Genomic DNA, 57671 nt, shown 5'->3' with positions numbered 1-57671 from the left:
GAGGTCGCGCAGGCACTGAAACTGCGGCTGCCCAAGACTCCGGTTGACGCGATCAGCTGCGACACGCTTGGCCCCTGGTGCGAAGTCGTCTCGGGCGACACGCTGTTCTACATCGACGAAACCGCCCGCTACCTGTTCGTGGGCCGTCTCTACGACATGGAAGAGCGACGTGACGTCACCGCTGCCCGCCTGCTCGAACTCAATCCCGACCTGCTCGCGGCCGGTGCGGCGCGCGTAGCCAGCGATGCGCCGGCGGGGCGCGACGAAGCGCCTGTCCAGGCGGCCGCCAGCCACGTCGACCTCTCGTCGCTTCCGGCTGCGGGCGCGATCCACTGGGGCAACACCAAGGGCGAACGCCTGGTTGTCTTCTCGGATTTCCAGTGCGGGTATTGCCAGCGCCTGGCCGCCGAACTCGCCAAGGCCAAGGTCCATGTCGAAGAGCGACCGATCTCGATCTTCGGCGCGGCAAGCCGCAAGATTTCCGAGGCGGTGCTGTGCGCTAAGGATCCGGCAAAGGCACTCCATGCGGCCTATTCCGGCCAGGCTCTGGCGACTGATAAGACCTGCAAGGAGGCCAAGGCACTCGATGCCAACGAAGCCTTCGCGAAGGCCAACGGGTTTGCCGGAACTCCGGTCATCGTGCGCGCCCGCGATGGGGCGGTGCTTCATGGCTACCGCGATGCCGCGGCGATCCGCCGCTTCGTCGCCGAAGGCAAGGGAGTGGCGCAATGAGCCGGCTTCCAATCCTTCGCGCCATGGTGCTCGCTGCGCCGCTCCTCCTGGCCAGTGGCTGCGCCAGCCTCGGCGGCAACGTCAAAGGCAGCTTTGCCTGCCGGGCTCCGGAAGGGACCTGCGCGCCGACTTCCGCGATCGATGCCGGGGCGACCGGCATTGAAAAGGCTGACACGGTTGACGCGCATCGGACGGTGACCCCGACCGGCGAAGCGGTTCGTCGCCTGCTGGTCGTGCTGACAGGCTACCGTGACGCGGCGGGCCGCGACCATGAGGCGCGCGTCGTTCACCTGACGCTGCCCGAACAGGCAGGGACAGGCTGGCGCACGCCGCAGGGCCGCCGCGAAGTCCTGCGCTCGCTGGCATCGACTATTGCCGCGACGCGCGAGAGCAACCCCGCAACCGATTTCCAACCGCCAAAAATCCAAGAGGCAGACACATTGCCGGAACAGCTGTTCATCCCCTCGCAGCCCGTTCCGGCGATGCCCGGCGCTGACGCGCCGGAACCCGGGGGACCTGGCTCGTTTTCCCCTCCCCGCGAGCCGGTCCCCCAACCTGACATGACCGAAGGAGAGAGCCAGTGACGCTATCCCTTGCTGCCGCGCGCGACGCACTCTCGCGGGGCCTGTTTGCCGACACGGCTCGGCCCGAAAAGCCGCGGGCGCATTTCGGGCTCGACATGCTTTCGGACTGGCTACCCTACCGGGTCTATGACGAGGGGGAGAAGCTCTACCGCAACGCCCGCTCGAAGGGCTTCGTGCTCGAAGTCACCCCGCTGATCGGGGCCGACGAACGGACCGGCGAGATCCTCGGCCAGTTCTTCTCCGAAGGCCTGCCGCAGGGCGCCTGCCTCCAGGTTCTGAACTTTGCATCGCCTCGGATCGGCAGCGTGGTCGGCCCCTGGTTCGCTCCGCGCTATGAGCAGGGCGGCATTTACGAGGCCATTGCCAGGGCGCGCACCAGGCGCCTTTACGATCTCGTCTGGAATTCGGGCTCGGCGCATGCGCCCTTCCATGCCCGCAACGTCCGACTGTTTGTCTCGCTCGGTGTGCCGGTGCCCGGCAGCGTAACCGACGCAGAACTCTCCGAATGCCGCGAAGGGCTGATGGGCATGCTCCATTCGCTCGGCCTCCACGCGCAGGAGCTGCGTCCGGGCGGATTGTTGGCGCTGATCGACGAGCTAACCTCGCCGACCACCGCGCACGAGACCGACATCCATGCGTGGAACCCCCACGACACGCTCGATGTCCAGGCCATCCGCCGCGACATCGAGCTCGAGGTCAGCGACGATCGTCTGATCCTCAGGACCGAGCGCTTTCGCGAGACCGGCCGAGACGAAGAGGGCAATCCCGAAGTCGGCGAATGCTATCCCGACCATTTCGATGTGCGGCACTATGCCGTGCGCTCTACCCCTGAGCGCTGGGCGCCTTGGGAATGCGCGCGGCTCATCGGCGACATGTTCACCGACAAGCTGCGCTTCCCCTGTCCGACGGCCACCATGCTCTGCCTCGTCTACCCCGACCAGGAAGCCGCCTCGGCGCGCGCGGGCTTCAAGTTCATGCGCACGACCAGCCTCAGCCAGACCAAGAGCGCGCGTTTCTTGCCCAAGCTCGCCGAGCAGTCGGCCGAATGGCGCCATGTTCAGGCCGAGCTCCAGGCCGGCAAGAAGCTCGTGAAGCTGTTCTACGGGCTCACCAGCATCTCGCCGCTCGGCCAGGGCGACGCGCACGAACGCATCATCAAGGCGATCTACAAGGCAGCGGGCTGGGACCTAGCCGACGAGCGCTTCCTCCAGCTGCAGGGCCTCGTCGCTGCCTTTCCCATGAGCCTCGCCGATGGCCTCGCCGACGACATGGCGCGGTTGAAGCGCCTCAAGACCATGCTCACGACGACGGCGGCGCATATCGCGCCGATGCAGGGGGAATATCTTGGCGGCGTGATTCCGCACCTCCTGCTCATTGGCCGCCGCGGCCAGCCCTTCTGGTGGTCGCCATTCGAAAACACTGCCGGCAACCACAATATCGCGATCTGCGGTAAGTCGGGCTCGGGCAAGTCGGTGCTGCTGCAGGAGCTCTGCGCCGCCCTGCGCGGCGCGGGCGCCAAGGTCGTTGTGATCGACGACGGGCGCAGCTTCGAGCATTCGGTCAAACTGCAGGGCGGACGCTTCGTCGAGTTCACGCTCGCCTCGGGCTTCTCGCTCAACCCCTTCTCGATGGTCGACGATGCCCGTGCGCACGAAGACGAGGATTACCGCCTCGACTGCTTCGCCATGATCAAGGCGATCGTCGGCCAGATGGCGCGTCCGGGCACCGCGCCGAGCGACACCGAGCGCGGGCTGATCGACCGGGCCGTAACTGCGACCTGGGAGGCACTCGGAAGCGGTGCATCGGTCGACGATGTCGCGCATGCGCTCCATGGCTCGGAAAGCGAGGCGGGCCGCGATCTCGCCACCGCGATCGCGCCCTTCTGCCGCGGCGGCAGCTACGGCGGGTTCTTTGCAGGCAAGGCGAGCTTCGCGCTCGACGATGATTTTACCGTCTTCGAGATGAGCGATCTCGCGTCCCGCGAGGAACTGCGGAGCGTCGTCCTCTCGGCGATCATGTTCATGACCAGCCAGGCGATGACGCGCTCATCGCGAGCAACCAAGAAGCTGCTGCTGATCGACGAGGCCTGGGCCATGCTCAAGGGTGGGTCGATGGGCGAGTTCGTCGAGACCTATGCCCGCACCGCGCGCAAATATGGCGGCGCGCTCGCGACCGCCACCCAGTCGCTCAATGACTATTACAAGTCCGATGGCGCGCGCGCCGCGCTCGAGAACAGCGACTGGATGCTGGTGCTCCAGCAGAAGGCCGAGACGATCGCCGATTTCAGGGCGAACGCGCGGCTCGACATGGACGACCGGACCGAGACGCTGATCCGCAGCCTCAAGCGTTCGGGGACCGAGTACAGCGAGGTCTTCATCAAGGGTCCCGAGACCGAGGCGGTCGGCCGGCTCGTGCTCGATCCCTTCTCGGCGACGATTTACTCCTCCGATCCCGACACCTATGCGGCGATCCAGGACTGCGAGCGGCGCGGGCACAGCCTCGCCGATGCCATCCGCATCGTAGCGGGAGGCGGACAATGATGGTCTCGCACCTCGTCGACCGGACCCCTCCGGCCAACCTCCGCAGCCTGCTGCCGTTCCTGCAAGGGAGCTGCCTCGTCCTCATCGAGACCGCACGCTTTGCCGCGACTTCGCTGCTGATCGTGCTGGGATTGCCACTCGCGCTGTTCCTGTTCGTTGCAGGCTGGGACCTCGGCGGCCTCTTCACCCAGCTCGCCAATCTGTCGGACCGCTACCTCGAAGCCGACAGCCTGCGCCGCAGCCTGTTCAGCCAGGACCTCAAGGGCTGCTTCCTCGTCCTCGCTGGCGCTGTGACGCTGTTTCGCATGCCTCGCTTCCTGAAGCGGCTCGCGGCCGATCTCGACAACCATCCGGCCCGGGAGGCAAACCGTGACTGACACGCGCAGATTACCGTCCTTCAATCGCCCGCTCTTGCTGAGAACTCTCGGCGTGCTCGCGCTCGTGATCGCATTACTCTGGGCAGCCTGGGTCAGCCGCGAACTGTCCGAGCCGCGCCAGCAGATCGTCACCGTCCGGCTTGCCGAGACCATCGCGGCTTTCGTCGATGCCGAAGCGCGTGGGGCACAGGATCCCGAATCCAGCCAGGCGCGCGTGCTCGCCTTCCTCCAGGCGTCCGAACGCGCTGTTGCGGAAATGGGGACCAATGGCCGCGTGGTGCTGGTCGGCGAGGCAGTGCTCGCAGGCGATGCCCCCGATGCCACTGACGAACTGCGCATGCGGATCGCCCGCCAGCTTGGGCAGGGAGACGGCCAGTGACGCACTTTGCCTCTCGCCTTGTCCGCACGATCAAGCGACCACTTGTCCTGACCGGTCTGGTGCTGCTGCCGCTCGCATGGGGCGCGGTCGACGCCTTCGCGAAAGACCATGCCTTCCTCATCAACGCGAGCCCGAGCCTGCCCAACTGGGCTTTCTGGCTCGACAAGCACGCGCGGATCGAGCGCGGCAGCCTTATCTTCTTCGAGCCGCCGGCAAGCAGACTCGTTGAAGTGCATTTCGGAAAAGGCGCGCAGCTCTTCGGCAAGCGGGTGCTGGGCGTGCCGGGCGATGTCGTGAACCATCGCGGTCACGAGGTCTTCATCAACGGTCGCAAGATCGCCGCGCGGCTCGATGAGACCCGCCTCGGCATTGCGCTTCACAAAGGCCCCGAAGGACCGATCCCCGACGGCTGCTTCTACACCGGGACCAGCCATCCCCGCGGCCTCGACAGCCGCTACGCCGAGATCGGCTTCGTCTGCCGCGGCCAGATCCTCGGCAGCGGGAGGGCGATCCTGTGAGCAAGCTCATCCTCCCTGCGGCCCTGCTTGCAGTCCTGCTCTGCCCTGCCGAGGTGCTGGCGCGCGACTATGGCCAGCGCGGCACGGTGTTTCCCGTGATCGAGCGCGACCTCCTCGAGCAGATTCATTCGCGGCTGACGCAGATGGAAAGTTCGGGCGAGACCGCGCGGCTCAATGAAGACCTGAAGCGCCGCACGATCGCGCGGGTGAACCGGCCCGACCCCGTCGCCGGAATAGTCCGGGCCAGCGAGGCGCGGCGCTGGCACTTCGATCCAACGATCACGCTCGCTGCCGACATCCGCGGGGCAAAAGGCGAGCTGATCCATGCCGCTGGCACGAGGGTCAATCCGCTCGACAGCGTCGGGCTTCGCGCTGATCTCCTGTTCCTCGACGGCGACGATCCCGATCAACTCACCTGGGCGCTCAAGCAGGCCGCCAATGCCAAGCTGATCCTGGTCAAAGGTGCGCCGCTCGAGCTGATGAAGGCCGGCCAGCGCCGCTTCTATTTCGACCAGGGCGGCAAGCTCACGGCAAGGTTCGGGATCAGGTCGGTGCCTGCACGCGTGCGCCAGCAGGGCCGCCTGCTCGAGGTCAGCGAAATCGCGCTGCCACCGAAAAGGAGGACAGCCCAATGACGCATTTAAGAAAGCTGGCGCTCGTGCTGGCCGCCATTCTGGGTTTCGCCACCGCAACGCCGGCCATGGCCGATGCCGGTCCCGGTCGCTGCACCGGCAGCTTCGTCAACCCGATCACCGACATCTGCTGGTCGTGCCTGTTCCCGATCTCTATCGGCGGGCTGGACATCTGGCCGTCGAGCCGGCCCGATCCCGATAACCCCGATCTGCCGGTATGCCTGTGCGGTCTGAGGCCAGGGATCGCGATGGGCTTCTGGGAACCGGTGCGGCTTGCCGATGTCAGCATGAAGCCGTGGTGCTTCGTGAACCTCGGCGGCATGAAGCTCGATCCCGGCTTCGATATCGGCTTCCGCTCGATCTCGGGGCCTTCGGCGGTGGGCGGTGCGAGCCAGTATTATTCGAGCTGGCACGTCCACTGGTATGCCTATCCGCTGATCTACTGGATGGAGATCGTCGCCGATTTCCTGTGCCTGGAATCGGGCTCGATCGACATTCTCTACATCTCCGAGATCGATCCGCTGTGGCAGGATTCCGAGCTCACGGCGATCATCAACCCTGAAGCCGTGCTCTTCGCCAACCCGCTGGCGCTCGCTGCCTGTGCGGCCGACTGCGTCGCCTCGACCGCAAAGCTGCCGATTGACGAGATGTTCTGGTGCGCGGGGTGCCAGGGGTCGATGTACCCGATGAACGGCAATGTCTCGGCCAGCATAGGCCACGTCCAGGCCTCGCGGCTCGTGCTCTCGCGATTTGCCTACAAGCTCCACCGCGAACTCGTCTCGTGGGGAACGATGGGGTCCAAGGGCCTGTGCGGCAAATACCTGATGCCGGTGATGCGTAAGCAGCAATACCGCTTCCAGGCCACCAACCCCAACCCGGCGACCTCGGGTGGTTACGCCTGCCCGCCCATCGGTGCCTCCACCACCTTTCAATCGGCCGGACAGGTCATCCCCGCCATCGGCGAAGACATGGGATACCTCGTCTGGCGCAAGCGGAACTGCTGCGCGCTATGAACAAGCACCTCCTCCTTTTGCCCGTCGGCCTTGCCGTCACTCTCGGCGGCCTCGCTCTTGCCCAGAGTGCGCCCGAAGGCATCGACCTCGAAGCGATCCGCGAGCGTGCGGCCGAACACGCCGACGATGCGCAGGCGCTCAGCACCAATGTCCGCCAACGCGCCGAGGCGCTGACCGAAGATGCACAGGCTATCCAGGCACAAGCGCAGGCCAATCGCGCGGCCTATGCGGACAGCATCGAGGCAATCGAGACCGACGCCGTCCTCGACCTTGACGCCATGATCGCAGGGCAAGCCGCCGCAGAGAAGGCATCGCTCGGAGGAGCCCCGCGCTTCATTGCCTTTGCCAGCCTGTCGATGCCGCCCGAGACGCTGAAGGCACTGGTCCACGACATGACTAAGGCCGGCGGCGTCACCGTGCTGCGCGGTTTCCCGCAAGGAAACAGCGAGGCGTTCAAGAAACGCCTGGCCGCCATCTGGAGCAGCCGCGACGCGGCCGGTTCGCTCGGCATCGATCCGCGGCTGTTCCGCGCGTTCAACATCGAGGCCGCGCCGAGTTTCGTCATGCTGAGCACCGAGTTCAGCCCATGCGACGGGTTTGATTGCACCAGCGAGGTGCCGCCGCACGACCGCATCGCCGGCAACATCAGCGTGGGCGAAGTCCTCGAGACCTTTGCGTCGGGCAAGGGTCCGGGCGCCGAGCTTGCCCGCCTCCATCTGCGCCAGCTTTCCAGGGAGGAACGGCCATGACCGGCAGAACCCTCGCCAATCTCCTTGCGGTATTCGTCGCGCTCACAAGCGCAGCTTCCATACACGCTCAGACCCGCGATGAAGCTCGGGCCGACGGCAAGGACTTTGCCACCGAGTTGCGGGGCGAAGCGCGCGATGCCGCAACGACCAATCCTGACGCGGCGCGCGTTCCCAACTTCGATCCGCAAGCGACGCGCGACCTGCAGGATCTTGCGCGCGATCCCGACCAGATCGAGGCCCGCGCCCGCAGCGTGGCAACGACCAGCACGCCGATGCGGACGATCCGCGACAGTATGGCCAATCGCGCACGGTTCGAACCGAACGAGATCGAGGACGTGATTGCGCGCAGCCGCGCCATCAACGAGACGCCGCTCGACTACACCAGCGGCATGGCGATTTCGGGCAGCCAGGGATCCTGCGTTCCGCTGCCGCCTGGATCGGGCACGGCGGGCACATATACCGCGACCTGCAATACGGGCACGCGGATCGATCAGTCGCTGGGCCAGTGCACAGTGCCGCTTGTCGCCACGGTCAGCCAGCAACCGCAGTATCATTACCTTTGCAGCCCATTGGGCAGCTTCAACCTATCAGGTGAGCCGGACTGCGAAGAGTTTTCGGGCGCTCTTTGCCGGGTGACCGGGCACCGCGATGGTCCTTGCTTGCAGTGGGGTTGGTCCGGTGGTCGCAAGTGGTGCACCGAGCCGGGCGATCCGCTTACCGAGCTGACCTGCGACGAACAGGTCGCAGGTCAGACGCCCTACCGCATTGCCAACGCTACCACCGTTACCACGACCCCGGACGAAAGCCAGTGCACAGGTTTTGCGGACAATAGCGATTGCACGCTGGACGCAGAGATCTGCACCGATACCGATCCGCAGACCCGCGTGGTCGATGGCGTCTCTGTCACAAAGCCCTGCTGGGAATGGCAGAGGAGCTACACCTGCATCGCGCGCGAAGCGGCGACCGATTGCTCCGACATCGAAAGCCAGGGCAGCTGTCGCTTTGTTCGCGAGGAATGCCTCACCGACGAAGACCCCTGCGAGACCTGGGAGCGCATCTACGAGTGCCCGCTTCCCGGGACCGACAGCTCCACCCAGTATGTCTGCGACGGCGATGTCTATTGCATCGACGGCAGCTGCGAGACGATCCAGCGCACCGCGAACGACGAGTTCAAGGATGCCGTCACCGCGCTCCATGCGATGGACGAGGCCCGCGGGCAGTTCGATCCCGAGACGCTGACGCTGTTCCGCGGCACGCGCAACACCTGCTCGTCCAAGGTCTTCGGCGTGCTCAACTGCTGCAAGGGCAAGGGTTTCCCGCTCATCCCCGGCATCAGCCTGCTGGTCGCGCTCGGCTGCAACCGCGAGGAAGTTCTGCTCCACGAACGCGATGCGCAGGGGCTGTGCGCCTACGTGGGGACCTATTGTTCGGACAAGTTCCTCGGCGTCTGCCTGACCAAGAAGAAGGTCTACTGCTGCTTCGAGAGCAAGCTCTCGCGGATCCTGCAGGAACAGGGTCGCCGCCAGCTGCGCAAGCCCTGGGACAAGCCCAAGGAAGAGCAGTGCGAGGGGTTCACGCTCGACGAGTTCGCCCGGCTCGACCTCAGCCAGATGGATTTCAGCGAAGTCTATGCCGAGTTCACCGAGGCTGCACGGCTCCCCGACGAGCTCGAGACCAGCATCCTCATCCAGCAGAAAATCGAAGATCATTACGCAAGGAGTGGCCAATGACGCGCCGCCAATCACTGCCGATGCTGGCCCTCCCAGCACTGGCCATGATTCTCGCTGCACTGCTCCCCGTTCGGGCAGCCGCCCAGGAAGCGCGCCAGGCAAAGCCAGCTGCTTCGGCAGACAGCCTCTACTGCGAGCAGCGCAGGCTCGGCTACTGGTTCTATTGCGTAAAGCCGGTGCCGGCAGACGAGCCGCAGATGGCGCAGCCACCAGCCCAGGTGACCGCCACGCAGGAGCTGGACGCGGTCACGGGGGAACTGCGCGAACTCAAGGCGCGCGCGATCCTCTATCCGACGCCGGAAAACGTCACCGCCTATATCCGCTTCCAGCGTGCCCAGCTCGACCGGGCTTCGCTGTTCTCCGATGTCTGGCAACGCGCGATTTGGCAGGATCCCGAGCTCGACTACACGCTCGAACGACCGGTCGGCGCACTCGCCAAGAAGCAATGGCAGGACGCGCGCGCTGCCGACCGCGACGCGGTGATGGCCAGGCTCTCCGAACGCTATGGACTGTTCTACTTCTTCGCCCAGACCTGCGGCGCCTGCGAAGTGATGAGCCCGATCGTGCGCTCGGTGGCGGACCGCTGGCATATCACGGTCCGGGCGATCTCGACCGATGGCGGGCCGTCCAGGCACTTCCCCGACTACAAGGTCGAAAGCGGCCAGCGGCCCCGCATGGGGCTCGAACCCGGCATCACCCCGGCGCTCGTGCTTTGGGACAGCGTGGCCAGGCGCCCGATCCCGATCGGATACGGCGTGCTCTCGGCCGACGAGCTGCAGGACCGCATCTACCTCCTCACCTCGAAGGAAGCCGGACATGATTACTAGCATCCGCAATGCGGCGCTCACCATAGCTGCCGCCAGCATGGTCGCGTCCCCCGTCGCCGCAAACGTCGGCGACAGCATGGACCGCTTCATGGACGACATGGGCGCTGCGGCCAATGTCACCGGGCCGAGCGCATTCGAAGGACAGTCGGCGGGCTATTACAGCCTCGGCAATGTCTGGACGCGCTTCCCGCAGAAGACGACCAGCATCGCCAACCTCCAGCTGCCGCGTGCCCGCGCAGGTTGCGGCGGCATCGATATCTTCGCCGGGTCCTTCTCCTTCATCAACGCGAGCGAGATGGTCGCGCTGTTGAAGGCCGTCGCGAACAATGCGGTGGGGTTCGCCTTCAGCCTCGCGATCGATACCGTCTGCCCCGAGTGCTCAAAGATCATGCAGGAGTTCAGCCAGAAGGCGCAGCTCATGAACAATCTCTCGATCAACTCCTGCGAGATGGCGCAGGGGCTGGTCGGCGGCGTCTGGCCCAAGGGCGATCTCGCCGACAAGGCGATCTGCGAAGCGATCGGCAATTCCGAAGGTATCTTCACCGACTATGCTGCCGCCAAACACGGTTGCGGCACCAGGGGTCAGCGCGCCTCGACCAATGAGAGCGCCGGCGCCGACTATGCCGACGTCAATCCCGGTGTACCGCGCAATTACACCTGGCATGTCCTCAAGCAGAGCGCCTTCTTCAACCCTGGTGGCACCTTCGACCGCGACCTCGCCGAGTATGCGATGACGCTCATCGGCACGGTGATCTACGTGCCGCCCCGCGATGACGAACCAGGCAAGTTCGTGCCTTTCGCAGGCGATGCCTCCTCGACGCTGGTGACCGCGCTGCTCGACGGGACGCAAGGCCAGTCGGTGCGGGTGTTCCAGTGTGACGAGCCCGACCAGTGCCTCAACCCCACTTTCCAGCAGATGAGCCTCACGAGCGCGAAGGCCATCCGGCCCCGCGTTGCCCAGCTCATCGGCAGCATGGTCGAGGCCATCCGCAGCGACACAGCGATCGGCGACGAGGAGAAGGAGCTGCTCCAGGTGGCATCGGTGCCGCTCTACAAGATCCTCACCGTGCAGGCGGCCTATGGACGCGGGATGGCAACCGACGACCGCGACACGCTGGCCGAGATCGCCAGCATCGATCTTCTCTATGCCATCCTCGAACGCATCACAGCCGAGGCCGGACGCTCGATGGCGAGCTTCATTGCGGCCGATGAAGCGAAACTCGCGATCTGGCGCGCTCAGGTCGCGGAAGTCCGGTCAAGCCTCGCCCAGAGGCAAGCGACCGGACAGGCGCGGGTCTCCGCGATCATGCAGATCATCGAGAAGACCGCGATGATCGAGAACATGCTCGCCGCCTCGATGTCGCCATCGATGGCCGCCGCGCTCGACTGGTCGCGCGGGATGCAGTCCCGCTCCATCGTTCCATAAGGGTGAGGCAGCATGGTCGAGATTTTCACGGTCGGCGGCGGCGAGTATATCGTCAATGTCCTCAATGCCGTTGCCGCCTGGACCGGAGCGGGCGGCTACAAGAGCCTGATTCAGGTCGCGCTGGTGATGGGCATGGTGCTCGCGGTCATCGTGGTCGCGTTCAACCAGGACTGGCGCGCATGGCTCAACTGGTTCCTCGGTGCGACGCTCATCTACATGTGTCTGATGGTGCCGCGCATGGACGTCCATGTGACAGACCGGGTCAATCCAAGCCTTGCACCGGCAACGGTGGCCAATGTTCCGCTCGGGCTCGCCCTGATGGCAAGTTTCACCAGCCAGGCGGGGGACTATCTGACCCGCTCGGCCGAGCTCGTCTTCGGCTTGCCGGACGACCTCAACTACTCGAAGAACGGCATGATCTATGGCGCGCGGCTGCTTGAATCGACGCGGAGCTTGCGCATTTCCGATCCGGAGTTTGCTGCGAACTTCGACGAGCATGTCAGGCAATGCGTGTTCTACGATCTGCTGCTCGGCCGCTACTCGATGAAGGAGCTGTCCGAGAGCGATGATATCTGGGCGACGATCGCACCCGGCAGCGCGGCGCGCGCGCAGAAATTCCTGACCCGGCAGGCCGACGACAGCGTGACGGCCTCGATCATCACCTGCCGCGAAGCCTACACCGCGCTTTCGGGGCGATGGGCGAGCCTCATTGACGAGATGACGCTTGTCGCGGGACGCCAACTCTATCCGCGCCAGACCGAAGCGCTCGCCAAGGCCAAGCTCATGGCCGACCTCCCGATTGCCTATCAGTATCTTACCGGCATCTCGCGCAGCGCGAGCGACATTTTCCGCCAGGTGTTGACGATCAATGCCATGAACCAGGCCATGCACGGCTTTGCAGGGGCGAGCGGCACCGGCAGTATTGACGTCTTCGCGCAGACCCGGGCCGATATTCAGACCGAGCGGACCTATTCTTCGATCGCGCACAACGCGATGAAATGGGTCCCAATCCTCAATGTCGTACTGACGGTGGTGTTCTACGCGCTGTTCCCTGTCCTGTTTCCGCTGTTCCTGATGCCGCGGACCGGACCCATTGCATTGAGAGGTTACGTCACCGGCTTCTTCTATCTTGCGGCGTGGGGACCGCTCTTCGTCATCCTGCACATGATCCTGATGTTCAAAGGCGCGGGCGATGTCGCCGCCGCTGGCGGCAGCACGGGCCTCAGCCTCGCGACCTTTGCTGGCATGAGCGACGTCAACAGCGATATCGGCATCTTGGCAGGCTATCTTGTCGCCTCGATCCCGTTCCTTGCCGGCGGCGTGGCGCGTGGTGCGCTGGCGATTTCGGGCCAGGCAACGAGCTATCTCAACCCGAGCCAGAATGCAGCCGAGGAAGCCTCGCGCGAAGCGAGCACCGGCAACGTCTCACTCGGCAACTCGAGCATCGACAATTCGACAGTGTTTTCCCGCCAGTTTGCGCAGGGCAATCTTGCCCCCAACATTGCCTATGGCGCGGCACAGACGCGGGGATTCAGCGACAGCGGCACGCAGACGACCAGCTTCCCCGATGGCGAGTTCGCTGCAGTCCCGAATTCAAGCTATCCGTTCACGCCGACGCTCGGGCAGGACTTCACGGGCCGCCTAGGAACGATGGCGAGCCAGAGCCGGACGCAGAGCGAGACCTATGCCAACCTCGCCCAGCAATCGACGAGCTCTGCGCTCACCCGGTTCAGCGAGATCCGCAACGCCTACAGCCAGGGTCAGAGCTCCGATACTGTCAGCGGCGTTGGTACGAACGACAGCATCGGCACGGCATTCAGCGAAGTCGACAATGCCTCGAGGACGCTCCAGCAGCAGTTCGGCCTGTCCCGGCGCGCGTCAGACGACATTACTATTTCTTGGTTCCTCAACGGCGAAGCAGGAGCCGGAGCAAAGGCCGAAGGTGGAGTACTAAACGCGCAGGCGGGCGTCCGCGGTGGCCGAAATCAGTCGTGGACCGACAGCGATATCGGGATCGCCTCGGAAGATCGCGGCAGGATAATGGGTACGCTGCGGCAGCTTTCGGATAGCCGCAACTGGTCGAACACGCGTGAAGGCTTCCTGCGCGAGACGAGTTCGAGTTCGGTATCGCAGGTGTCAACCAGCTCGTCGGGTCTCAGCCGATCGCTGACCGAAGCCGAAAGCTACACACGAGAGGCGCGTCGGGCCGAAGAGGTGGCCAGCCGCCTCGAGAACCAGGCCAGTTGGTACGAGGCCAATAGTGCCGCAGGCACGCTAAACCTGAGCCAGGCTTATCGCGAATGGGGCATGGCCGAGATCGAAGCCAATCGCGACTATTACGGGCCGGTGCGCTTCGACGACATCGAGTTCCAGATGAGCGCGCGCGGCCAACAACTGCAATCGCGGTTTGTCGAGAGCTATGCTGATCGCCTACAAGACGACATCGAAGCCGACCTTTCGCTGCCGGACTTCGCTCCTGTCAGCCGCCCCGGGATCGGAAGTGCTGGGCAGGTACGCGCAAGAGGAGCCGTGGGCTCTGCGGGTGGTCCCTCAATGCCCGATGCTCCTGATCGGTCTGACATCACGGATGAGGTCGAGCGGGTGCGCCGACAGGGTCGTGGCAGGATCGGAACCGTGCGAACTTATCTTGATCGCCAAACGGAAGGCGCCACGGGCGCGAGTGAGGAAGCTGCAGACGACGTCAAAGAATGGGGCAATAGATAGCTACAGCACGAAATCCTGCAGGATGACGAACACCGCAAATGCGACGACGACCAGCCCAAGTAGCCAGAGTCCGCGTCGTTCCCAAGGATCTGCTAGAGCCTTCTTCCAGCTGTATTCCATGCGCCGATTTTCGGAGATGGCACGGTCGATCTCTCGCAGGCCCTTCCAGTCCGTCTGGTCGTTTTGCTCCTTCTCGTCATCCATTTCCATCACTCCGACCTAAATAAAGTAGCAAATTTGATGCATTATCGGGCATAAGCCAATTTACGTCTCGATATTGACACATTAAATATCATCACGTAAAGACGCAAAATCGCTACACAAAGCTCCATAACGGAGATAATGTCTCGATAATGCCACATTATGATTCACCAGATCTGCGTCCGCTCTCGGTGCTGCTATCCGACCTCGGGAAGCAGATCGAAGCATATCGCATATCACGCAATCTCAAGCAGGCCGAGCTTGCGGAAATGGCAGGTATCTCGCGTTCAACGCTCGCCCGCCTGGAAGCCGGTAATGGCGGGACCATCGATAGCCTCGCCAGGATAATGCGTGCGCTCGACATTGAAGACCGCCTGCTGGATGTCATGCCGGACGCCAAGCTGAGACCGCTCGATCCCCGGTCCGACACCGGCAAGGCGCGGCAAAGGGTGCGCAAGTCTTCTGAAGGTGAGGCTGGCGAGGAATGGAGCTGGGGTGACGAGGCCCCATGACGCGTGCGGTAGTCAATCTCTGGGGTCGTCAGATCGGCGCCGTCCTGTGGGATGAAGATCGCGATGTCGGGGTTTTCGAATACACTCCGGAATTCAGTCGCAGCGGCATCGAAGTCGCTCCGCTCACAATGCCATTACGAAGCGGCGTCTACGATTTTCCCGCGCTGAATTACGAGACCTTTAAAGGGCTACCGGGCATGCTGGCAGACAGCCTGCCCGACAAGTTTGGTAACGCGCTGATCAATCGCTGGCTTGCCGAGCAAGGCCGCACAGCCGACAGCTTCGATCCGGTCGAGCGCCTTTGTTATACCGGTCGCCGAGGCATGGGTGCGCTCGAATTCGAGCCCGCTACCGGTGAGCGCCGTGAACAGGGCCGGCCCGTCGATATCGCCCCGCTGGTCGAGCTCGCCAACAGAGTCATTGCCGCGCGTGAAGAACTGGCCGGTGTGCTCAAGGGAGAGGATGATCACCGCGCACTCCAAGAGATCCTGCGCGTCGGAACCTCCGCCGGTGGCGCCCGGGCCAAGGCCGTCCTCGCCTGGAACGAGGCGACCGGAGAGTTCCATTCAGGGCAGCTGACTGCAGGGCCCGGCTACACGCAATGGCTGGTCAAGTTCGACGGCGTGTCGGGCAATGCCGACAAGGAACTTGCCGACCCAATGGGCTTCGGCCGGCTTGAATACGCTTGCTATCTGCTAGCCCGAGAGGCTGCCATCGACATGGCTCGCTCACGACTGCACGAGGAAGGCGGGAGGGCGCATTTCATGACCCAGCGCTTTGATCGCACGCCTGACGGCAAGAAGCTCCACATGCAGTCGCTTTGCGCGATGCGCCATTTCGATTTCAACCTCGCCCGGGCCTATAGCTACGAGCAGGCAATCGAGACCATCCGCATGCTCGGTCTCGGACGCGAAGCGATCAAGGAGCAGGTGCGCCGCGCGCTGCTCAATGTCTTTATCCGTAACCAAGACGACCACACCAAGAACATCGCCTTCCTGATGGATAGCTCGGGTCGCTGGAGCCTCTCGCCCGCATACGATGTCGTCTACGCCTACAATCCCAAGGGGGATTGGACCAACGAGCACCAGATGTCGCTGGCTGGCAAGACCGACGACTTTGAACTCGACGATCTGCTGGAATTCGGACGGTTTGCTGACCTGAAACCTACTGAGACCAAGTCGATCATCGAAACGATCCGGGCCGCAGTCGGTAACTGGGACAGGCACTGCAATACCGCCGGAGTGGAAGCCGACATGGCACGGAAGGCTAGGCGCGGATTCCGTGATATCGGCTGAGAAGCCGGCAGACCGGGCGATCGCCTACAGCGGTTTGTTGAAACTAAAATCTCTGCCCTTGCCCGTGGGGAATTTTCATGACATCCCGTCGCTACAACTACCCGAGGCAGACATATGCAATCTGAGTTCCGAATTCTACGCTGCCGTGCCGGACTCTCGACCGAGGAACTCGCAGAAAAACTTGGCTACTCCGAACGGGAGATTTTCCGCTGGGAGTCCGGAAAGATCAGACCTCGCAAAGTTGTGCTCGACTGGCTGCGTGAGCGCGCTGATACAGTCCCGACACACACAAATGCGAAGGGGTTCACATTCATTGACCTCTTTGCCGGCATAGGAGGACTACGCCGGGCTTTTGACGGCATAGGCGGCCGCTGCGTATTCACGTCTGAATGGGACAAATATGCACAGCTTACTTATCACACCAACTATCCGGACAACCGCCCGATCGCCGGCGATATTACCAAAGTCCCCGTCGATGAGATTCCTGAGCATGATGTTCTGCTCGCAGGCTTTCCTTGTCAGCCATTCTCAATCGCCGGGGTGTCAAAAAAGAATGCGCTGGGCCGGAAACATGGGTTCCTTGACGAAGCTCAGGGAACGCTGTTCTTCGATGTTGCACGGATCCTGAAGGCTCACAGACCAAGCGCATTCCTGCTCGAGAACGTGAAGAATCTGAAAAGCCACGACAAAGGCCGGACCTTCGAGGTCATCCGCAAAATTTTGGAGAAAGACCTCGGATACGAGCTCCATGTTCGCGTTCTAAACGCACGTCATTTTCTTCCCCAGAACCGTGAACGGATCGTGCTCGTTGGCTTCCGCGAAAAAAGTGGATTCGACTGGGCGGACTTGAAGCTTCCGGTTGAAGGCGAAGCGCGGATGCGATCGGTACTGCATCCCGAGAACGGCGGCGAAACTGCAGAATCGCACTATACAGAGGGAGAACTTGCGAGGGTCAATGCCAAGTATACCCTGAGCAATCACCTCTGGAAATATCTCCGAGATTACTCAGCCAAGCATCGTGCAGCAGGCAATGGCTTTGGCTATGGCCTGGTAGGCCCGGACGACACCTGCAGAACGCTCTCAGCGCGCTATTACAAGGATGGGTCTGAAATTCTTGTACAGCAAAAGGGACGCAAGAATCCCCGACGGCTTACCCCGAGGGAATGCGCAAGGCTGATGGGTTTTCCCGACACATTCCGGATCCCTGTTTCCGATACGCAGGCGTATAAGCAGTTCGGTAACTCGGTGGCAGTGCCGGTGTTTAGCGAGGTCGCAAGGATCATGCGTCCGCATATAACCCGGGAAGCAGCCCCGAACGATGAGGTGGCTGTCCGGGAGTATGCCTGACGTCCATGATCCCACGACAAGAAGCCGTAACATGGCGGCTATAAGGGGAAGGGACACGAAGCCTGAACTTCAGATTCGAAGTGGCCTTCACCGGCTAGGTTATCGCTTCAGGGTCAACCGGAAGGATCTGCCCGGCAAGCCCGACATCGTACTCAGCCGGTTTCATGCGGTTATCTTTGTGCACGGCTGCTTCTGGCATGGTCATGACTGCCATTTGTTCCGGCTTCCAGAGACACGCACCGAATTCTGGGCGGCGAAGATCGGCGCCAATCAAGAGCGGGACAAGGTTGTCAGATCAGCGCTGCTTTCGGAAGGATGGCGCATTGCCACCGTCTGGGAATGCGCGCTCAAGGGAAAGAATAGGATTGAACCGACAGCACTTCTGACGCGGCTGACATCTTGGCTCAGGGGTGATGAGCTATCGCTCGAAATCAGAGGCTAGGATGTAGAATCCATGTGCGCCTCGTCAATGCACCCGCCGGAAGCCACGGAGCCGGATCCTTCCGGCAGGTAACTGAGGGTCCGGATAAATGATCGGGCTCACGACGGGAGCTTTGCTGATGGATCTTTTCGAGCGCCTGTCGGTCGGATAGCCGCTCAGCACTGCCCAGATCGTTGGTGCTGCTTTGCCGATGTCGCGCACCGTCAGTCGCCATTTCCAGGCAAGATTCTCCGAGAATTCTCCGTAGTTGTCCCGGGCACTTTCGTAGCTGGCCCGGGCTTCGTCCCAGTATTCCAGCCAGAGGTCATCCAGCCATACAGGCAGCTTGCTGAAATCGTGACCGATCAGCACTCCATTCAGAAAACTCAGAAACACCGTTTCTTCGCGTTTGACCGTGGGCAGATGGGTATCGAGGGCGTCGGCGACAGCCTGCAGTGTCATCTGGCTCCCAAGAGTGCGGCTCGTCCTGAGACGGTAAATTTCGGACGCCCGCTTCGTAACGCGGCACACAGATAGCAAGTCACAGACGGTGTCACGAAGTGTGGCGACGAACTCAGCGGCATTGACCGTTGGCGAGGCTGGCAGACAGCTCAGTGCGTTGGCTGTCCGGTATGACCGCCAATCGATCAGACCATCATCACGGAGGCAGGAGGCCAGCTGATTTGCATGCATCGCAGCCACCTCGGCCGCCTTTCCTCCCCTTGCCCCTAGGCTGCCGGCGCGCAACCTCGCGACGATATCCCCTACAGTTTCCGATCCGGCTTCAGCCAGACGCTCAACGTATCTGCCCAGTCTGAGTCGGTTCAGTGGGAGTCCGAGCACTTCCCGCCTCAGATCGCCGAAGAGCCGGGGATCGACGCGGCTTGCTGCCCGGAATTCCCCGGACATCTGCGGTTCGCCGGTGACTATCGCAAGGATGATGGGGAGCTGTGCTATGACCGCGTGATTGGGAACCTCCCATTCAGCGGAGAGGGCTTCTACGAAATCTGTGAACTCGATTTCCTCAAGGTGGGAAAGACGGTCAGCAGCCCGTTTCCACCAGACCGAAAACTCCGGACGGAAATGTATTCCCAGCGTTCCATATGTCTCGTTGAGTAGCCCGCCTGTCAGCTGCCCCAGCAGCTTCTTCTCCTTCTGCCGGATCCTTTCGCGGGTGACCGGAGGGCTGGTTGTCGCAGCTATTTCATCGAGCGTCTTCTGCCGTTCCGGCGGCTGACAGATGCGTTCGCGAAGAATTGCTGAAAAGGTTTCGTCTGCGAGATTGTCGGCGACCTCTGCGAGAAAGTCCGGAAGCGAAGCCAGAAAGTCTTTGCCCGAACGCGGCCGGCCCTCATGCGGCAGGAGAGGGATACGCGTCGTTTCGCAATACCTGTCCCAATCAGTGCCCGTCTCAGCATCCGAAGCATCAATCAGCGCTTGCCGGTTTTCACTGAGCAGATCGGCGGTGCGCCAGCCAACTGTGGGAATCCGGATGATCTGCTCCCGGCTTACGCTGGCGAGATCACCGACGGTGCGAAAACCAGCCCTCTCCAGCGTTGCAGTCTTCACACCAAGGTGAAGCACGCCGATAGGGAGATCATCCACCAGTTCAGGTTGCCGGATGCTACCCCGGTGACGCGCGCCCGGCGGATCTATCGGCTCTCCGGTTTCTCTAATGTACACGGCGCCAGCCTTTCAGGCGGACCCTCACCGGTGCACCTGCCTCCTCGCCCTGAGGCGACTCATCCTTCCGGACCGACACAGAATAGGTTAGACTTCCCGGGGATCCGGTAAGCACGAGTACATCGCCTTCTGTCGCCCCGACAGCGCGGAAGAACTTGGTCATATGAGTGATGCGGTACTCGTCCCTTGTCCCGCCTTCATCATGAAGCCTGTTGTTGTAGTAAATATAGCGGAAGCGCCAGGTCACCCCCGTTTCGTCCGTCATCTCCAGCCACGCATCGGGGTTCTTCTGCGCTGGATCGAGAAACGGAAGCAGCGCAATCAGATCAGTCTGTGATTTCGGTATGTGTATGCCGGCCTGATGACCTCCGGTTTCTCCGGTGTCGTTTGCCGTCAGCGGCTTCTCATAAGTCTGACTGCTCATCAATTTTCTCCGCCGGGCCGGATGGAAAGAGCCCGCCTCAGATCATCGGCATCACGTGTTGATACCGGGACTGCTTCGTTGCCAAGCTCGCGGCGCCACTGGGATCGGTCAATCATCACCCGTTCGACAGTGTCCTCGTAAAACAGCCGGTAGATATAAACCGGCTCGGTCTGCCCGCGCCGGTGCGCGCGGGCACTTGCCTGGGATTCAAGTGCAGGGTTCCATGCTTGGGTGAAATGAATGACTATAGTTGCAGCGGTTATATTGAGTCCCGCTCCTGCCGCCTTTGGATTGAGTACAAGGCAGCCCGGCCCATCGTGGCCAGAGAATGCGTCAACGATTGCCTGCCGCTCTTCCTGCGGCGTGGACCCATTGATCGCCCCCCAGTATGCATCCGGCAGCCGACCCTGTGCTGCCTCACGGATAATCTCGCCACAGCGATTAAAAATTGCGAAGAGCAGAACCTTTCGTCCGCTCCTGAACGCCTCTTCGAGAATGGCGATTGCGCGCTCCACCTTCGGTGTGACGAGCGGCATTCCGGCTGACGGATCGATCCCCGCGTCCTGATCCCTGTCGGGATCGCCTGATCCCTGCAGCCAGGGATGGGCACAGAAGAGCTGCAACTGACCTGTCGCGACCAGATTACCTGCCACAGGGTACTTCTCAAGCGTCTCGGCGAGCACTTCATCATAACGCCGGGAAAGCTCGTCACCGAGTTCGAGTGGCAGATCGATATCGATGCGCTCCGGAAGATCGCCGGCGACGTCCCTCACTTTTCGGCAGAGAACGACAGGATCGGTCAGGCGAGCCAGATTCTTTGCCGATTCCTCGGAGTCAGGATGATCGGCTTCAAAGTCCTCCCGGCTTCCCAGCAATCCAGGTATCGCGAGATCAGCAAGCGACCAGAGATCCAGGAGCGACGTCTCGACCGGCGTCCCCGTCATCGGAATGGTACGCTGCCTGGGAATCCTCCCGACTGCCTGCCTGCGCCCGGAATCGGGGTTTTTCAAAGCCTGCGCTTCATCACAAATCAGCCATGACCAGGGCATTCCTGCAAAAATGGATATGTCGTTGACCACAGTGTCGTAGGTTGAAAGCACGACCTGCGCCCGCTGCAGACCCGCGGTGATGCCGGTTCTGTTGTGTCCGCGGTGGATGAGAACAGAAAGCTCGGGCGCAAACTTCATTATCTCTTTCCGCCAGTTGGCGATCAGGCTCGTCGGGCAGATAATGAGGGCTGGTCGTGAGGTTTCCGGTTTTTCGCAGAGCAGCAGGGCAATGATCTGGATGGTCTTTCCGAGCCCCATCTCGTCAGCGAGAATGAGGCCGCCGGTATGCCGTATGGTCTGGTCCATCCATGCTACGCCCTGAGCCTGATACGGGAACAGAGTCGCATGCAGACCCGGAATGTCCTGATCCGGGCGCAGGTCGGCAGCAGCCGATTGCGCTGAGTGGAAGACGCTCTCTTCAGCTATGACAGGTATGTCGGGATTACCCAGCCGGACAAGACGCACCACATCGGGAAAGCTGAGCGTTTTCGGCAGCTGCCCGCCCAGCATCTGCCGGACTATGGCCGGCGTATTGTGAGGAAGTGGGCGGATCACATTTCCGTCGGCGACCCAGTTGTAGTCCGGGCCGGGCGCGTCCCAGACTTTCTTTTCCCCCCGCACAGTTTTGGTGCCAGCAACGTGGAGCGCAAAACCAGCACCCTCTTTCCGGATCCGGATTTCCGGCTGCACAACTCTTGACGACAACTCCCAGCCCTGGGGAGGTGCCGCTGTAATCTGCCTGAAATCGGCAGGAAGTGATGCTGATCCGTCAGTCATTGCCCAGCTTGGCCCTGAGTTCTGCGGGCGTCCAAGGGACCGGGCGTCTTGTATGTACCGCGCGATGGCAGTTCGGGCAAAGTGGTATCAGGTCAGTTGCCGGATCGTATGGTCTGGGCTCGCCGGCAAGCGAAAGCGGCTGCAGGTGATGAACTTCAATAATACCGCCAGCATCGCCATAAAGATCGCCAGGAATAAGACTGCATACCATGCAGGCTGCCCCGTGGATACGCAGGCAGAGCAGACGATTGCGTGGATTTCGTTCGCGTCGGCGTACGACGGTCAGTTTGACAGCGCCTTCAGTCAGCGCTTCCTGCTCGGTCGGTGTACTTTCCTCGATCGGATCGTATCCATAAAGCTCTGCCATTGCGGCAAGAACCGGAATGACGAGCTCCCGGCAGGTCGCTGCAACGGAGTCATCGTCAAACCGGCTCTCGATACCGCGCTTCTCTGCGATGATCGTGAAACTGCCATTGTCGATCATCCAGTCATCGGTAGTCTGATTGTTACCGATTTTTAGATCCGCGCTCGACGCTACTGAAGCGACGAGTGCCCTTGCAAGCTGGACTTCTTCTGCGCTTGCCTGCCGCATCTGCCGGATCGTATCGGCTGCGAAATTGCCGAATGCCAACTTCGCTTCGAAGCGGCGCAGACCGGTCGGCCGAAGAGTGACCATCGGGCTGTGAGAGCGCTCAAGGTCTGCAAACCAGAGCCTGATTGCTGTCTGCACTCCGGACCTGTCTTCCTCCAGACAGATTGCAGCGCCGGTTCCCTCCTCAACTTCCCGGCGGATCAGGGCCTGCTTCTCGGCAAGCATTTCAGTCCCCTTCTTCGTCCCCGGTCTCTGTCAGCTCTTCGTCGTCGGGCAGAGGCACTTCACGCAGCAGCTTCTTGAGATTGGTCGAAATCTCGTTGCGAATGTCCTCAAATATCGGCTCAAGGTCATCGTTGGTGTTGTTCTGCTCAGCCACAGCAAAAGCCCACAGCAGCAGATCCATACCCTCGACTGCATAGCCACTGGCGGCAGCTCTCTGATAGATTTTCAGATAGAAGTCGTGATGCTTGTTAATGCGGACGCCTGCTACGAAGCCTGACTCGGCATCGCTGCGCATAGCCGGCTCCCAGAGATCGCCGGACGTAATGGTTTCGACAGCTTCAACGTGAATACGATCCGGGTTTACGTGCGTATCCACGGGTACCCGAAGCTTGATGCCTGAACCGCGATTGTTGTTGAGTGTAGCGGTTTTCTGACCCGCGTCGGCAGACTGGACGTCCGGCTTTTTGGTCGAAGGCGTATTGCCGATGACTTTATTCGCGCTGCCGTGATCGACGCCGCGCTCCACCGCCGCTGCTTTCTCCTTGCGCCGGTAGCGGTTTCCTGCCTCGCGATAAGTCGGCTGAAGTAGGGTCTTGAGGGCTTCCTCAAGAGCCGGGTCGAAGAGAATTTTCGATTTCTTGACGTCGACCTTGAAGGCCTCGTCAAGCTTATGTGTGAAATCGAATTCGACGCGCAGCAACGACGTGTGCGGCTCAACAGAACCAAATACGCCAAGCCAGCCGCCCTGCTGGATCACTCGTCCTTCGCGATGAATGTAGAAGCCCTGGCCGCGGTTGGTGATATTCGCGATTTTTTGTTCGTCTCTGGTCAGATCCCGTCGGTTCGGGAGAATCCACGCCCTGATGTGCGCTGTTTCAACCGACCCGTCCTCCAGTTCGATCTCGAGTTTCTGCTGTTCAGGTGAAAGCACCTGATCGGCCTTCTCAGGATAGAACGGGTTCCACGGTCTGACCTGTTCCCCATTAACAGATATTGAGACATGCCTCTCACGATCGTCCCCTTTGTCGAGGAAGCGATAATAGATGAGAGCGACATGGTCGATCAGCCGCTCACCCAGCCGTCTGATTGCAGCCTGTTCCCTCGCGCCACCCGGATCGTCGTATTCTTTCGATAGCAGACGGTCGCATTTGGACCAGACCACAAGCGTGCCCTTGTCGCCGCAAAGCTCTTCGAAGAGCTCGTAGTCATCTGCTGTCATCTCTTCGCGGAGCATTTCCCACTGGTTCTGCTCTTCGACATGCTCGAGGTCCCATGCGAGCTTGGCGAAGTCAGCCTTATCAGACTGACGGGAAATGACCGTAAACCTAAGGCAGACCGAACTGGATGCCGTCTTGAGACCAAGGCCAAACTTGCCGAGACTGGCAAGATTAGCTCTGGCAGGTGCCCCGTAACGCATAGCGTCGAACAGCATCTCGCTGTCCATGCCATCACCATTATCACCGAAGCACACGAATTTTCGACCGTCTTCGGCCAACTCTATTCGTACATTGACCTCGGTCGCATTGGCCGCGATTGAATTGTCGATGATATCAGCGGCGGCGGTATTGAAACTGTAGCCTGTGTCCCGAAGCCCGTAAATGAGCCGTGGCGCATCGGGTTGATTAATCAGATCATTCACTTAGCCGCCCCCTTAAAAGAGGGCACCTTTGCTGAAATCCAGCCCGCTACCCCCCGCGTCGAACGGTATCGAACTTAGCGGGATGATCGTTAAATGAAAGCTGACAAACGACTTGCGTTCAAAGACCGTCTCCGTTTCGCACCTCTGCATGCCTGAGATAGACCTCAACTTTTTCCAAGGTCCGTCGCCGCGGCCGCCTTCCCTGTCTTAAGTCCAAGACAAAGCGTGGATCGCCAACCGCGCGACGACCAAACCGTGTCGCCGACATGTGCGATTCCTTCAGGTGTCGCTCAATGCGATCCAGCAATTTCATGGCCTTCCTCGACTCACTCAGCACTTGTGTTCCTGTTTTGTTCTTAGTAGGAAGGTTCCATCGAGTCTAGGAGATTTCCTTCTCTCCTCAGACCGTCAGAAGGAACGACACGATGGAACATGTCAGAGAGGAGCTCGATCGCCTGATCCAGCAGCGACGGCTCGGATATTCCTCGATCTCGCGGATGATCGGACGAAACTCGTCCTACATTCAGCAGTTCATCAAGCGCGGCTCGCCGCGCAAGTTGGACGATGATGACCGGCGCACGCTTGCCAGCTTCTTCGGGGTCGACGAGCAAGTTTTGGGCGGCCCGGCCGCGCCAATGCGTGACGGACTGATCGAAATACCCGTACTCAATGTCGATGCATCAGCGGGCTTTGGAGCGATTGCCGAAAGCGAGACCGCCCATACACGCTTCGGCTTCGACGAACGCTGGCTTGCCCGGCTGACCCGGGCAAAGAGCGCCAGTCTCTCGATCATCCATGTCCTAGGCGACTCCATGGAGCCGACACTCAGCGATGGCGACGAAGTACTGGTCGATGCGTCGGACCAAGGTTCGCGGCTACGTGACGGCATCTATGTCCTGCGCGCCGATGATGCGCTGGTGGTCAAGCGCGTGACGCTCAAGCCAGGTGGCCGCAAGATCACCATCAGCAGCGATAATTCGGCCTATCCCAGCTGGGATGATGTCGATCGGTCCGAAATCCAGGTGGTCGGGCGTGTCATCTGGTTCGGACGCGCGGTTTAGGAGCTCCCGTTGGCTTAGATCCCGATTTCGAAAGGCTTTACCCTTTCCTTGGTGAGTTCGGGCTTGTCACTTGCCTGCGAAGCGCTGCCAACATCCTTGTCTTGCGAAAGCCCCTTGGCAGCTGCCGCTTTGAGCCTTTGCGTTACTTCGACGGCCGACGCTTTATCGCCGCTGTTGGACTTGATGGCCCGGCCGAGTTTCTCGGCATTATCTGCAATCAGCGTAAGGCCGTCGCGAAGCCGGGTGACCGTGACCAAGAAGGTCTTCCGATTGGCGAGATTACGTTCGCGACTGTCCATCACTGCGATTCCGCGATCAGAGGTCAGTCCCTGCGCCATGTGCGCATTGAGGGCATAGGCGAGGTCCATGCGTTTGAGCATGGGGTCGCCGCGGCTCAGGCGGAGCTCCTTCCCCGCTGATGTCTCCACCAAGACGCCCTTTGTGTCGATGGCCACGATCCTCGCACGGTCGGCGTTGAACAGCCCACGCTTGTGGTCGTTGTCGGTCCAACGGATCTTGTCACCCTCGATGATTGACAGCGGCTTGCGTTCGAAGAGCGACAGGCGGCTATCGTCTGCGCCCGGCCGTAAACGCGCAGGATTGAACTTGCGAAGCTGCCCCTTCCTGTCCTCAAGCACGAGCTGCCTGCGCGCCTCGTCAATGGTCTTGACTGTGTAGTCACCCTTGGAAAGTTTCTGGGTGCTGTCGCGCGAGCGGAAGTTGAGAACCATGCCCGGCTGGTAGGTGCGAAGATAGCGAAGCTGCTCGTGTGTCACATTCACCCGCGAATGGACGGTCAGGCGCCCGGATCGCGGCCCGAGCTCGCCATTGGCCTTGAGTCCGCGCTGGACAGCATCGTTGACCGCAGAACGTAAGGCCCGTCCCGACGCGTAGATCGACGTCCGATCCCGATCCGCCGGGCTGAGCGAAAGCCACTTTTCGGCAGCAACAATCGCACTGTCCCCGCGAGCCTCGATGGTTGAAGGAGCAAGCGCCCGGAGCGCATCGTCGATGCGTCCCTCCTGCGCGGCGGCCTGGGCTCGCCGCAGGGCGGGATCGCGGCCGCGCAAATTTACATCCATGTTGGCGCGCGCGATCCCGGCCTGCTGTACGAGGTCGAAGGGCTTACCGGCATTGACGGCGCCTAGCTGTCGCGTGTCGCCGACGAGAACAAGGCGGTAGACTTCGGCAAGGTTCGCCAGCCGTACCAGCTTGGCCTTGTCCTCATTCGACACCATCGACGCCTCGTCGAGCACCAGGACATGGTCTCCGAGCGCGCTCCGAGCCTCACTCAGAAGGGAGGCATTTCCCGGCTCGGGCAGAAGCCTGCCCCATTGGGCGAGAAAGCGGGCGATGGTCATCGAACGGATGCCAGTGTCGCGCTCGAGCATCTGGACGAGCGTGTTCTGCACGGCGAGCCCCAGCACTTGCTTGCCTTCCTCGCGGAGCAGCTGGGCAACCGGCTTCATCACGCTGCTCTTGCCCGCCCCGGCAATGCCCTGGATCGCTACGATCCTGTCGCGCGACGAAAGGACAAGGCCCGCAGCATCCTCCTGCCCTTCATTGAGTGAAATTCCGTGATTGAGCGCAGCAACATCCTGAACCCGCTGCGCGGCGTCCGGCCGATCCAAGATGGGCGACACCGCACCTCGTCCCTCGTCGACATTCGCGAGAATGGTGCTTTCAAGGTCCAGCGCCTCGCGGCTCGCCAGCCAGCCTTTGTGTTCGCCTTTGCCGGGCTCGAGTGCGCCGCTTCTGACCAATGCGTTCACACGGGTTTCGACGTGATCCACCGTCGTCGGCAGCCCAAAATCAAGCGCCGCTTTCAGCAATCCCTCACGCGGGAACGCTGCCTCGCGCTGCGAGAGATGACGCACCGCGGAAGCAACGGCCTGCGCTGCCGCAATGATCGGTGCATCTTGCTTGAGGACATGGGCTGGGATCAGCGGATCAGCCGGATCGCCCTTGATCCGCTGGGCGAACTCTCTCAGCTTCGCAATTCCACGCTGAAGAAGGCTCCCTTCTTTGGAGCTGGGAATGTCCTTCGTTGCAGCCCGCATCTGCGACGCATCGATCAAACCGACAAAGTCAATCCCGACTTCTTGGGCTTTCTGCCGCCATGCATCGAGAAGGCCTTCCCGGTCCCTGACGGGCGCCTTGCTTTTCCTCGTATTGAGCACAGCAATGTCGCGGGTTTTCGGGGTGTTCTCACCGAGCTGGCGTACCGCCTCGAGGACTTCTTCGCGCCGCGTTGAAAAGGCCACGACCTGCCCGCGAGCAATGGCCGCTGCTTCGAAATTGCCGTGCTTTCCAACCGGCCCTGCTTCGTAGCCCATTTTGTCGACCGCCAGACGAAAGCGCGCCATGGTCATCGAGTTGAGCAGGGTGTTGAACGACCAAAGCTTGTCATTGCGAAGCGCGCGCCACTTCCCGTCGCTGCCTTGCGTGACATTTGCCACGACCGCATGAAAATGCAGGTTCGGCTCCTGGTTGCGGTTGGTGTCGTGCTGGAAAAGACCAATCGTCAGATTATCTGTCGCGACCTTCCCGTAACCAGCCTTGCTACTCATCCGGGTCTGCGCCGCGTTCTTTTCTGCCCAGCGCAAGGTCTCGATGACGGCCTCGCGATAGGCATCGATAATCCGCTGGTCGCCGCCCACCAGCGCAAGCAGCGACCAGCTTTTCGGCAGTGAGAATGTGAGGTCGGTTCCCGGCCTGTGGGCCTGTCCCGCATTGCCGACCTGGATACCGCCGGGAAGTTCTCCCCGCAGCAAGGCATCGAACTGCTCGGCGCTGACGCGGCCCTCGAGACCAAGTCGTTCCGCTCCCTTCCCGACCCAGGTTCCGGAACGATCGGCATCGGCGCCGGTGTAGTAATTGTCTGCCGCGAAATAGCTCGCGGCAGCCGAAGGGGAGCGCACATTGGCGACGGAAAGCATACTGTCTGGTCCTTGTCACGGCTTCCCCCGCGGCCAGGTAATCCCTGCCCATTTGCCTTTCACATGTCGGGTTCGAACTCGCCGAAATCCTTCTCCGGCGGATCTGCGACCGCACCTTCACGCAGGTCTTTTTCGACCGGCTTGAGCGACTGACGCCCGTTTTCCGCCGCACGGCCTCGTGGCGTCGAACCGCCTTTTCCAGCTGCAGCATCGCCGGCGGTTTCTGGTTCGGACGGGTGCTGTTCCGCGCCCATTGCTGGTGCATCTTCACCGGTTTGCACTGCGGCGAGAGGTAGCGTTGGACCTGCATCCAGATGTGTATCGGACCGGGATTCGGCATCGAGATCACCAATAGCGCGCCCTGCATTTAGGTTTTCAAGCGGCACAGGCTCCTGCCGATCTTGCGGCTCATCGGCGACACGGCGCTGCCCTTCGAGGTCGAATTTGAGCTGCTTTGAATCGACAGGCTTACCGGCACCGTCATCATTCGAAGCGGGATGCTCGTCATTCGGTTTCGAACCCAGGTTCGCTTGGGGCGTCGCTGCCGCAGGACCCTGGCCAGGCTTTATGAGCGGTTTCTCGCGGGCGATGAAACCTTCGGCAATACGACCACGCGTGCGCGGAATGAGCGAGACCGGCGCAGCGGGGAATCCGTCGGGAAACTTGATGTAGGCCGACAGCCGCGGAAGGTTCATGAACTGGTCGGGCAGGAGCAACGGCTCGATCTGCCGCCTGGGCGTCAGGCTGACTGCATCGCGCGCATTGTTGTACCCGTAGCTGTAGCCCTCTTCCATGTCGCGCACCTGCCGGTGACCGATGAAATCGGAGCACCAGGTCGCTGTCTCTCGATCTGCCGTCGCCAGGATAAGCTTGGTGCGCGCAAGCGAGGACAACGTCATGGCCATGTTCTCGCCATAGACTTCCTTGAGCTTGGCAAACGCATGCACCCCGGTGACGATCGCTCCGCCGAAGTTGCGCGCCGTTTGCAGCCCCTTTTCAAGCGCCGGTAGTCGATGAAGGGCACCGAGCTCGTCGATCAGGAACCACATCCGCAGGTCCTGCGTGCGCTCGAGCGTCATCAGCGTATTCATCGCCGTGTCGAGCCATAGCGTGAGCAATTGCGAGGAGATGCTCATGTCGACATAGCGGGCAGAGAGGAACAGAATCGAGCCCGCCTGGCAGTCGCCTTTGACCCAGTCGCGGACCGAAAAGCGCTGTCCGGATGAGGGCAAGAGCTTGAGCACTTTCGCATTCGCATTGAACACCGCGCGGATCGATTCCGCCATGCGGGCCGCCTCCGGAGCGGTCAGCGGGTCGGCCATCGTTCCTCGCATCAGCTTATGCACTTCGGACAGGTCAGCGGTCATCAGCCGCCGTGCCAAGGCCTCGTTGGTCGCTGTGTTGGTGCGGGCAAGATGGAGACACATCTCGACGAACAGCATGCGCGCCGCGAGCACCCAGAATTGTTCTGAACCACCCCCGTCATGGGGCACGAGCGCTTCGGCCGCGGCGTGAAACTCAGCTTCCGTCGTGCAGTCGTTGAACACGCTCCATAGCGGACACCGAACATCGACAGGATTGAGAATGATGTCGCGCGCGGGATCGTAGAAGGCCTCAATGAAAGCCCCTGTGAGGTCGAAAATGACCGCGCGCTGGCCGCGTTCACGTGCTTCGGCAACAAGTTCGGTGAGCGCCACGGTCTTGCCGGTTCCGGTCGTGCCAATGAGCATGGCGTGACTCTGCTCGAGCCGCCAGGGCCAGCTTACACCGGCGAGATGTGCGGGTTGGTAGTGGCCCGCTTCGGCGAGCGCCGACGAGCTGGCAAGCCGCCACTTCCAGCCGAACTTGCGTCCCAGTTCTTCGGCCCTGAATGCCTTGTTGTGACGCTCGATTTCTTCTTCGAGTTCGTCGAGCGAAACAAGCATTGCACCGCGCTCGTGCTTGCGCTCCTTCGACCGCCCGCCAAAGCGCTCGGCGAACCACCAGAAGAACACGAATGCCGGGATCAACAGGACCGCCGCGACGAGCAATCCCTGCTTCACTGCCGATCGAAACGCCTCGACCGCCTCGCGCATCGACGGGAACTCGCGAACGATGCCAAACTGGAGGCCGACCCTTTCGCCGTCAAGCAATTCAAGGTTGACCAGTTTGGCCGGATCGAACTCCATGAAGGCGTAGAGACTGGCGTAGATGTGCATCCAGACCAGGTAGATCTGGTGATCACTCAGAGCCGACCGCACTTCCCAATAGCACGTGCCGACAGCAACAAGGCCGGTGACTATCAACGGACCCTTCAGGCCGGCTGCAAACATGAACCCAAAGTGGCCGAGCAGCTGGCTCCCGCGGGTGAAGTTCAGGAGATTATGCTTCATGGGAATGGCCTCCCATGCTCGCGTTGACGGGGAGGCCAAGACGCTCCAGGCGTCGCCGGTACGCCTCGTGGGTACGGTCGCGCAAACTCGCATCAGGATGGCTGGCTAGAAGCGCATCGAGCGCCACCGAAATGAAGATAGCCTGGCGCGCGGGATCGAGCCCTGCGGGGCGGTCCTTCGCCTCGTTATCGCGCTGCCACGCTGCGACAATGAGGTCACGGATAAAGACGCTGACACTTACGCCATGGTCCGCGGCACACTGGCGAACCCAGTTACCTACGGAGAGAGATACGAATGTCTGAAGCCGATCTTGTCGGGTCATGAAACAGGTTCCTTGTCGGGCCGACGGAACCTGGCTCACCTTGCGGAAGGTGCTGATGAGAATAAATCGTGAACAACTCGCAGTCAATCGAAAGATTAAGACAATATTTCAGTGTGATAGAGAGATGTGAGTTGTCTGCGGATCAGTGCAAAGCCGCTCAACTCGCAGACGGGTTGATTTCGCCCATAACCACATTCTTTAGCAATAACAGAGAGATAAATCCCGAAATCGCGGGGTAGGGTGTGCTCCCTTGTTCCCAAGTGCGCGAGGTGGTCCAGTCAGCAACGGGGATTGATCAAGGACGACCATTCCCGACCTCCACGATGGAGCGCGAGCAACCAGGCCTGGCACCTCTTCGGATGCAGATCGAGAGCATTTCGACGCTTCCAGCCAAAGACAGCACCTGCGAAAAAGGCAGCGGCCAAGGGCGCGTGGGAAGCAAGGCAAACGGGGCATGTCGCGTGCCCAGCTTCCCGCCGCCCGACCCGGTGCCGGTTCGCAAGTGCGCGCGGGGCCCAAGAACAGATCACGCCGCACCCTCAGGAGCGCATCGCAAGATGCGCGGGACAGAGTGCGTCCACAGCCCCGCTCCATTTATCGGGCGCCGCCGCATTGCGGTGGGCGACCGTCAGAGCAACCGACCGAACCTGATTCTTGTGCCTGATTGGACTATCCGGCGAACAAGAAAAAAGGGCAGGAACCGTTCCCGGTTCCCGCCCTGTCGGTCGTCTCAGAACTCGTCGAGCATGCCGCCGTGGACCGTGTGGACCACCCGCGCTGCGAGATGCGCTGGCAAGATGTTGTAGTCACCTTCGTCGAGGGCAAAGTACCCGAGTTCATCATCCTCGATAACGTGCTGATCGAAGAAGCTGTGCAGCGCTCTCTTCTCGGCTGTTTCGAGAGCCTCGAAATAGCTCCGTGACGGAAGGGCGCAATGCATCGAATAAGCCATGATAATCCTCCTGATTTCTGTCGTGAGACGACAGGAGGTGCGCGCGATGGTCTTGTGCATCCCGGGTCAGGGATCGCCCGAATGGGCGACCGCAATAGCGGCGGTGGGGGTAACGATTTTGTTCGCTGCCGGATGCAATCCGGTGGCGGGCAAAATGGTGGGGCCCCGCCGTCCTTGAGGCGGGAGGCGCAAGGCCATCATGCTGGGAGAACCGTGAGCAAGAACCCACCACCTCCACCCGGATCAAACATCTGCTGGGTGCGAATTGCCTTTCCTACACCCCGATGTCGCGGGCATAGAAGCAATTGGGGAGCAGATCCGAGGGGGACAAAAGGACAAGTAACATGCCCCGGAACAGGAGCGCGATTGCAGCCCTGCAAAAGCTCGAAGCAGACCGCGAGGCGCTCGACGCCAGACAACGCGAGCTCGAAGTACAAGCAGCCAGGGAACTCGGCGAAATCATCTTGGGAAGCGGCCTCGAAAGCTTCTCGAAGAAGGGCCTGAGGCAGGTTGCCGAAGAACTCGGGAAACTCGGCGAGAATGCCGCGATCGAGAAACTGACGGGGCGTGGTGCAACCCGTGCTTCGAATGCAGCGGCAAGAACCCAGTAACCACAGAAGAAGAGGCCCTGCCGCTTGCGGCAGAGCCTCTTCGTAAGGGGACGATCGGGATCGATGTCAGTCGATATCGGGAGCGTCGGTGTTGTCGTTGTCGTCGCTCGAACCACTACCGTGGGAGAGGAAGTCGACCTTGTCAGCAAGGATCTCGGTACCGTAGCGCGTGACCCCGTCCTTGTCTTCCCACTGGGTGTAGTGGATGCGCCCCTGGACCGATACCAGCTGGCCCTTGGAGCAGTACTGGCCGACGGTCTTGGCGAGGCCGTTGAAGCAGGTCACCCGGTGGAACTCGCTTTCCTTGGCGGTGTAGCCGCTCTCGTCCTTGTAGGTCTTGCCGTCCTTGTCGCGTGCAGGGCGATCGGTGACGACGGTGATCCCGGTGACATTGGTGCCGCCCTTGGTCTCGCGGGTATCGGGCTCGCGAGCGATGCGGCCAGTGAGGATTGCGATATTGGTCATGATAGTAGTCCTTCAGTTCCTCAAACCGGAGACCATCTCCGGCTTGCGAACATTCAGAAGAAGCAGGACATGGGAGGACTGCACCGCTGGAGCGAAGCTCCAAGGGAAACCCGTTCATGACGGGTGGTGCGGGCAGGCGCGCGAAGCGCGACCACACGGCCGGAAAGGAACGGGTTGCTGTCCTCAGCTGACCTGATTCAGGACTGTTCGCGAAGAAAGCCGGATGGGTATCGGGTGCGGGTCTGAAGGTGCCGTGACCGGCACTTCCAATCAGGCTTCGCCTTCGCCTTCCGATGCCGCCAGCAGATCCATGAAGTTGCGGGCAGCTTCCCGGTCTTCTTCGTTCTCGAACGCCACGTCGAGTTCGGGGGCGGACCCGAACATGTGCAGGAACGACCACAGTGCAAAGCGCTTGCCCCGGTCCTCCTCAAGGCCGAGATCAACCCGGCAATGCTCGATGCCGGCTGACAACGTCTCGGGAGCAACCCCGGAGAGGTCGGTGGTGGCAAAGTAGCGCTGCAGCAGATCGTCAAGTTGCATGACCGGTCCATAGTCGGGTCTGCGCCGAATGCACATCCGGGCAATGCAGTTGCAGATTGTAAAGGCCCCCTCAGGACCCGGGAGAGGTGCCCAAGGGGCCGCGACGATCGACCACGGTGATCCGGCGCGTCTTGGCATCGATCACCAGCCGTTCGGTCACGCCATTGCCCGGAAAGGCGACGACGTAACGCGGATTGAGCGAGAGCATCTGCTCGTTGCGCTTGAACCCGGCGCGGGCACCAAGCCGACGGTCGAGCGAATAGGTCAACTGCTGGACCTCGCGGCGCTCGGCCCAGCTCGCGGCGAGGCGATCGGCACCCTTGCCGTCGCCGCCATGGACCAGGAAGAGATCGGGAACCGCATCGCGAACCTTGTCCAGCGTCGCCCAGATATTGTCGGCGTAGGCGCGCGCGTCCTCGGAGCTCTCGAAGCTCTGGCGACCGCCGGCGAAGACGACCGGAGTGCCTTCCGGGATCAGGGCGTGACGCCTGTTCTCAGCGCGTGCGCGGAGGAAGTCGCGGGCATCGATCACAGCCGAGGTAAGGTGGCGCGAATGGCTCGTGCGCGAGCCCGAAACAGGCTTCCACGAGGACCCGGTCTCGTCGCGATAGAGTGCTGCCGCAGCCTCGCGCATCTGCTCGAAGGCCAGCATGCTGGCTTCTGCAGCCTGCGCGCGCTCGACCTGCTCTTCAAGATTGCTCGAATGCACTTCGGAGCCATCGGCTGATGCGAGGAGGACCCGGATCTCGTCGCTGGCCCGATCAAGCTGAGCGGACTTCCGGCTGGCGGCACGGTGAAAGAGATTGACCACGCCCCAGGCAATATCCTCGGCATCGGCCTCAAGGGCCGTGTCGGAAAACATCGCGAAAAGGTCGGACCATACGGCGCCAAGCGTCTGGTCGATCGCATCCTGGCAAGGAAAGTCGGTTGCGTTGAATGGGGCGGGCCTGATGCTGAGGCCTGACAAGTCAAGGCCGCTCAATTGATCAATGAAGCTGTCGTACATGGGGTGTCTCCTGATCGGGGGACAAGGAGAGGAGGCACCATTGCCTCGGACCTGTCCGCCGGAGCCCGATCAGGGCCGGGGAAAGGGGCGCGACGCACCGCGTAGCGGGGAACCTGCGGCCCTAGGCTGGCGCGGGCAACACGGGCCGACGGGCCGCAGGTTGCGGCGCGCCCCAACCGGCCCAAGGGCCTCTCCCGGCGGACAGGGATGAGGCAGTATCAGGATCCGGTGTTGCAGATGGATCGGGAGTGCTCGAAGATCGCTTCGCCATTTGAGAACCGACCGACCAGGCGCAACTCACCAAACAGGTCGATGAACCTACCCGAGACTTGGCCAAGCCAGTGCCGTGCTCTCGCCGTTCGTGGGTTGTAGAAATCGGCCTCCCAGTACCGGGCATCGTCGCGCTCGGCGAGCCAGATCGCCGCGATCCCACAATAGGTCGATATGCCGCAATCGGCGAAGGCGTTGCGCAGGAGGATACGGTCCTCGCGGCCGCGCCATCCATCGAAGTCCTCGAAGGATGGGAAGGCTGCCTTTGTGGTATCGATGATCTCGTCGATGAGGCACTCGTAGGCCCAGTCGACATCGTCGTCTTCGCCGTCATCTAGCAGGCGAAAGGCCACCACGGAGCCGGTCGGATAGCTGACGGAACGTCCCATCTCACGGCTCCTCAGGCTGCATCAGCGAGATCGATGTCGGTCTCGCTTTCGTTGGATTGGCATCCACCCAGTTCGAGCAGCATGTTGGCCGCTTCCTCGGCTTTGGCAGCCGCGGTCAGGATCGCACGTTCGTCCGATTTGAGGATCTTGAGCCAGGACGCGATGTAGCTGGCGTGATGGTCGAGGTGGGTGACCGGAAGACCAAGTTCGGCCCCAAGAATGGCTGAAGACAGTTCGGCGATCAGTTCTTCGGCAGCATAGGCGTCGCTGCCGAACCGGTTCTTTAGATCGCGATCGAGCCGCGAAGAATGCCCCGTCCAGTGTGACAGCTCGTGCGCGAGCGTCGCATAGTAGTGGTCGTAGGCATCAAAGAGTTCGGCTCGCGGCATAGTGACCCGGTCGCGAAGCGGCTCGTAATAGGCCTGCGCGCCATGATGGCGCAGGTCTGCGCCCACTTGACCGAAGAAGGCATCAAGTCGGTCTTCGCGCCCTTCGGGCTCCAGCGCGGCAACCAGCGGCTTGGGATGATAGAACTCGGGGAGGCCATCGCACTGGTCGGCGTTGAACACGGCATAGGCCTTGAGCACGCGCCGGTTTTCGGTGTCGGCCTCGCCTTCGGCGTTCTCGACCTCCTTGGTGTAGCTCCTGTAGAAGATCGCGATGGTCGATTTCTCACCCTTGCGGACCTGCCCTCCGATCGCCTGGCACTGGCGATAGGTCATCCAGTAGGGCGAGGCGTAGCCACAGCCGTCGGCTACCATCCACAGCCAGAAGGTGTTCATACCGCGATATGGTGTCCCGCAGGAACGTAACGGCCGCGAGACGGGCACACCGCGCCACGGCTTGACCCAAGGTTTGGTGCCTTGCTCGAGCTTTTCGATAATGGCGGCGGTGATGCGCGCGGCAGGCGATGTCGAAGCTGTGCGGCGGGACGTGGTCATGGAAGGTCTCCTGATCGCCGGAACGAACTTGTCCCGGTTCAGAAGAGCAAAGCTCCCTCCCCTCTCGTTTAAGGAGAACGGCTATGCGCTATCGCGTCAGTCATTAAAGAGTTGCCGACGATCGCCTCAAAGCGGTCATAGGATCAGTCGGCTCGATCTGTCCGCAATGTTCGACAGTCCGGAAAGCCTCCTTTCGGGAGCGCGATTGGACTAGCGGACACTCCCGGTAGCGAAACGGCGCGTTGGCTTTGGCGTCCATCCCGGGAGCTCATGGCCAATTGCGATCCTCCCGAAAGCAGTCGTTTGTTCATCCGCGCTCGTCGTCCAAGCGTCGCGCAGACAACATGCTTTGCTACGCCGACGGAACTTGATACCGTCTCCTATCGGAGGGGTAGCATGAAAGATCTGACCGTCATTGAAGCACAGTTGACGCGCGTCTTGAACTTTTTCCCCCGCGTCGACACCAAGGTCGCTGGGCTCTTCACCGTCAATTCTGCTGTACTGACGGTCAGTGCGCTCAATGTACAAGCTGGCGATCTCAAACAATGGTACATCGCCATTCCCGCTGTTTTTCTGGTCCTTGGCTTAGTTGGGTCATACACATTTCTCTATCGGTGCAACTTTCCTGATCTTGAGGGCGGTCAGGGCAGCCTGATCTATTTCGCCGCAATCCAAGACCGCACGGAAACCAAATTCAAGGACGAGTTCGAAGCGGTTAGCGAGGCGGACTATCGCGCTGACATGCTTGGCCAAGTCTGGCGCAATTCCCACATTCTGTGCGAGAAATACCGGGCCATTGCTGTCGCAATCCGTATTACGCTGGCGACCTTCCTGCCTTTTGCGATCTTTCTGGTGATGACGGCAATCGAACATAGCCGGATACCCATGATTCGCGGGTAATCACATGGCATTGAAAGACGATCTCACGGATGCTGCCGACGGCATCCTTGGAACGGCGTTCGAGGAACGCGAGGGCAAGAAAATACCGACATCGGACGACATCGCCCTGTCGAACGGAGCCGTGAAGCTGGATGCCGCGTTCCTCTATGCCGATCTCGCGGGATCGGGCGTCATCGCAAAGGTTTGTCCATGGGACACAACGGCGAAAATCATCCGCGCCTATCTGGACTGCTCGGTACGCATCATCAGAGCGCAAGGAGGTGAGATACGAAGCTTCGATGGCGATCGCGTGATGGGTGTGTTTATCGGCGATAGGAAGCGAACGGACGCAGTGAAGGCCGCCCTGAAAATTCAGTGGGCTACTGAAAATCTGATTCAGAAAAAGGCGACAGCCCGGTTCAACTCGGTAAAGAATAATGACGTGAAGATCCGGCAAGCGTGCGGCATCGATGTCGGAATCTCCAGAGCGGTTCGCGCGGGCATCCGCAATAACAACGATCTCATTTGGATTGGCCGCCCGCCAAGCTTTGCGGCGAAGCTCTCCGATAATCGGGAATATCCCTACTGCACCTTCATCTCGGCCGCGGTGTATGACGCAATGTTGGACGAAGCGAAGCTGAGCAAAGGGGTGAATATGTGGGAAAAGCGAAGCATGAAGTTCGCTGGCGTTGACGAAGACGTCTACCGCTCAAATTACGAGTGGACGCCGTAACCGCGTTCAACGCACCCTATTTCGACCAGACGATTACCCTCTCAGCGAAGGTGCCGGCTATCGTTCGTTGGCGTGAAGCTGATCCAGAATATCAAGCGCAACCTCCCGAATTTCCTTGGCAACAGCTGGCGATTCTCCTCGGTCCAGCTTCAACGCTATCGAGAGCGGCTCCACTGTCCGGCCTTCTTCGGAGTCGAGCAGTGCGCTCAACTCATTACTAAGGCCAACACGGGCAAGCTCCAGGCTTGTGTCGACAAAGCTCGGGATGAGCTCACGGCGCGTCTCCAATTCCGGCAGTGCGGCACCGAGATGGGCGATCGCCGCCTGGATATCGCCACGCTTGGCTTCGAGCGGCGCGAGAAATAGCCGTGCCTCGGTCAGATCCGGGTCGCGTTTGAGCGCTTCGGAGCCGTCCTCGATCCGGAACTGCAGTTCGCGATCGGTCAACTGTGCACGCGCCAAAAGGCATTTGGGATTGTCGGGGTCAGCCTCCATCGCCCGGCCAATCAATGCCTGCGCTTCGGAAGGCGCAGAGATACGAGCGAGTCCCGTCAGCGCCGATACGCCAATGTCATTCAGGGCTAGGGCGGCTTCGAAATGTTCGCGCGCACCATCCTCGTTATGCCGACGGGCCGCGATGTCCCCCTGAAGTACAAGGCTGCAATAGCAGTCTTCATTTGCGGCAAGTGCCTCGTTCAGCAATTCGAGCGCGTCGTCATCGTCGCCATGATGGACGAGTAGCTCGGCAACTTCGCGCATCGGACCGCATGCACCGCTTTCAAGAACTGCCTCGACGGCCTTCCGCAGTGCCGACTCCGCCTCGGCATCCGAAGCGGATTTCTCCATCAGCAGGCGCGCCAGCCTGACCCAGGCCGGCTCGCCCTCCTCGAGTGTCGTGGCGTGGCGATAGGCCTTCTCGGCGCGATCTCGCTGACGGCTCGCGCTATAAATATCTCCGGCCGCAATCCATGCCCAGGCATCGTCGGCATGCTTTTCCAGCATGGCGTCGACTAACTTGGCAATCGCTTCGAAAGGTTCGCCCAAATTGCGCATGGCAGTGGCCAGCATCCGGTAGATCACAGGGCTATCGGCGCCGGTCGCAATGCTCCGATCTAGTGCAGCGCGGGCCTCGGCAAATTCTCCCTCGGCTGAGAGAAAGGCGCCGAGATCGGCCCAGGCCATCCAATCGTCGCCGTGCTCGGCCACATCCCGGAGCAGCATTATCGCCTCTGGCGCACGACCGGTTCCGCTCAGCAAGCTGGCCAAGAGGTGCCTGGCTTCGGAACGATCAGAATGATCCTCGAGCGCCTGACGAAGCGCTGCCTCGGCTTCATCCTCCTTGTCCTGACGCATCAGGATTCTGGCAAAGTGCGCGGTCGCGTCATCTGTCAACTCGCCGAGCGCAGCCGCCCTGCGATACAAATAGAGCGCACCATCTTCATCATCATTCCGATCGCGCAAACGCGCCAGATGAAGGATCGCCGGCGCGCAGCCGGGGTCGATTTCCAACGCGCGATTGAATGCCGCCTCGGCTTTCTCGGTCTGGTCGGCGAACGACAGCATCAGCCCGTACATCGAATGTGTGCCGGGATTGTCCGGTTCTTGCTCCACGGCGCGCTCGGCCGCCAGAACGGATTCCTCATGTTCGTGGAGTTGAAGATGCGTGAACGCCAACTGTATGAATGGCATCGGGTTTGATGGGGAGATAGCGGCGGCATCAGCGAGCAAAGCCTTCGCCCGGTCGGTATCGTCGCTCTCGAGCGCATCGTGTGCCTCGCGAAGAAGTCTGTCGACAGCGGCATCGCCGTCGCTTTCGTCGAATTCCGCTTCGATCAAGCTTGGCGCGACTTCCGCCGGCAAACCGTCCTGACGCAGCGACTGGAGGAAATCAGCGGGCGTTTGCGCGAGGATACGTGCGCGGACCGTTTCGGGCTGCCCCATCAAAATGGCGTCGAAGGCCCAATGATAGTCGGCACGCTTGGTGGGCTCAAATCGGCAGGCTTCATCGACGAGTTTGGCTGTTGTCGCGACCAGTTCGTCACGATCGTAATATTCGGTCATGAAAGCGACAAGTGCGCGGACCCGGCTCGAAGGATGGCTGCGTCGCCTCATCAGGTAGTAGATATTGAACAGCCGCTCAGCGGCGTAATATAGCGCCGATCGTCCGCGACCTTGCTCCTTGATCACCGAACCGCGGTCGCTCAACCGGCCAAGCATAGCGGAGGCCGTGTTGACATTGACCCGCGCTGCCGCCGCGATCTGCTTTGCGGTGCTCGGATCCCATGCGTCGAGCAGCGCGGCGAACACCTTCCGCTCGACTGCTGGAAGCATGTCGAGCTGGCTTTTGAAATATTCGGTGTTCTGATCGATCAGCTGGTTAAGGTTTTCCATGAGATCGCCAAGCGAAGGCATGCGCATAAAATCCGCAAGAATATGAATTAGTCGCGGGCTGCCGCCGGTCAGAATCTGCAACGGTCGGATGCGGGCACGCGGCACGTCGTGCGTGGTGAGGGAGGCCCATAGCGCATGGCATTCCTCAAGCGTCAGTGGCCGGAGCGGCAGGATGCGATAGCCGTCGAGGGGGCGCCCCGAACACTCGTCGGTCGATTGCGCCACGGAAGTTGCGAGTACGCCGAAGAGCGAATCGTCGGCCAAGGCGGTCAGAAGGATTGAGCGGTCGCTGCCGATCTGATCGTTCAGCAGCATGTGGAAGTTCTCGACGACCACAAGAAGCCGCTTGCCAGCGGCTGCCGCCACTTCGCGCAAGATCTCCAGGCAGCGCTGCAGCAGGATTGTTTCGTCGGCGATCGTCACCGCTTCGCGGTGCCGGGCCTTGAGGTTCGCATCGCCGGCATCATCGGCGAGATAGAACAGACATTCGAGGAAAAATTCCCCTGGCGTGGTGACCGTATAGCTTTCTTCGCCAAGGAAAATCGGCTGCCACAATGCGTGCAGCGTTTCATCGGTCCTGATTTCAGCCAGCACGCGCCGACACAAGGTGGTTTTCCCAGCACCTCGCGGTGCGACCAGAATGACCCGCGGCGCCGCCGTCTCCCCGCGCAGGATCGTGAGCGTCTCTGCAAGCTCGGGTTGTCGAACGATGAAATTCGATACGGCCTCATCATCGGACTGAAAGGCCGGATTGAATTTATACGCCATCGTCAGCGTCGCTCCATGACCTGCACCAGTGAGCACCCCTAGCTGCCATCAATTCTGTTGGCAAACGGAAAAACATGGTTTATGGCTTGCCAACAAATCTGCTGGCAAATCGCCCTAAGCGGAAAATGAACAGGGATTTCAATATCATGGCAAAGAAGGTGTGGAAGAGCGAGACAACCGACAAACGGGTGGCAACCCGCTTGAAGGAGGTCGAGACGGTCGAGATCAAGGACTATGTGCGCGATACCGACCTGCATGGGCTCGCGCGGAACAAGGCGTATCGCGTCGACGGCGTCCATGTTTATGCGGACATTCTCAACTTGGGCGAGATGCTGCAGTCGACCGAGGTCGAGGGCGAGACGTGCCACAAGCGGACCCTTCGCTTTCTCAACCTTCATTATCGCGCCGTCTACCGGATCATCGCCGGGGTGGATGCGATTCAGGTCGATTTTCACAATCAACGGCTGCATCTGGTGGTCGCCAAGCCGTATGGCGACGAAGCCGCGCGCGTGCACAAGGCGGTGGCGATCGGCCAGCTGATTATGGATGTCCTGGCAAAGACCGGCGAGGATGGTGACGACAAAATTCCATCGGCAAAGGTCAGGGTCGGCATTGACACAGGCCTGGCCCTGGCGGTTCGGAACGGCCGGCGTGGCAGTTCCGAGCCGCTCTTCCTGGGCGTACCGGCAAACCATGCCGCCAAGCGCGCCGGGGGCGGAACCAACACCGGCATCTATCTGTCCAACGAAGCGCGCGGCGCCATCGACTTGGATGCGGTGGATGACGAAGATATCAGCGCGCTGACCCCAGCCGAGGTGGGCGATAGCCAGGAAGAAGCGGCGCTCGCCGTGACCGCGGATGGTATCGTCCGGGATTGGAAAAAGGACCTCGAAGCCAATCCGATCGGCAAGTTTTCGTTTAGCGGGCATACCCCGCCGTTCGCCGATCTCGATCTGGAGGTGCTGACGCCTGGCAATTCGCGCCGCAACGACGCGATCTCGGTTTATGCGGACATCGACGGCTTCACCGCTTATGTTGCCAACCATATCGACGACGACGATGATGCAATGGACGTCGTGCGAGCACTGCATGTGCTGCGCGCTGAACTCGACGCCGTGCTCACCGAAGATTTCGGCGGGCGGAAAATCCGGTTTATCGGCGACTGTGTCCACGGCGTCATCGGTGAAGGCACCGCGCAGACTGCCGACACCGAAGCAAGCGCGAGCACCGCAATCCTGTGCGCGGGCGGACTGCGCAGCGGCTTCGTCCGCGCTTTGGAGTTGCTTGAGGACGAGGGCGTCGACGTTGCCGGTCTCGGGATCGCAATCGGATTTGATGCCGGCCCCGTCGCACTGACGCGCCTGGGCATGAAGGGGTCGATGATCCGCTGCGCGACGGGGCGAGCCATCCTGGCTTCGGAGCACGAACAGCGTCGATGCGCCGGGGATGAGACCGCGGTCGGGGCGGTCGCGTATGGATGGTGTTCCAACGCTGGACAGAAGATTTTCGGATCCAGCCGGAAGCGCTCAGGCCTGACCTATGACGTGGCGCTTGAGGAACTCGCCGACGAAGGGGATACGACGGCTGCGGCCGCCAAGGTCGCGAAGGCCGCGATGGCGATGACGCTTCTGGAGCCGATCATTGCCGCGCCGGCCGCTGCAGCGCCGAGCGCATTCCGCTTTCCGAATCGCGATGCCACGCCGACCAAGCCAGCAGGCTTCGCCTGATGTGGTATATGCGTGATCTGGGCCGCCTGGCATCCGAACAGGCAGCCCTTGCCGACCTTGAGAGGCGTGAGGCTTGGTTCACCGTCGCCAGCATCTATTTCGACGATCAGGTCCGGCTCTGCTTCGATGCCGAGATCGAGATCGGCCCGAAGCGCTATCCGATCCGGCTGACATATCCGCAGACATTTCCTTACACCCCGATCTCGGTTCTTCCCCAATCTCCCGAACGATGGTCGGAGCACCAATGGGGACGCGGCGAACTATGTCTCGAATGGGGCCCGGACAATTGGACGCCCGACATCACGGGTGCCCAGATGGTCGAGAGCGCTTACCGGCTTTTGCACGGTGAAACGCCGAATGATGTCGAAGCGCATCCGGTCCTGCCATCGCGCCACGTCGAAAGCCTGGGTCAGCAACTGCGCGCCTCGGCCGTGGGCTTTGTCCTGACCCGGGCGCTTGCGAGCAAGCTCGATGCAACGCCAGGCCCGCAACTGCTGCCGATGGACTTCTTCATGCGCTCGACGACGCACGTAGTGATCCCGCTGACAGTCGGCGATGAGGACCCTGTTTGGCGTGACCCGACGGTCCCGGAAGCCCTGAAGGCATCTAGCCTGACCCTGAAGGGGCATGTCGCCATTCTACCAGCCGGAATGCCGATTCCTGCGCTGGGAACTGCTTCTGGGTTAAAGAAGGCTCTTGCCGAAGCGGGCTGCAGCTATCCCGAGGGCTATGTCTCCGACGTGCTGGATATGTGCCTGGTGCACGCAGATGGCGTCGCCCGTCTGTTCTGGGTGAAGGACGGGGCCGACACCGTCACAGAATTTAAATGCCTTCCCGAGGGCGGCGGCGTTCGCATGGAGCCATCTCGCGCGGCCCTTGGGACCATGACCGTGGGTCTTGTCGGGTGCGGCTCGGCTGGCGGCAAGATCGCGACCAGCCTGGCCCGCAGCGGCGTCGGCAATTTCCTGTTTGTCGATGACGATGTGATGCTTCCCGAAAATCTTGTTCGGCACGATCTCGACTGGGACGCGGTCGGCGATCACAAGGCTGAGGGGCTGAAGCGCCGGATCGAGATGATCGTGCCGGCCGCCAAGTGCACCGTGCGCCGTCAGCAGCTCGCCGGACAGGAGAGCAGCGGCAGTATCGACGGCGTGCTGGCGCTTTTGCAGACCTGTGACCTGATCATCGACGCGACCGCCAATGCGCGCGTGTTTAACTTGCTCGGGTCGGTTGTCGCCGCAGCCCGGAAGCCGCTCCTGTGGCTGGAGATTTATGGTGGCGGGTTCGGCGGAATGATCGCCCGGTCGCGGCCCGGTCTCGATCCTGCGCCGCAGATCGCGCGAGCGCGGATCGAAGCGGTGTGCTTGGAGAAGAACGTCGTCGCGCCGCGTGCAACCGCGGGGTACGGGATCGACGCTTTGAGTGGCCCGATGATCGCCGATGATGCCGACGTTGCCGTGATCGCAGCGCACGCCACGCGATTCGCTATCGACACACTCCTGTCGCCTGGCGAGTCGGCTTTTCCCGTCTCTGCCTATCTACTCGGGCTGAAGGCGGAATGGCTCTTCTTACAGCCGTTCCACACCTTTCCGGTAGACCTCGGCCAACCGGAGCCGGAAGTCACGCCGGCAATGGATCCAAACGGCTTGGCCACCGTGCAGCGCCTGATCAAGGAACGTCATGATCGTAACGCTGCCGCCTGATCTCATCGCGAAGTTCGAAAAAGCGCTGTCGCGCGCCGGCACCCGTGAAATTGGCGGTGTGCTTGTGGGCGAGCACGTCGCAGACGAAGAATTCCGCGTGGTCGATCTGTCGGTTCAGCGTTCGGGCGGAACCGAGAGCTGCTTCGTTCGCCATCCCAAGAAACATCGTCGCTTCATGCGGAGCTTCTTCCGCCGAACCGGCGCCGACTATGCGCGCTTCAACTATCTGGGCGAGTGGCATTCCCATCCCCTATACCTGCCGGTTCCGAGCACCACCGATCTGGCGCAGATGCAGCTGATCGTAGAAGACGGCTCCGACGCGCCGTTGTTCGCGGTCCTGCTCATCATCCGCCTCGACGGCGGCGAGCGTATCGAACTTGGCGCAACGGCCTTCACGCCAGGATCGGCGCCGACGCGGGTCGAGATCCGCGTTGAGCCGAGGCCGGCCGATGATCCGACCCTTTCCGGCAAGCCCACCCTATGGTCTTGGAAGCGGTCAGGCTGGTGGCGCAGGAAAGACATCAACAGGAGGAACGATTGAGCTTGAAGAAACGATATGAGGATCGCGCGGTGTTGATCGACGCGCTGCTCGGCCAGAAGATTATTCGCGGCAACGAGACGATCGCTGCGGCCTTTGCCGATGCCGGCGATTTGGTCGAATTCGCCGCGGGCAAGAATATCATCGAGCAAGGTGACAGCGATCGGTCGGTACATTTTCTGCTGTCCGGCCGAGGCCTAATCATCATCAACGGGGTGCGCCTCTATCACCGCGAGCCACCCTGCACCATCGGCGAGATGTCGGCCATAAATCCCAGCATCGGCCGATCCGCGTCCATCGAAGCGGTCGAGGACGTGGTCACGTTGAAAGTTGGCTATGAGAAGTTTGCCGAGGTCGGCGAAGCGCATCCCGAGATGTGGCGCCTCGTCGCCCGGGACCTTGCTGGGCGGCTCGAACAGAGGAATCGCTTCGTAAACCGTGCCAATATACGCCCCCGGGTGTTCATGATCTGCTCTGCGGAGGCGCTACCGATCGCAAAGTCCATTCGCGTAGGGCTTTCCCACGATGCGGACATTGAGATCTGGAGCGACGATATGATCTTTCCGGCCGGCGGGTATCCGATCGAAGCCCTAGAGGAGCAGGTCAACATTGCAGACTTCGGCGTTGCGCTCTGCGAGCCCGATGATCTCGTCACAGCTCGCGGCAAGACATCGGCGGTCCCGCGCGACAACGTCATCTTCGAGCTCGGCTTTTTCATGTCCCGCCTTGGCCGCCATCGCACTCTGTTGCTGGTGCCGCAACGCACCGATGTGACACTGCCGTCCGACTTCAAGGGTCTGACGCCGCTTCCCTATGCAACTGCTGACAAAGCCAGTGCTCGGGCTGTGGCGCTCGGCCCCGTGATCGATCGGATCAGTGCCATCATCGAGGAAATGGGTGTTCGCGCTTCGCTAATCGAGAAAAATTAGAACAGCCAGGTCAATCGCCGGTCATTGGGCTGCGCCAGCCCGGTTACCATTTGAAGGACGTCGATAACTAAATGCATTTTCCTCGAGGATCGATGTTTCGTTGGAATTGGGGGCTAGTCCCTACCGATGGCGACGTTGTTCCATTCAGCCGACTCAAGGCCGGTAGCGGTGGGGCGGGGAGAAAGCTTCGCAAACATCACTATTTGTCGATCACCTATATGGCGGGTTTCACAGGCCCGGACGGCCGAGTCTGGGCTTACTTTGACGACAAACCTGATGACCCGCAGCCATCACAGCCTGGCTCGATCGCGTATCGCAAACTATATTATTCGCTCCCATCCAAGGATGGCGGACGTGATGACACGTCTTGGGAAGATCATTGGAATCGTGTGGAGACTGTGTGGCCTATCACTGTCGCCGCCGCGCGTGCGAAGCGCCTTTCGCCGGCTATTTCCTTCAATCTACTTGGGATGGTTGCGATCCTAATGGCGCGTGTGCCGGCGGCGCGTGAACGACATGAATATCTGCTGGCACAAAAGATGCGCGCGGAGATCCAGACTTTAGAAGCGGTCGGGGCGCTGCCCGCGGATCTGGCGGAATATGCTGGGAAGCTCGACCACGTCCCCGTTGGCATCAATCCCGAGCAGAGCCTAGCCAATATGCCCCAGGACATTATGGGTAGCGGCGATTTGGCCTTCCGGATGGGCTTTGAGGTCCTCCACAACAAGACCGACTTGCCGTTCCTGACTACCGACAATCCAGTTTGCTTCTACGATCCCGACCAACCAGTTCATGCTCGCATACCCTACCCCGAGGATGGAGAGATCGAGCTCATTTTCCCAATCGATGCAGGTATGGTGCTACGCGGATCGACGCGCCTTCGTCCGGTAAACAGCGTTATGCGGCACCGTGTGCTGAGCGACAAGGCGAAGGTTCGCAAGATCAACAGGACGGTCGCTCAGTTCGGCTATCGGCTCTATATTGCTCGGGACCGCTCTTGCGACGACCTGGTGCGGCATTACGCCGCGACCGTGCCCACGGTGCATGTCGATGTAGAGTTCGAGCCTGGTCATCTGCGAATGATTTGGCGGCATCTATTTGGGAAACGGCCCATTCTGTCGCCCTATGTTGATACCCCAGAGAAGGCTGCGCGATTGACAGAGACTATGGAGCAAGATGGATTCTTTAATTAGCTCCCTCCCTTGTGCGCCCGTAGTCGATACTTGCCACCCGGAACTTGTTCACCCGCTTTCGGTCCTTTCTGAGCCGTATGCCGAGCATCTCGTTTACACCGAGAGGGCCAGTGTCTCGGATGTCTGCTTCCTTGTTTCTCGAGCTGAAAGCTGCCTTGCAGCTACCGACCCAGTTGCCACAATTTCTGGCGGTTGAATGAACGGCAGCTACCGACGGACGATTTCGGGGCTGCGAACGGCGGCTCTGGCGGCGGCTGCAGATACGCTGCCTCAGCACTAAGAATGTCAGGATTCAGGAGTATTGGGACGAACGCCGCACTAGGAGAATACGAAAAGGCGGTCCGTCCCGATTGGGACGGACCGCCCGCCGAGTGACCTGGACCTGTCAGGAGGGGTCAGGCAGCCTGCTCGGCTATCTCATCAGCTGTAACATTGCTGACCGGCTCATCCGCTTCGGCGTCAACCGGTTCGACCTCTTCGGCACCGGCGAAACGCATGATCGAAGGCACCCAGGCCTGCGCCCGTTCCTTGATATGTTCCTCGCCGATGAAGTTGCCCGAGAAGATGCGTTCGGCAGCGCTTGCCAATTCGGACTTCTTGGAGGCGGCATAGCGACTGACCAGTTCGGGACCGCCGGCGGCATCGAGCGCTTCAAGCGTGCGGGCCTTGGCCACACGATCGAAGTAATTCGTCGCCGTGGGACGCCACCAATGCGCGGTCTCGATTTCGAGAAGTGAGCCGAGCGCCTCGTGCAGCGGCACCGAGCGTTCGCCTTCGCAGGCGAGACTGGCGACAAGCGTGCGCGAGACGACATGACCAAGCCAAGCCGAGCGCGCCTCGTCGGAGAGCGCCCGGAACCTCGCAAACCGTTCGACGTCGGTCTCGCCGACACGCCAGCTTTCATCGAGCGACCCGGCGAACTCGGCAAGGGCAGCACTTGCCGGTGCGTCCTTGGCTTCGAACCCGGTGACGGGGCCGGACGCGACAGAGCCGACCAGCGTCGATGCCTTCTTGGCCCGCCAGTCATGTCCATCAGCATCAGCGAGCGTGAAGACCATGAAGTCGAGCGCCAGTGCCGGATCGTTGGCGAGATGGATCGCCAGGATGTCGCGGCGCTGCATTGCAAGCTCGTCGAGCAGGCGCTGTGAGAGCGCGCTCCCCTTGGGCTTCGCCGTTCCACCTTCCTCGATGGCCTCGACCACACCTTCGTCAGCGATGACTTCGGTCTCGGTATAGAACTGCGGGACCAGTGTCGGTTCGCCATTGCGCGAGAGGACGAGGAAAGCACCAGCCTCGGATTTTAGTTCGTCGGCAAGCACAGGGGGACGATCATTGAGCGCGCGCATGGCCCGGTCGACAACGACGAGTTCCTGCTCGGCTTTGGCGATCTCCTCCTCGTCGCTGTCCTCGTCTTCGAGCACGGCAGCGACGCGGTCGTAGTCGGCCTCGAGCTCGCCGAGCTCCTGCGCTTCCTGCTCGGTCATCGGCGCAGGCTCGCAGGGCAAGCGACCGAGACCTTCTACAAGGTCATGGCTGACATAGGTGCCAAGGGTCGGGCGCACCCAGGCAAGGCCATATTCGAGTGCGGTCTTTTGTGCCGCCTCTTCCATGGCCTTGTGCGCGAGGTCTTCGAGCAGCGCGACATCGATCCAGCTTTCGCTGGCATCATCGTCGAACAGTTCGCGCTCGATCCGGCCGCCTGCGGCGAGGTAGGCATCGCGTCCGACGAGCACGGCACGCGGATCGGAACCGCGCACCGTGGCATCAAGCACCATGCGGCGGATGGTGTCAGGGGTGACCTGGTACCAGGCGTCCTGCAGCTCGGCATAAACATGCGCCTGGCGCTCGATGTCGGAGATCGCGCCGTAGGCCTTGGCCATGTCGAGCGTGATCGTACCCTCAGCGAGTGCTTCGAAGACGCAGGGTGCCAGACTTGCCAAACGCAGGCGCCCTTCGACGAAACGGACGGTGAGGCCGAAGCGGCGCGCCACGTCTTCGGTGGTAGCGCCCGCCTCGATGATCGCCGCGAAGGCCTGCGCCTCGTCGGCGGGGTTCATCGCGAGACGCTGGAAGTTCTCGGCAAGGCTGGCCTCACGCACTTCGCTTTCCTCGCCTTCGATGACGAGGCAGGTGACCTCATGGCTTTCGGACAAGGGGCCCTCTTCGGCCAGTGCCTGCAGCGCGGCGAGACGCCGGCCGCCGGCCTCGACCTCGAACTTGCCGCGCTTTCCTTTGCGCACGACGAGGTTCTGCAGCAGACCGCGCGCACCAATGTCTGCCCGCAGCTGGAGGTCAGCCAGCACATCGCTCGACTTGCGAACGTTGCGCGGGCTCGGGACGAGCTTCTTCAAGGGAATCGACTGGATCATGGGTGTTCTCCTGATGGAATGAAGGCGCAGGTGAGGATCACGAGGCCCACAAGCCCAAAGGGCTCCCTCCACTCTCTTCAATGGCTGTGGCGACCATCTATACGACCGGGATGGGGCGATCAGGGATCGGCTGAGATCCGTCCATGAGAGCAGTTGTTCTCGATGCGCGAACTCATCCGCAGGCCAGTCAGCACCGGGCACAGGCAGATTAGTCGCCCGGACTTAAGGAAGGACGTGATCAGGCTCTGACGCTACGCGACACGGGAACTTGTCGATTCATTCAGTCACACGGAGGGGAGGAGAGGAAGGGAAACTAGGGCGCAATCGGAGGCAGCGCTCAGATTCATTCGGACCCTGACCTCTTTGGCGGAGCCTATGCCTGTCCGCTGCTGAGCAAGCGCTCTTCGAGAAGCGTCCGAAAATCCCGACGCGCATCAGCAATTACGAACACGGTCACCTGACCGGGTGCTGGCTCAGGCTGATACCCGTAGATGATGCGGAACGGAAAGCGCGACAATTGCCGAAAGTCGGTGATCCCGAGAGCCTCAAGTTCCGGTGGAACCGGTCCTTTCTCAGGATTGTTCACAAGGGAGCCGATAGACGCGACAAGGTCATCGAGCAGTGCGTCCGCACCATCGTCGCCATCCGGCCCGCGCTGCGTCAGGCGGCGCTGCCAGATACCCACCAGATCGCGCTCCGCACCGGAGGTGATCTCGATCGCTACAGCGGCCGCCATCATTCAGTTTGACTTACCTCGTACGCGATCCGCGAGGCCTGCCACCGGGCGGGTCCGACCGGCGGCAACATCGGCCTGTCCGAGCGCCAGAAGTTTAAGCAGAGCGAGCGTTTCTTGTGCGCGCTCGTAGCTGGCGACATCCTGCAGAACTGCCTTGGCTTCGCCATTCTGCGTGATGACCATTGGCCCGGCGCCATCTCCAATCTCCCGGATAATTTCTGCACTGTGGGCCTTCAGATAGCTGATCGGTTTGATGCGCTGGTCCAGTTTCATAGAACACCTTAGGACTGAATTTGGTCTCCATATAGACCCGATTTGGGCAAATGAGAAGTTCAAGACTTGATTGCGATGCTTTGGAGGGTCTCGCTTGCTCTCGGCGTCGGGACAAACAGCCGCGTGCGGTAGCGAATGATCTCGGTGAAGCAGCCCTTGTTCTTGTACCAGTCGAGGCGATCCGGCGAGAATCCGGTCAGTTCAAGGCGCTGTTCGCCGCCAACCAGCGAACGCTTCACTGTGAGTGGATCGTGGCTTGCGAGGCCCAACGGTTTGCCGCTGGCGAGGACGAGATCGCCGATCTGGTCCGGCGCCGGACCGGTAACTCCGGAGAGGCCAAAGGTCTCAGCGATCGCAGCGAGATCGATATCGAGCACTTCGCGGCCGATGATCGACTGACCGTCCTCGGCAACGAGCCGGGTGACGCGGACATGATCGCCCGGCAGACGTTTCCACACCGGGAGCAGCAGCCCGGTGGCGAGATGCACGCGCTCGGTCACCGGTGACTTGGCCGCTCGCTCTTCCTCGGCACGCCAGGCCCTCGTGAATGCGGTGACGCCAATTTCTTCCCAGTGGCTTTCAGCGAGTGCCTCGATTGTCCAGTTCGCGGAGTTGAGCGGGCGCAGAAGGCGTCGGCGTTCGATCACGGCCCCGTCGTCGGTGATGAGACGGCGGGTCGGAACCGACAGCGCGACCTTGCCCGAGCGCGCATTGCGCATCGGGATCGCGTGCGAACTGCCAATCTCGTGCATCCGCACCAGGCGCTTCAATCGCAGAGGCCGAAGGTGCCTCGTCACTTCGAGCGAGACGAGACGGGTCTCGGCACCGATCACAGGGTCTGTGCGCAGGAGTTCATCGGCGAGCACCGTGAAGCGATCGACCCTCACGGTTTCCAGTCCCTGATCAAGCGTTCCGGCTTCACGCGCAGCTTCGATCCGCGCTTCGACGAGACCAAGGTATTCGTCGAATATGGCGTTCTGGAGCGCGATCGGCAGCGCGAGAATGCGGTTGAGCCAGCGTTGGATCGTGGGGAGATTATCGGTCAATCCGCCATCGGGGCTTTCAAGTCGGAGGCCGGTCCGCTCGACGAAATTGGCGAAGCTCGTGGCCTCGAGCTTGCCGTCATAGAGCAGCTGGAACCAGCGGCTGAGCGCTTCGCGCGCGTAGTCGCTTTCGAGATTGTCGGCCGGGTCGAACAGGTTCTGTCCGCCGGTCTGGCGCTGGCCGCGCGTCAGCGCGCCCAATGCGTCGAGCCTTCGCGCAATGGTCGAGATGAACCGGCGCTCGCCCTTCACGTCGGTGGTTACCGGCCGGAACAGCGGGGCCGAGGCCTGGTTGGTGCGGTTGGTACGGCCGAGACCCTGGATGGCGTTGTCGGCGCGCCAGCCCGGCTCGAGCAGAAAATGGACCCGGCGCTGCTGGTTCCGGCAGCCAAGGTCGGCATGGTAGGATCGCCCCGTGCCGCCCGCATCCGAGAAGACCAGGATACGTTTGGTCCCTTCCATGAAGCTCTGCGCTTCGGCGACATTGGCACTGGGACTACGCCGTTCGAGACGTTGTTGACCATCGCGGCCCGATACCAGCCTGCGGGTCCGGCCCGTAACCTCGGCGACGGCCTCGGTCCCGAAATGCTCGATGATCGCGTCTAGCGCAGTGGCGATGGGCGGCAGCGCACAGAGCTGCTCGATCAGCGCGTCGCGCGCGGCGATGGCGCGCGGGCAGAAAACGGGATTGCCCTCCTCGTCACTCATCGCCTCGGAGCGAAGATTGCCATCGTCGTCGGCGAAGACCTGCATCAATCGCACCGGAAAGCTCTTGGCGAGGTAGTCGATGACATACTCGCGCGGGGACAGATCGATATCGAGCGCTTCGCGTTCTTCCACGCTAAGGTCGGCAAGGCGCCGGTCGAGCATGGCCTCGGCGGTCGAGACCAGCTGCACGACAACCGAATGATCTTCGCCAAGCGCCGCGTCCATCGCGGGGATGAGGCTCGGCAGTTTCATCGAGAGCAGGAGCTGGGCAAAGAAGCGCTGCTTGGTGCCTTCGAAAATCGACAGCGCCGCAGCCTTGGCGTTCCGATTGAGCGTATCGCCGCTGTCCTCGTCGACCACGCGGGTTGCTTCGAGCGCAGCTTCGAGGTTGCGGTGAATGATTGCCCAAGCATCGGCATAGGCATCGTAGATCCGCACCTGTGCTTCGGTCAGGCTGTGTTCGAGGATTTCGTGCTCGACCCCGGCGAAGGACAACGCACGGGCGAGATAGAGGCCCTGGGCCTTGAGGTCGCGGGCGACAAGCTCCATCGCCGCGACGCCGCCGGCGCGAATTTCGGTCATGAACGCTTCGTGGGTCGGAAAGGCGGTCTCGGGTCCCCAAAGGCCGAGCCGGGAGGTGTAACCGAGATTGGCGATATCCGAGGCACCTGTGGCAGACGCGTAGAGCACGCGGGCGCGCGGGAGATGGTTCTGCAGCCTGAGGCCCGCCATCCCCTGTTCGGAGCCCTTGACCTTGCCGCGGGCCGACGAGCCGCCGAGAGCATTGGCCATGGCGTGGGCTTCGTCGAAAGCGATCACGCCGTCGAAATCCTCGCCCGCCCAGGCAAGGATCTGGTCGAGCCGCGTATCCTCGGCGCGGCCCGAGCGCAGCGTCGGATAGGTGACGAAGAGAATGCCTTCGGACATCGTTACGGGCTGGCCGAGTTTCCAGCGCGAGAGCGGCTGGAGATCGAGCGGCAGCCCGCCAAGCGCTTCCCAGTCGCGGCGTGCATCTTCGAGCAGCGCCTCGTTCTTGGTGATCCAGACATGTCGGCGCTCGATTGCGAGCCAGCGATCCATGATGACCGCGGCGATCTGCCGTCCTTTGCCCGCTCCGGTTCCGTCGCCGAGGAAGAAGCCTTGGCGGTAGGAGTGTCCGTCCTCGGAGAGTTCCAGCGAGGTGCCTTCCTGGCTCACCTTGAACTGACCCGGAAGATCGCGCGCAAATGCCTGGGCAGCGTAGACCAGTGTCTCGCATTGCGCTTCGGACAGCAGGCCATCGGCCTGCCAAAATGCGGGAATGCGCGGGCAAACATCGGGCTGCGGTGCCGCGACCGAACCCATGGCGACCGATTCCACGAGCGGGGTGGGATGGACCGGAGCATCTTCGAAGGCGATGCGGCTGGGCCGGTAAGGCAGGTAGATGCCTGCCTGTTCGGGCACAGGCGCGGGGTCGGCGAGGACCGAATAGGCAAGGTCGATCGCATTCGCCGTCGCTGCTGGTGTCGCGGCGAACGGCGCCACCGGCCGCACCGGCCCGCTTTGGGCCGAAGTCTTGCCAACGAGGCGCACTGGCTTGCCGAGAGGCAGGCGATGGATGTTGGCGGAGGTCTGCACGCGTGGCGGAAGCGCAGTGATAAGCTCGTGGAGCGAGATGAGGTCGGCAGTATCTCCGGTGATCGCAGGCGAGGACGCAGTCGGCGTCTTGTCGAACACAACCAGGCGAACAGCGATCCCCGTCCCTGTCCGGCGAAACATCTGCTGCAGGCGAACATCGAGGAGCAGCGATGCTTCGTCCTGTTCCTTGGCGAAGGTGGAGGCGTCGAAGCCTTCAGGCATAATGGCGACGATCCTCGCCCGATTAGCAGCGGCCCGGATCGCACCGCGTAGGTGACGCATAGCGGTCTCACCGTCCTTGCCGCGTTCCAGGCTGTGAGCGAACGGCGGGTTCATCAGCACGGCAGACGGAACAGGGCCGCGAAGCAAGTCGGCGATCAGTTCCCCGTCATGCGCAGTGATGGTGGCCGTGGGGAAGACGTGGGCCAGACCGTCTCGTCTTGCCGGATCGATCTCGTTGAGGAGCAGCGAAGCGTTCTGGAGGCAACCCCAGAGAGCAAGGGCACCATTGCCTGCGGACGGTTCGAGGAGCGTGTCTTCCGCGCAGACAGCTGCGGCCTTCGCCATCAGACAGGCCAGCATTGGCGGGGTCGAGAACTGCTGGAGCTCGACCTGTGCTTCGCTGCGAACGTGCCGTGGCGGCAAGGCTGCTTCGAGCCAGTCGAACCGCGCTTCGGCTTCGTGTACATTCGTCGCCAGATCGATCCGTGAGGACTCTCGAAGCCAGAGTAGTGCGCCGATCTCGACCGCGCTGTTGTAGTCGTCGATGGTCCAGGCGCTTCCCCAATCCAGAACACCGGTCTCTTCGGCGAACAGCCCGGAAATGTCGGTACGGGTAAGATGACGTCCCGAAGCAAGAAGCGCGGCAACTCGGGTGCCAATGGCATAGGCCAAGGGCATGGACGGCAACTGCTCGCCGGCGGGAAACAGGTCTGATTGAAACATGGCAATTCGTCCTCCTGATGAAGGCATCGGGACACGCCCTCTGCCGGATCAGGAATTCGAGAAGCTCTCTCTCCTCTACCGCGCCGCCTTGCGGCGCAGCCATGCTGTAAGTTCATCGTTCCAGTCGGTGTCGCGTGAGGATGGTTTGCGAACGTGGATCGTCCGCCCATCGCGGGCATAAGCGGCTAGGCCACGCGACGCGGCCAGCTCGCCGCCAGCATCGTGATCGACGAAGAGGTGAAGCTCGGTCACGCTCTCAGGCACGCTGACGAGACCGAAGCGCTCATTGCCCAGGGTCGCCCAGACGGGAATGCCGGTGAGAGCATAGGCCGACATCGCGCTCTCGACCCCCTCGGCAAGGCCAAGCTTGCCGGAAACTGGAGCGAAGAGACGAACAGCAGCTTCACCGAGCGCGCCGAGCGCGCGTTTCGGCTTTTCGAAAGCGGCCTTGCCTGAAGCCTCGGTAGACAGGAACGTGCGGTGGATGGCGATCGGGCCCTCGTCGAGGCTGACTGCCGCGATCATGGCGGGCAGAAAACGGGCCCGTCCTTTCGGGCCAAGCGGCGTTCGTGGATGGAAGCGGAGCGCCGGAGATGCGGCGAGGATGCCGCGGCTTTCAAGATATGCCTTTGCCGGACTGGCACGCAGTGGCTGTGCATCGCGCCAGATCCTCAGCGCTGCCGCCGAAGGTTTGCGGGTGCTGGTCGATTCGGGCTCGTTGGTGGTCGCAGAACCTGAAAAAAGCGCCGGTGCCTCGAAACCTTCACGCGCCAATGCAGACAATACGCTCTGCTGATCGCATCCCGCAAAGCAATGGAAAAGGATAGCCTGTCGACCGAGCGACACACCGAGTGACGGCGTGCGGTCATCATGCGCAGGGCAGCAGGCCATGCCCCTTGTGCCTGACCATTTGCCCCCTCGCGATTCACAAATGCGACGGGCGGTCCCGGCAAGCGACCGGTTGGGATGAGCTTGGACAGACAGGGACATGCGAGCTCCTCAGCAAGCAAAGTGGCCCCCTCATCAGCGTTCCTCTCCTCTCCCGAAGGCAGGCATTCGCTGCTTTCCTACAGGCATATGTTCTACTTATGTTCTATATCGATTCGAATCAATGGAGCACCACTCGAGATGACCCGCCTCAATCGTCGGACCGCGATAGCGGTCGCCTGTTTGGGAATGATCGCGACCTCCTCTCAGCAAGTCCGCGCCCAGGATTTCACCTTGTTCGAACACGCGGTCGTTCCGCCGAAGACGGACCAGCAGCCGGCAAGGCAATATCTTCCTGCAATCTACCAGGCCGAGCCAGCAAACATATCCTATCGGGAAAGCCTGTATATGGCGGCGATAGCCGAGGCTGAGCGCCGTTACGGGCTTCCGACCAACCTGCTTCGTGCTCTTATCTGGGCTGAATCCCGCTTTAATCCGATGGCTGTGAGTCCAGCCGGTGCTGCCGGGCTGGCGCAGCTTATGCCGGCCACGGCGCGCGAACTGGGCGTCCGGAACCGTCATGACCCTCTTGCATCGATCGACGGTGGCGCCCGGTATCTTCGCGATATGTTGGACCGGTTCGACGCGGTCCACCTGGCCTTGGCTGGTTACAATGCGGGCCCAGGTGCCGTCTCCCGATCACGCGGCATTCCCAGCAACGGTGAAACACCGCAATATGTCCGGTCCGTGTTGGGACGTTGGCAAGCAATTGGTACGTACAATTGACGAAACTGCCTGATTTCCGGCTATTGTCTGAAATCATGTGCCGGAATGAAAACGGACAACGCTAGTGAATGAGACCCCCGGTGAGCCGTTCGATTTTCGCAAGTCGTTGAAGGCACAGAAGCGCCGGAAGCTGAGAAAGGAGATCGCGTTGGGATTGGGAGCATTCGCGATCGTATTTGCTGGAGGGATGCTGGCACTCACCTGGCCAGTCCATGATGCCAGCATTGCTAACGACGATCAGCAGCCTCAAACTTTATTCCAGCAAGCGAGCTTCCCACAATTCGACATTTGCGGATCCGTCCGGCGCACATGCGTCGTGGATGGAGATACCTTCTGGCTTGATGGCGTAAAGATCCGCATTGCTGACATCGATACACCAGAGATCAGCGAGCCTCGTTGCGATTATGAATACCAACTCGGCATGCGCGCGACGCATCGCCTTGTCGAATTGCTCAATGGCGGACCCTTTGAACTGAGGACCATCGGAAGCAGAGATGAGGATCAGTACGGTCGTAAACTGCGGGTCGTAACGCGCGGCGGCCGCTCGCTTGGCGATCAGTTGGTCAGCGAAGGGCTGGCGCGGACCTGGACCGGGCGACGTGAACCATGGTGCTGAACCGCGATCAAGAATTGTGGGCCGTTGCACTTTGGGTCGAAAAGAACCATGGCGAAGAGGGAGCCGCGTTTATCGCAAAGCAGATCCAGCGACTTTCCAACGAAGGGGACGAGGCAGGCATAGCAACGTGGAAGACTGTTGCTGAACGGTTCGATCAGCTTAGCTGCCAAAGCTCTGCGAACTGAGGCTCAGCACGATGCGGAAGTGGCTTAAAGTCTGGGGCATCAGAATTGAGTTCGCCTTGCTCGCGTCAGTGTCCCTGATAGGGCTCGTCCTGAGCCTTCAATCCTGCACTGGCTGAGAAGAAATTCGTTCTTCCGATCAACCATTCGCAAACTTTCCCATGATGACCTTTCCTCCTGTCCGGAGCTCATCGAGGTAGTCGCTCCACCATTGAGCCATGCGCACGCGCTCTTCCCAATGTTTGCCGCGATGGTAGATGCCACGCACAACATTGCTGTCGCCATGTGCCAGGGCACGCTCGATCGCATCGGGATTCCAAAGGCCCGACTCGTTCAGGAATGTC

The 57671-nt window shown here is 61.4% G+C and carries 51 protein-coding genes (2 of these 51 running past the window's edge); 29 read left to right on the top strand and 22 right to left on the bottom strand.

Going from position 1 to position 57671, the window contains the following annotated elements:
* The 13 genes in view from T8T98_RS01330 to T8T98_RS01270 are tightly spaced (at most 34 nt apart) and all read left to right on the top strand, a layout consistent with a single transcriptional unit that may run on beyond the window.
* On the top strand, positions 1-732 hold the 3' portion of the coding sequence (locus T8T98_RS01330) for a DsbC family protein (protein ID WP_322295786.1). 141 nt of this gene lie to the left of the window's left edge; only the last 732 of its 873 coding nucleotides appear in the window; the start codon falls outside the window, past its left edge; it ends in the stop codon at positions 730-732.
* Positions 729-1316 (top strand): hypothetical protein, encoded by a 588-nt coding sequence (locus T8T98_RS01325; RefSeq protein WP_050599560.1) that lies wholly within the window; start codon positions 729-731, stop codon positions 1314-1316. The genes T8T98_RS01330 and T8T98_RS01325 overlap by 4 nt, the downstream gene beginning before the upstream one ends.
* Complete coding sequence (gene traC / locus T8T98_RS01320) at positions 1313-3856, top strand: type IV secretion system protein TraC (RefSeq protein WP_322295785.1); 2544 nt, start codon at positions 1313-1315, stop codon at positions 3854-3856. The genes T8T98_RS01325 and traC overlap by 4 nt, the downstream gene beginning before the upstream one ends.
* Positions 3853-4233 carry a hypothetical protein gene (locus T8T98_RS01315; RefSeq protein WP_089217191.1) on the top strand — a complete coding sequence of 127 codons (381 nt, stop codon included), beginning with the start codon at positions 3853-3855 and terminating at the stop codon, positions 4231-4233. Before traC ends, T8T98_RS01315 begins: the two co-directional genes overlap by 4 nt.
* A gap of 34 nt (positions 4234-4267) precedes the next feature.
* The gene (locus tag T8T98_RS01310; RefSeq protein ID WP_322295784.1) at positions 4268-4612 is read left to right on the top strand and encodes a type-F conjugative transfer system protein TrbI; all 345 of its coding nucleotides are present in this window, start codon (positions 4268-4270) and stop codon (positions 4610-4612) included.
* Positions 4609-5130, top strand: a complete 522-nt coding sequence (locus T8T98_RS01305) for a S26 family signal peptidase (protein ID WP_089217193.1) — start codon at positions 4609-4611, stop codon at positions 5128-5130. Before T8T98_RS01310 ends, T8T98_RS01305 begins: the two co-directional genes overlap by 4 nt.
* Positions 5127-5765: a type-F conjugative transfer system protein TraW gene (gene traW / locus T8T98_RS01300; protein WP_170935627.1), complete on the top strand. Its 639-nt coding sequence runs from the start codon at positions 5127-5129 to the stop codon at positions 5763-5765. Before T8T98_RS01305 ends, traW begins: the two co-directional genes overlap by 4 nt.
* Positions 5762-6775 (top strand): conjugal transfer pilus assembly protein TraU, encoded by a 1014-nt coding sequence (traU, locus tag T8T98_RS01295; protein WP_089217194.1) that lies wholly within the window; start codon positions 5762-5764, stop codon positions 6773-6775. Before traW ends, traU begins: the two co-directional genes overlap by 4 nt.
* Positions 6772-7524 (top strand): type-F conjugative transfer system pilin assembly protein TrbC, encoded by a 753-nt coding sequence (gene trbC / locus T8T98_RS01290; protein ID WP_089217195.1) that lies wholly within the window; start codon positions 6772-6774, stop codon positions 7522-7524. Before traU ends, trbC begins: the two co-directional genes overlap by 4 nt.
* Positions 7521-9254 (top strand): conjugal transfer protein TraN, encoded by a 1734-nt coding sequence (locus tag T8T98_RS01285; protein WP_322295783.1) that lies wholly within the window; start codon positions 7521-7523, stop codon positions 9252-9254. The genes trbC and T8T98_RS01285 overlap by 4 nt, the downstream gene beginning before the upstream one ends.
* On the top strand, positions 9251-10081 hold the full coding sequence (locus T8T98_RS01280; RefSeq protein ID WP_230833605.1) for a conjugal transfer protein TraF: 831 nt from the start codon (positions 9251-9253) through the stop codon (positions 10079-10081). Before T8T98_RS01285 ends, T8T98_RS01280 begins: the two co-directional genes overlap by 4 nt.
* The gene (locus tag T8T98_RS01275) at positions 10071-11507 is read left to right on the top strand and encodes a conjugal transfer protein TraH (protein ID WP_160726843.1); all 1437 of its coding nucleotides are present in this window, start codon (positions 10071-10073) and stop codon (positions 11505-11507) included. Before T8T98_RS01280 ends, T8T98_RS01275 begins: the two co-directional genes overlap by 11 nt.
* A 12-nt stretch (positions 11508-11519) precedes the next feature.
* Positions 11520-14231: a conjugal transfer protein TraG N-terminal domain-containing protein gene (locus T8T98_RS01270; protein WP_322295782.1), complete on the top strand. Its 2712-nt coding sequence runs from the start codon at positions 11520-11522 to the stop codon at positions 14229-14231.
* On the opposite strand, the gene T8T98_RS01265 is transcribed toward T8T98_RS01270, so the two are convergent.
* A complete protein-coding gene (locus T8T98_RS01265) occupies positions 14232-14435 on the bottom strand; it encodes a hypothetical protein (protein WP_320181559.1) in 204 nt (67 codons plus the stop codon).
* Between the two features lie 149 nt (positions 14436-14584).
* On the opposite strand from T8T98_RS01265, the gene T8T98_RS01260 reads away from it, so the two are divergent.
* The 4 genes from T8T98_RS01260 to T8T98_RS01245 all read left to right on the top strand — a co-directional run bounded on the left by T8T98_RS01260 (position 14585) and on the right by T8T98_RS01245 (position 18028).
* The gene (locus T8T98_RS01260) at positions 14585-14944 is read left to right on the top strand and encodes a helix-turn-helix domain-containing protein (protein WP_067695826.1); all 360 of its coding nucleotides are present in this window, start codon (positions 14585-14587) and stop codon (positions 14942-14944) included.
* Complete coding sequence (locus T8T98_RS01255) at positions 14941-16239, top strand: type II toxin-antitoxin system HipA family toxin (RefSeq protein ID WP_221601624.1); 1299 nt, start codon at positions 14941-14943, stop codon at positions 16237-16239. Before T8T98_RS01260 ends, T8T98_RS01255 begins: the two co-directional genes overlap by 4 nt.
* Before the next feature lie 114 nt (positions 16240-16353).
* Positions 16354-17586, top strand: coding sequence for a DNA (cytosine-5-)-methyltransferase (gene dcm / locus T8T98_RS01250; RefSeq protein WP_221601626.1), 1233 nt, complete (start codon positions 16354-16356; stop codon positions 17584-17586).
* 31 nt (positions 17587-17617) lie between these two features.
* Complete coding sequence (locus T8T98_RS01245; RefSeq protein ID WP_237487477.1) at positions 17618-18028, top strand: very short patch repair endonuclease; 411 nt, start codon at positions 17618-17620, stop codon at positions 18026-18028.
* 24 nt (positions 18029-18052) lie between these two features.
* Here T8T98_RS01245 and T8T98_RS01240 read toward each other — a convergent pair whose 3' ends face one another.
* The 5 genes from T8T98_RS01240 to T8T98_RS01220 are packed head-to-tail and all read right to left on the bottom strand — an operon-like array spanning position 18053 to position 24396.
* Positions 18053-19690 (bottom strand): hypothetical protein, encoded by a 1638-nt coding sequence (locus T8T98_RS01240; protein WP_322295781.1) that lies wholly within the window; start codon positions 19688-19690, stop codon positions 18053-18055.
* Entirely contained in the window at positions 19680-20114 is a 435-nt protein-coding gene (locus tag T8T98_RS01235) for an EcoRII N-terminal effector-binding domain-containing protein (protein ID WP_221601630.1), read from the bottom strand. The genes T8T98_RS01240 and T8T98_RS01235 overlap by 11 nt, the downstream gene beginning before the upstream one ends.
* Positions 20114-21940 carry a DEAD/DEAH box helicase gene (locus T8T98_RS01230; protein WP_253521901.1) on the bottom strand — a complete coding sequence of 609 codons (1827 nt, stop codon included), beginning with the start codon at positions 21938-21940 and terminating at the stop codon, positions 20114-20116. Before T8T98_RS01230 ends, T8T98_RS01235 begins: the two co-directional genes overlap by 1 nt.
* Positions 21933-22757 carry an HNH endonuclease gene (locus tag T8T98_RS01225; protein ID WP_221601632.1) on the bottom strand — a complete coding sequence of 275 codons (825 nt, stop codon included), beginning with the start codon at positions 22755-22757 and terminating at the stop codon, positions 21933-21935. The genes T8T98_RS01230 and T8T98_RS01225 overlap by 8 nt, the downstream gene beginning before the upstream one ends.
* Before the next feature lies 1 nt (position 22758).
* A complete protein-coding gene (locus T8T98_RS01220) occupies positions 22759-24396 on the bottom strand; it encodes an ATP-binding protein (protein ID WP_221601634.1) in 1638 nt (545 codons plus the stop codon).
* A 425-nt stretch (positions 24397-24821) separates the two neighbouring features.
* On the opposite strand from T8T98_RS01220, the gene T8T98_RS01215 reads away from it, so the two are divergent.
* Positions 24822-25457: a S24 family peptidase gene (locus T8T98_RS01215; RefSeq protein WP_221601636.1), complete on the top strand. Its 636-nt coding sequence runs from the start codon at positions 24822-24824 to the stop codon at positions 25455-25457.
* A gap of 14 nt (positions 25458-25471) precedes the next feature.
* Here the strand turns inward: T8T98_RS01215 and mobF are convergent, their stop codons facing one another.
* The 4 genes from mobF to T8T98_RS01195 all read right to left on the bottom strand — a co-directional run bounded on the left by mobF (position 25472) and on the right by T8T98_RS01195 (position 32042).
* Positions 25472-28396, bottom strand: a complete 2925-nt coding sequence (gene mobF / locus T8T98_RS01210) for a MobF family relaxase (protein ID WP_322295780.1) — start codon at positions 28394-28396, stop codon at positions 25472-25474.
* Positions 28397-28455: 59 nt separating this feature from the next.
* The gene (locus T8T98_RS01205; protein WP_253523106.1) at positions 28456-30768 is read right to left on the bottom strand and encodes a type IV secretion system DNA-binding domain-containing protein; all 2313 of its coding nucleotides are present in this window, start codon (positions 30766-30768) and stop codon (positions 28456-28458) included.
* The gene (locus T8T98_RS01200; RefSeq protein ID WP_253521897.1) at positions 30758-31090 is read right to left on the bottom strand and encodes a hypothetical protein; all 333 of its coding nucleotides are present in this window, start codon (positions 31088-31090) and stop codon (positions 30758-30760) included. Before T8T98_RS01200 ends, T8T98_RS01205 begins: the two co-directional genes overlap by 11 nt.
* A gap of 730 nt (positions 31091-31820) precedes the next feature.
* Positions 31821-32042: a hypothetical protein gene (locus T8T98_RS01195; RefSeq protein ID WP_050599527.1), complete on the bottom strand. Its 222-nt coding sequence runs from the start codon at positions 32040-32042 to the stop codon at positions 31821-31823.
* Positions 32043-32386: 344 nt separating this feature from the next.
* On the opposite strand from T8T98_RS01195, the gene T8T98_RS01190 reads away from it, so the two are divergent.
* On the top strand, positions 32387-32653 hold the full coding sequence (locus T8T98_RS01190; RefSeq protein ID WP_322295779.1) for a DUF6437 family protein: 267 nt from the start codon (positions 32387-32389) through the stop codon (positions 32651-32653).
* 66 nt (positions 32654-32719) lie between these two features.
* Here the strand turns inward: T8T98_RS01190 and T8T98_RS01185 are convergent, their stop codons facing one another.
* The 5 genes from T8T98_RS01185 to T8T98_RS01165 all read right to left on the bottom strand — a co-directional run bounded on the left by T8T98_RS01185 (position 32720) and on the right by T8T98_RS01165 (position 36264).
* A complete protein-coding gene (locus T8T98_RS01185) occupies positions 32720-33118 on the bottom strand; it encodes a single-stranded DNA-binding protein (protein ID WP_253521892.1) in 399 nt (132 codons plus the stop codon).
* Between the two features lie 270 nt (positions 33119-33388).
* Complete coding sequence (locus T8T98_RS01180; protein ID WP_253521890.1) at positions 33389-33658, bottom strand: hypothetical protein; 270 nt, start codon at positions 33656-33658, stop codon at positions 33389-33391.
* 70 nt (positions 33659-33728) lie between these two features.
* On the bottom strand, positions 33729-34664 hold the full coding sequence (locus T8T98_RS01175) for a DUF2493 domain-containing protein (RefSeq protein WP_253521887.1): 936 nt from the start codon (positions 34662-34664) through the stop codon (positions 33729-33731).
* Positions 34665-34882: 218 nt separating this feature from the next.
* Positions 34883-35323, bottom strand: coding sequence for a hypothetical protein (locus T8T98_RS01170; protein WP_253521885.1), 441 nt, complete (start codon positions 35321-35323; stop codon positions 34883-34885).
* An 11-nt stretch (positions 35324-35334) separates the two neighbouring features.
* A complete protein-coding gene (locus T8T98_RS01165; protein ID WP_253521883.1) occupies positions 35335-36264 on the bottom strand; it encodes an ArdC family protein in 930 nt (309 codons plus the stop codon).
* Between the two features lie 396 nt (positions 36265-36660).
* Here T8T98_RS01165 and T8T98_RS01160 point away from each other — a divergent pair, with 396 nt between their 5' ends.
* Both T8T98_RS01160 and T8T98_RS01155 read left to right on the top strand, forming a co-directional pair.
* Positions 36661-37164: a Pycsar system effector family protein gene (locus tag T8T98_RS01160; RefSeq protein ID WP_253521881.1), complete on the top strand. Its 504-nt coding sequence runs from the start codon at positions 36661-36663 to the stop codon at positions 37162-37164.
* 4 nt (positions 37165-37168) lie between these two features.
* Entirely contained in the window at positions 37169-37876 is a 708-nt protein-coding gene (locus tag T8T98_RS01155) for an adenylate/guanylate cyclase domain-containing protein (protein ID WP_253521879.1), read from the top strand.
* A 57-nt stretch (positions 37877-37933) separates the two neighbouring features.
* Here T8T98_RS01155 and T8T98_RS01150 read toward each other — a convergent pair whose 3' ends face one another.
* Positions 37934-41035 carry a tetratricopeptide repeat protein gene (locus T8T98_RS01150; RefSeq protein WP_253521877.1) on the bottom strand — a complete coding sequence of 1034 codons (3102 nt, stop codon included), beginning with the start codon at positions 41033-41035 and terminating at the stop codon, positions 37934-37936.
* Positions 41036-41160: 125 nt separating this feature from the next.
* Here T8T98_RS01150 and T8T98_RS01145 point away from each other — a divergent pair, with 125 nt between their 5' ends.
* The 5 genes from T8T98_RS01145 (at position 41161) to T8T98_RS01125 (ending at position 47125) form a co-directional block, all read left to right on the top strand.
* Entirely contained in the window at positions 41161-42762 is a 1602-nt protein-coding gene (locus T8T98_RS01145) for an adenylate/guanylate cyclase domain-containing protein (protein ID WP_253521875.1), read from the top strand.
* On the top strand, positions 42762-44465 hold the full coding sequence (locus tag T8T98_RS01140; protein ID WP_322295778.1) for a ThiF family adenylyltransferase: 1704 nt from the start codon (positions 42762-42764) through the stop codon (positions 44463-44465). The genes T8T98_RS01145 and T8T98_RS01140 overlap by 1 nt, the downstream gene beginning before the upstream one ends.
* Positions 44443-45006, top strand: a complete 564-nt coding sequence (locus T8T98_RS01135; protein WP_253521870.1) for a Mov34/MPN/PAD-1 family protein — start codon at positions 44443-44445, stop codon at positions 45004-45006. The genes T8T98_RS01140 and T8T98_RS01135 overlap by 23 nt, the downstream gene beginning before the upstream one ends.
* Positions 45003-45932, top strand: coding sequence for a TIR domain-containing protein (locus tag T8T98_RS01130; RefSeq protein WP_253521868.1), 930 nt, complete (start codon positions 45003-45005; stop codon positions 45930-45932). Before T8T98_RS01135 ends, T8T98_RS01130 begins: the two co-directional genes overlap by 4 nt.
* Positions 45933-46024: 92 nt before the next feature.
* A complete protein-coding gene (locus tag T8T98_RS01125) occupies positions 46025-47125 on the top strand; it encodes a DUF4238 domain-containing protein (RefSeq protein ID WP_322295777.1) in 1101 nt (366 codons plus the stop codon).
* A gap of 395 nt (positions 47126-47520) precedes the next feature.
* Here the strand turns inward: T8T98_RS01125 and T8T98_RS01120 are convergent, their stop codons facing one another.
* The 5 genes from T8T98_RS01120 to T8T98_RS01100 all read right to left on the bottom strand — a co-directional run bounded on the left by T8T98_RS01120 (position 47521) and on the right by T8T98_RS01100 (position 55707).
* On the bottom strand, positions 47521-49494 hold the full coding sequence (locus T8T98_RS01120; protein ID WP_322295910.1) for a ParB/RepB/Spo0J family partition protein: 1974 nt from the start codon (positions 49492-49494) through the stop codon (positions 47521-47523).
* 373 nt (positions 49495-49867) lie between these two features.
* Positions 49868-50233: a type II toxin-antitoxin system RelE/ParE family toxin gene (locus tag T8T98_RS01115; RefSeq protein ID WP_010240557.1), complete on the bottom strand. Its 366-nt coding sequence runs from the start codon at positions 50231-50233 to the stop codon at positions 49868-49870.
* On the bottom strand, positions 50234-50503 hold the full coding sequence (locus T8T98_RS01110) for a type II toxin-antitoxin system Phd/YefM family antitoxin (protein ID WP_010240558.1): 270 nt from the start codon (positions 50501-50503) through the stop codon (positions 50234-50236). It abuts the gene before it with no gap.
* A 59-nt stretch (positions 50504-50562) separates the two neighbouring features.
* Entirely contained in the window at positions 50563-54816 is a 4254-nt protein-coding gene (locus T8T98_RS01105) for a strawberry notch family protein (protein WP_322295763.1), read from the bottom strand.
* A gap of 75 nt (positions 54817-54891) precedes the next feature.
* Complete coding sequence (locus T8T98_RS01100) at positions 54892-55707, bottom strand: DUF7146 domain-containing protein (protein ID WP_322295776.1); 816 nt, start codon at positions 55705-55707, stop codon at positions 54892-54894.
* Positions 55708-55944: 237 nt separating this feature from the next.
* Between T8T98_RS01100 and T8T98_RS01095 the strand changes: the two genes are divergently transcribed.
* The 3 genes from T8T98_RS01095 (at position 55945) to T8T98_RS01085 (ending at position 57330) form a co-directional block, all read left to right on the top strand.
* Complete coding sequence (locus tag T8T98_RS01095) at positions 55945-56529, top strand: lytic transglycosylase domain-containing protein (protein WP_222828597.1); 585 nt, start codon at positions 55945-55947, stop codon at positions 56527-56529.
* Positions 56530-56593: 64 nt separating this feature from the next.
* Complete coding sequence (locus tag T8T98_RS01090; RefSeq protein WP_176267529.1) at positions 56594-57145, top strand: thermonuclease family protein; 552 nt, start codon at positions 56594-56596, stop codon at positions 57143-57145.
* On the top strand, positions 57136-57330 hold the full coding sequence (locus T8T98_RS01085; RefSeq protein WP_176267530.1) for a DUF6961 family protein: 195 nt from the start codon (positions 57136-57138) through the stop codon (positions 57328-57330). Before T8T98_RS01090 ends, T8T98_RS01085 begins: the two co-directional genes overlap by 10 nt.
* A 136-nt stretch (positions 57331-57466) precedes the next feature.
* On the opposite strand, the gene T8T98_RS01080 is transcribed toward T8T98_RS01085, so the two are convergent.
* Positions 57467-57671, bottom strand: partial view of a tyrosine-type recombinase/integrase gene (locus tag T8T98_RS01080; RefSeq protein ID WP_222828596.1) — the 3' portion only. The gene runs 1019 nt beyond the window's last position; only the last 205 of its 1224 coding nucleotides appear in the window; its start codon lies off the right edge, out of view — the gene reads right to left on this strand; its stop codon occupies positions 57467-57469.

Source organism: Pelagerythrobacter marinus (assembly GCF_034375205.1).
GTDB classification, from domain to species: Bacteria; Pseudomonadota; Alphaproteobacteria; order Sphingomonadales; family Sphingomonadaceae; genus Pelagerythrobacter; species Pelagerythrobacter marinus.
The sequence above is the reverse complement of the archived record's forward strand: the minus strand, read 5'-3'. Positions and strand labels throughout refer to the sequence as shown.

Bases quoted from the DNA above. Each gene is read 5' to 3' on its own strand.
- dcm (WP_221601626.1), top strand. From the start codon at position 16,354: ATGCAATCTGAGTTCCGAATTCTACGCTGCCGTGCCGGACTCTCGACC.
- T8T98_RS01105 (WP_322295763.1), bottom strand. From the start codon at position 54,816: ATGTTTCAATCAGACCTGTTTCCCGCCGGCGAGCAGTTGCCGTCCATG.
- T8T98_RS01100 (WP_322295776.1), bottom strand. From the start codon at position 55,707: ATGGCCTGCTGCCCTGCGCATGATGACCGCACGCCGTCACTCGGTGTG.
- T8T98_RS01260 (WP_067695826.1), top strand. From the start codon at position 14,585: ATGCCACATTATGATTCACCAGATCTGCGTCCGCTCTCGGTGCTGCTA.
- T8T98_RS01110 (WP_010240558.1), bottom strand. From the start codon at position 50,503: ATGAAACTGGACCAGCGCATCAAACCGATCAGCTATCTGAAGGCCCAC.
- T8T98_RS01125 (WP_322295777.1), top strand. From the start codon at position 46,025: ATGTTTCGTTGGAATTGGGGGCTAGTCCCTACCGATGGCGACGTTGTT.
- T8T98_RS01255 (WP_221601624.1), top strand. From the start codon at position 14,941: ATGACGCGTGCGGTAGTCAATCTCTGGGGTCGTCAGATCGGCGCCGTC.
- mobF (WP_322295780.1), bottom strand. From the start codon at position 28,396: ATGCTTTCCGTCGCCAATGTGCGCTCCCCTTCGGCTGCCGCGAGCTAT.
- T8T98_RS01165 (WP_253521883.1), bottom strand. From the start codon at position 36,264: ATGACCACGTCCCGCCGCACAGCTTCGACATCGCCTGCCGCGCGCATC.
- T8T98_RS01205 (WP_253523106.1), bottom strand. From the start codon at position 30,768: ATGAAGCATAATCTCCTGAACTTCACCCGCGGGAGCCAGCTGCTCGGC.
- T8T98_RS01265 (WP_320181559.1), bottom strand. From the start codon at position 14,435: ATGGATGACGAGAAGGAGCAAAACGACCAGACGGACTGGAAGGGCCTG.
- T8T98_RS01085 (WP_176267530.1), top strand. From the start codon at position 57,136: ATGGTGCTGAACCGCGATCAAGAATTGTGGGCCGTTGCACTTTGGGTC.
- trbC (WP_089217195.1), top strand. From the start codon at position 6,772: ATGAACAAGCACCTCCTCCTTTTGCCCGTCGGCCTTGCCGTCACTCTC.
- T8T98_RS01095 (WP_222828597.1), top strand. From the start codon at position 55,945: ATGACCCGCCTCAATCGTCGGACCGCGATAGCGGTCGCCTGTTTGGGA.
- T8T98_RS01160 (WP_253521881.1), top strand. From the start codon at position 36,661: ATGAAAGATCTGACCGTCATTGAAGCACAGTTGACGCGCGTCTTGAAC.
- T8T98_RS01315 (WP_089217191.1), top strand. From the start codon at position 3,853: ATGATGGTCTCGCACCTCGTCGACCGGACCCCTCCGGCCAACCTCCGC.
- T8T98_RS01170 (WP_253521885.1), bottom strand. From the start codon at position 35,323: ATGGGACGTTCCGTCAGCTATCCGACCGGCTCCGTGGTGGCCTTTCGC.
- T8T98_RS01155 (WP_253521879.1), top strand. From the start codon at position 37,169: ATGGCATTGAAAGACGATCTCACGGATGCTGCCGACGGCATCCTTGGA.
- T8T98_RS01235 (WP_221601630.1), bottom strand. From the start codon at position 20,114: ATGAGCAGTCAGACTTATGAGAAGCCGCTGACGGCAAACGACACCGGA.
- T8T98_RS01175 (WP_253521887.1), bottom strand. From the start codon at position 34,664: ATGTACGACAGCTTCATTGATCAATTGAGCGGCCTTGACTTGTCAGGC.
- T8T98_RS01150 (WP_253521877.1), bottom strand. From the start codon at position 41,035: ATGGCGTATAAATTCAATCCGGCCTTTCAGTCCGATGATGAGGCCGTA.
- T8T98_RS01185 (WP_253521892.1), bottom strand. From the start codon at position 33,118: ATGACCAATATCGCAATCCTCACTGGCCGCATCGCTCGCGAGCCCGAT.
- T8T98_RS01180 (WP_253521890.1), bottom strand. From the start codon at position 33,658: ATGCAACTTGACGATCTGCTGCAGCGCTACTTTGCCACCACCGACCTC.
- traU (WP_089217194.1), top strand. From the start codon at position 5,762: ATGACGCATTTAAGAAAGCTGGCGCTCGTGCTGGCCGCCATTCTGGGT.
- T8T98_RS01275 (WP_160726843.1), top strand. From the start codon at position 10,071: ATGATTACTAGCATCCGCAATGCGGCGCTCACCATAGCTGCCGCCAGC.
- T8T98_RS01325 (WP_050599560.1), top strand. From the start codon at position 729: ATGAGCCGGCTTCCAATCCTTCGCGCCATGGTGCTCGCTGCGCCGCTC.
- T8T98_RS01195 (WP_050599527.1), bottom strand. From the start codon at position 32,042: ATGGCTTATTCGATGCATTGCGCCCTTCCGTCACGGAGCTATTTCGAG.
- T8T98_RS01135 (WP_253521870.1), top strand. From the start codon at position 44,443: ATGATCGTAACGCTGCCGCCTGATCTCATCGCGAAGTTCGAAAAAGCG.
- T8T98_RS01270 (WP_322295782.1), top strand. From the start codon at position 11,520: ATGGTCGAGATTTTCACGGTCGGCGGCGGCGAGTATATCGTCAATGTC.
- T8T98_RS01230 (WP_253521901.1), bottom strand. From the start codon at position 21,940: ATGACTGACGGATCAGCATCACTTCCTGCCGATTTCAGGCAGATTACA.
- T8T98_RS01285 (WP_322295783.1), top strand. From the start codon at position 7,521: ATGACCGGCAGAACCCTCGCCAATCTCCTTGCGGTATTCGTCGCGCTC.
- T8T98_RS01140 (WP_322295778.1), top strand. From the start codon at position 42,762: ATGTGGTATATGCGTGATCTGGGCCGCCTGGCATCCGAACAGGCAGCC.
- T8T98_RS01115 (WP_010240557.1), bottom strand. From the start codon at position 50,233: ATGATGGCGGCCGCTGTAGCGATCGAGATCACCTCCGGTGCGGAGCGC.
- T8T98_RS01245 (WP_237487477.1), top strand. From the start codon at position 17,618: ATGGCGGCTATAAGGGGAAGGGACACGAAGCCTGAACTTCAGATTCGA.
- T8T98_RS01215 (WP_221601636.1), top strand. From the start codon at position 24,822: ATGGAACATGTCAGAGAGGAGCTCGATCGCCTGATCCAGCAGCGACGG.
- T8T98_RS01120 (WP_322295910.1), bottom strand. From the start codon at position 49,494: ATGATCCAGTCGATTCCCTTGAAGAAGCTCGTCCCGAGCCCGCGCAAC.
- T8T98_RS01225 (WP_221601632.1), bottom strand. From the start codon at position 22,757: ATGCTTGCCGAGAAGCAGGCCCTGATCCGCCGGGAAGTTGAGGAGGGA.
- T8T98_RS01145 (WP_253521875.1), top strand. From the start codon at position 41,161: ATGAACAGGGATTTCAATATCATGGCAAAGAAGGTGTGGAAGAGCGAG.
- T8T98_RS01190 (WP_322295779.1), top strand. From the start codon at position 32,387: ATGCCCCGGAACAGGAGCGCGATTGCAGCCCTGCAAAAGCTCGAAGCA.
- T8T98_RS01280 (WP_230833605.1), top strand. From the start codon at position 9,251: ATGACGCGCCGCCAATCACTGCCGATGCTGGCCCTCCCAGCACTGGCC.
- T8T98_RS01200 (WP_253521897.1), bottom strand. From the start codon at position 31,090: ATGACCCGACAAGATCGGCTTCAGACATTCGTATCTCTCTCCGTAGGT.